76 protein-coding genes (2 of these 76 running past the window's edge) are annotated in these 56603 nt (G+C 49.0%); 10 read left to right on the forward strand and 66 right to left on the reverse strand.

Going from position 1 to position 56603, the window contains the following annotated elements; translation table 11 throughout:
* The 14 genes from ffh to GON22_RS00640 form a co-directional block, all read right to left on the reverse strand.
* Window positions 1-468 carry the 5' end (the start) of a signal recognition particle protein gene (gene ffh, locus GON22_RS00575; RefSeq protein ID WP_160394186.1) on the reverse strand. 921 nt of this gene lie to the left of the window's left edge, so the window shows 468 of its 1389 coding nt (coding positions 1-468); its start codon is at window positions 466-468; the stop codon falls past the left edge of the window.
* A 19-nt stretch (window positions 469-487) separates the two neighbouring features.
* Complete coding sequence (gene ylxM, locus GON22_RS00580) at window positions 488-865, reverse strand: YlxM family DNA-binding protein (protein ID WP_160394187.1); 378 nt, start codon at window positions 863-865, stop codon at window positions 488-490.
* 144 nt (window positions 866-1009) lie between these two features.
* On the reverse strand, window positions 1010-2005 hold the full coding sequence (gene ftsY, locus GON22_RS00585) for a signal recognition particle-docking protein FtsY (protein WP_160394188.1): 996 nt from the start codon (window positions 2003-2005) through the stop codon (window positions 1010-1012).
* A 47-nt stretch (window positions 2006-2052) separates the two neighbouring features.
* Entirely contained in the window at window positions 2053-5643 is a 3591-nt protein-coding gene (smc, locus tag GON22_RS00590) for a chromosome segregation protein SMC (RefSeq protein WP_160394189.1), read from the reverse strand.
* A gap of 220 nt (window positions 5644-5863) precedes the next feature.
* On the reverse strand, window positions 5864-6562 hold the full coding sequence (gene rnc / locus GON22_RS00595) for a ribonuclease III (RefSeq protein WP_160394190.1): 699 nt from the start codon (window positions 6560-6562) through the stop codon (window positions 5864-5866).
* A complete protein-coding gene (gene fabF, locus GON22_RS00600; RefSeq protein ID WP_160394191.1) occupies window positions 6552-7790 on the reverse strand; it encodes a beta-ketoacyl-ACP synthase II in 1239 nt (412 codons plus the stop codon). The genes rnc and fabF overlap by 11 nt, the downstream gene beginning before the upstream one ends.
* A gap of 200 nt (window positions 7791-7990) precedes the next feature.
* Entirely contained in the window at window positions 7991-8224 is a 234-nt protein-coding gene (gene acpP / locus GON22_RS00605; protein ID WP_006036552.1) for an acyl carrier protein, read from the reverse strand.
* 94 nt (window positions 8225-8318) lie between these two features.
* On the reverse strand, window positions 8319-9068 hold the full coding sequence (gene fabG, locus GON22_RS00610; RefSeq protein ID WP_160394192.1) for a 3-oxoacyl-[acyl-carrier-protein] reductase: 750 nt from the start codon (window positions 9066-9068) through the stop codon (window positions 8319-8321).
* 48 nt (window positions 9069-9116) lie between these two features.
* A complete protein-coding gene (gene fabD / locus GON22_RS00615; RefSeq protein WP_160394193.1) occupies window positions 9117-10052 on the reverse strand; it encodes an ACP S-malonyltransferase in 936 nt (311 codons plus the stop codon).
* A gap of 75 nt (window positions 10053-10127) precedes the next feature.
* A complete protein-coding gene (locus GON22_RS00620; protein ID WP_160394376.1) occupies window positions 10128-11114 on the reverse strand; it encodes a beta-ketoacyl-ACP synthase 3 in 987 nt (328 codons plus the stop codon).
* Between the two features lie 11 nt (window positions 11115-11125).
* Entirely contained in the window at window positions 11126-12115 is a 990-nt protein-coding gene (gene plsX, locus GON22_RS00625) for a phosphate acyltransferase PlsX (protein ID WP_160394194.1), read from the reverse strand.
* Complete coding sequence (fapR, locus tag GON22_RS00630) at window positions 12099-12695, reverse strand: transcription factor FapR (RefSeq protein ID WP_202113029.1); 597 nt, start codon at window positions 12693-12695, stop codon at window positions 12099-12101. The genes plsX and fapR overlap by 17 nt, the downstream gene beginning before the upstream one ends.
* A gap of 255 nt (window positions 12696-12950) precedes the next feature.
* Window positions 12951-13124 (reverse strand): 50S ribosomal protein L32, encoded by a 174-nt coding sequence (gene rpmF, locus GON22_RS00635; protein WP_021880971.1) that lies wholly within the window; start codon window positions 13122-13124, stop codon window positions 12951-12953.
* Window positions 13125-13170: 46 nt separating this feature from the next.
* Complete coding sequence (locus GON22_RS00640) at window positions 13171-13692, reverse strand: YceD family protein (RefSeq protein ID WP_160394196.1); 522 nt, start codon at window positions 13690-13692, stop codon at window positions 13171-13173.
* 113 nt (window positions 13693-13805) lie between these two features.
* Between GON22_RS00640 and GON22_RS00645 the strand changes: the two genes are divergently transcribed.
* Together GON22_RS00645 and GON22_RS00650 are read left to right on the forward strand one after the other, a co-directional pair.
* Complete coding sequence (locus GON22_RS00645; protein ID WP_160394197.1) at window positions 13806-15047, forward strand: nucleotidyltransferase; 1242 nt, start codon at window positions 13806-13808, stop codon at window positions 15045-15047.
* A gap of 151 nt (window positions 15048-15198) precedes the next feature.
* Window positions 15199-16443: a nucleoside recognition domain-containing protein gene (locus GON22_RS00650; protein WP_160394198.1), complete on the forward strand. Its 1245-nt coding sequence runs from the start codon at window positions 15199-15201 to the stop codon at window positions 16441-16443.
* Window positions 16444-16472: 29 nt separating this feature from the next.
* Here GON22_RS00650 and coaD read toward each other — a convergent pair whose 3' ends face one another.
* The 3 genes from coaD to pruA form a co-directional block, all read right to left on the reverse strand.
* A complete protein-coding gene (coaD, locus tag GON22_RS00655; RefSeq protein WP_160394199.1) occupies window positions 16473-16976 on the reverse strand; it encodes a pantetheine-phosphate adenylyltransferase in 504 nt (167 codons plus the stop codon).
* Window positions 16963-17568, reverse strand: coding sequence for a 16S rRNA (guanine(966)-N(2))-methyltransferase RsmD (gene rsmD / locus GON22_RS00660; protein WP_160394200.1), 606 nt, complete (start codon window positions 17566-17568; stop codon window positions 16963-16965). Before rsmD ends, coaD begins: the two co-directional genes overlap by 14 nt.
* Window positions 17569-17749: 181 nt before the next feature.
* The gene (pruA, locus tag GON22_RS00665) at window positions 17750-19297 is read right to left on the reverse strand and encodes an L-glutamate gamma-semialdehyde dehydrogenase (RefSeq protein WP_160394201.1); all 1548 of its coding nucleotides are present in this window, start codon (window positions 19295-19297) and stop codon (window positions 17750-17752) included.
* Between the two features lie 154 nt (window positions 19298-19451).
* On the opposite strand from pruA, the gene GON22_RS00670 reads away from it, so the two are divergent.
* Together GON22_RS00670 and rocF are read left to right on the forward strand one after the other, a co-directional pair.
* The gene (locus GON22_RS00670) at window positions 19452-20384 is read left to right on the forward strand and encodes a proline dehydrogenase family protein (RefSeq protein WP_160394202.1); all 933 of its coding nucleotides are present in this window, start codon (window positions 19452-19454) and stop codon (window positions 20382-20384) included.
* Between the two features lie 57 nt (window positions 20385-20441).
* Window positions 20442-21365, forward strand: a complete 924-nt coding sequence (rocF, locus tag GON22_RS00675) for an arginase (RefSeq protein ID WP_160394203.1) — start codon at window positions 20442-20444, stop codon at window positions 21363-21365.
* A gap of 47 nt (window positions 21366-21412) precedes the next feature.
* Here rocF and GON22_RS00680 read toward each other — a convergent pair whose 3' ends face one another.
* The 4 genes from GON22_RS00680 to GON22_RS00695 all read right to left on the reverse strand — a co-directional run bounded on the left by GON22_RS00680 (window position 21413) and on the right by GON22_RS00695 (window position 23458).
* Window positions 21413-22099, reverse strand: a complete 687-nt coding sequence (locus GON22_RS00680; RefSeq protein WP_160394204.1) for an LrgB family protein — start codon at window positions 22097-22099, stop codon at window positions 21413-21415.
* The gene (locus GON22_RS00685; RefSeq protein ID WP_160394205.1) at window positions 22077-22493 is read right to left on the reverse strand and encodes a CidA/LrgA family protein; all 417 of its coding nucleotides are present in this window, start codon (window positions 22491-22493) and stop codon (window positions 22077-22079) included. Before GON22_RS00685 ends, GON22_RS00680 begins: the two co-directional genes overlap by 23 nt.
* A gap of 421 nt (window positions 22494-22914) precedes the next feature.
* Complete coding sequence (locus tag GON22_RS00690) at window positions 22915-23181, reverse strand: hypothetical protein (RefSeq protein ID WP_160394206.1); 267 nt, start codon at window positions 23179-23181, stop codon at window positions 22915-22917.
* Between the two features lie 70 nt (window positions 23182-23251).
* The gene (locus tag GON22_RS00695) at window positions 23252-23458 is read right to left on the reverse strand and encodes a helix-turn-helix domain-containing protein (protein ID WP_202113008.1); all 207 of its coding nucleotides are present in this window, start codon (window positions 23456-23458) and stop codon (window positions 23252-23254) included.
* Between the two features lie 613 nt (window positions 23459-24071).
* Between GON22_RS00695 and GON22_RS00700 the strand changes: the two genes are divergently transcribed.
* The gene (locus GON22_RS00700; RefSeq protein WP_160394208.1) at window positions 24072-24611 is read left to right on the forward strand and encodes a hypothetical protein; all 540 of its coding nucleotides are present in this window, start codon (window positions 24072-24074) and stop codon (window positions 24609-24611) included.
* 43 nt (window positions 24612-24654) lie between these two features.
* Here the strand turns inward: GON22_RS00700 and GON22_RS00705 are convergent, their stop codons facing one another.
* The 44 genes from GON22_RS00705 to GON22_RS00915 all read right to left on the reverse strand — a co-directional run bounded on the left by GON22_RS00705 (window position 24655) and on the right by GON22_RS00915 (window position 52172).
* Window positions 24655-25326 carry a M15 family metallopeptidase gene (locus GON22_RS00705; protein WP_237178915.1) on the reverse strand — a complete coding sequence of 224 codons (672 nt, stop codon included), beginning with the start codon at window positions 25324-25326 and terminating at the stop codon, window positions 24655-24657.
* Entirely contained in the window at window positions 25298-25768 is a 471-nt protein-coding gene (locus tag GON22_RS00710) for a phage holin family protein (RefSeq protein WP_237178917.1), read from the reverse strand. Before GON22_RS00710 ends, GON22_RS00705 begins: the two co-directional genes overlap by 29 nt.
* Before the next feature lie 35 nt (window positions 25769-25803).
* Window positions 25804-25950 (reverse strand): hypothetical protein, encoded by a 147-nt coding sequence (locus GON22_RS25635; RefSeq protein WP_202113009.1) that lies wholly within the window; start codon window positions 25948-25950, stop codon window positions 25804-25806.
* Window positions 25950-26330 (reverse strand): hypothetical protein, encoded by a 381-nt coding sequence (locus GON22_RS00715; protein WP_160394210.1) that lies wholly within the window; start codon window positions 26328-26330, stop codon window positions 25950-25952. Before GON22_RS00715 ends, GON22_RS25635 begins: the two co-directional genes overlap by 1 nt.
* Window positions 26331-26344: 14 nt before the next feature.
* A complete protein-coding gene (locus GON22_RS00720; protein WP_160394211.1) occupies window positions 26345-27799 on the reverse strand; it encodes a hypothetical protein in 1455 nt (484 codons plus the stop codon).
* Between the two features lie 13 nt (window positions 27800-27812).
* Window positions 27813-28358 (reverse strand): putative phage tail protein, encoded by a 546-nt coding sequence (locus GON22_RS00725; protein ID WP_160394212.1) that lies wholly within the window; start codon window positions 28356-28358, stop codon window positions 27813-27815.
* On the reverse strand, window positions 28351-29409 hold the full coding sequence (locus GON22_RS00730) for a baseplate J/gp47 family protein (RefSeq protein ID WP_160394213.1): 1059 nt from the start codon (window positions 29407-29409) through the stop codon (window positions 28351-28353). The genes GON22_RS00725 and GON22_RS00730 overlap by 8 nt, the downstream gene beginning before the upstream one ends.
* A complete protein-coding gene (locus tag GON22_RS00735; protein ID WP_160394214.1) occupies window positions 29393-29839 on the reverse strand; it encodes a DUF2634 domain-containing protein in 447 nt (148 codons plus the stop codon). The genes GON22_RS00730 and GON22_RS00735 overlap by 17 nt, the downstream gene beginning before the upstream one ends.
* Window position 29840: 1 nt before the next feature.
* Window positions 29841-30098, reverse strand: coding sequence for a hypothetical protein (locus GON22_RS00740; protein ID WP_160394215.1), 258 nt, complete (start codon window positions 30096-30098; stop codon window positions 29841-29843).
* Complete coding sequence (locus GON22_RS00745; RefSeq protein WP_160394216.1) at window positions 30095-31084, reverse strand: XkdQ/YqbQ family protein; 990 nt, start codon at window positions 31082-31084, stop codon at window positions 30095-30097. Before GON22_RS00745 ends, GON22_RS00740 begins: the two co-directional genes overlap by 4 nt.
* Window position 31085: 1 nt before the next feature.
* Complete coding sequence (locus GON22_RS00750) at window positions 31086-31511, reverse strand: hypothetical protein (RefSeq protein ID WP_160394217.1); 426 nt, start codon at window positions 31509-31511, stop codon at window positions 31086-31088.
* Window positions 31512-31523: 12 nt separating this feature from the next.
* Window positions 31524-33689, reverse strand: coding sequence for a phage tail tape measure protein (locus GON22_RS00755; protein WP_160394218.1), 2166 nt, complete (start codon window positions 33687-33689; stop codon window positions 31524-31526).
* Between the two features lie 23 nt (window positions 33690-33712).
* Window positions 33713-33883: a hypothetical protein gene (locus tag GON22_RS00760; protein WP_160394219.1), complete on the reverse strand. Its 171-nt coding sequence runs from the start codon at window positions 33881-33883 to the stop codon at window positions 33713-33715.
* Window positions 33883-34284 (reverse strand): phage tail assembly chaperone, encoded by a 402-nt coding sequence (locus GON22_RS00765; RefSeq protein WP_160394220.1) that lies wholly within the window; start codon window positions 34282-34284, stop codon window positions 33883-33885. The genes GON22_RS00760 and GON22_RS00765 overlap by 1 nt, the downstream gene beginning before the upstream one ends.
* 56 nt (window positions 34285-34340) lie before the next feature.
* Window positions 34341-34760, reverse strand: a complete 420-nt coding sequence (locus GON22_RS00770) for a phage tail tube protein (RefSeq protein ID WP_160394221.1) — start codon at window positions 34758-34760, stop codon at window positions 34341-34343.
* A gap of 17 nt (window positions 34761-34777) precedes the next feature.
* Window positions 34778-35857, reverse strand: coding sequence for a phage tail sheath C-terminal domain-containing protein (locus tag GON22_RS00775; protein WP_160394222.1), 1080 nt, complete (start codon window positions 35855-35857; stop codon window positions 34778-34780).
* Window positions 35858-35862: 5 nt separating this feature from the next.
* On the reverse strand, window positions 35863-36300 hold the full coding sequence (locus GON22_RS00780) for a phage tail terminator family protein (protein WP_160394223.1): 438 nt from the start codon (window positions 36298-36300) through the stop codon (window positions 35863-35865).
* Window positions 36301-36729: an HK97 gp10 family phage protein gene (locus tag GON22_RS00785; RefSeq protein ID WP_202113010.1), complete on the reverse strand. Its 429-nt coding sequence runs from the start codon at window positions 36727-36729 to the stop codon at window positions 36301-36303.
* Window positions 36726-37058, reverse strand: coding sequence for a phage head closure protein (locus GON22_RS00790; protein WP_160394224.1), 333 nt, complete (start codon window positions 37056-37058; stop codon window positions 36726-36728). Before GON22_RS00790 ends, GON22_RS00785 begins: the two co-directional genes overlap by 4 nt.
* 2 nt (window positions 37059-37060) lie before the next feature.
* A complete protein-coding gene (locus tag GON22_RS00795; protein ID WP_336604247.1) occupies window positions 37061-37357 on the reverse strand; it encodes a head-tail connector protein in 297 nt (98 codons plus the stop codon).
* Window positions 37323-37625 (reverse strand): hypothetical protein, encoded by a 303-nt coding sequence (locus tag GON22_RS25640; protein WP_202113011.1) that lies wholly within the window; start codon window positions 37623-37625, stop codon window positions 37323-37325. The genes GON22_RS00795 and GON22_RS25640 overlap by 35 nt, the downstream gene beginning before the upstream one ends.
* Before the next feature lie 41 nt (window positions 37626-37666).
* The gene (locus GON22_RS00805; protein WP_160394225.1) at window positions 37667-38977 is read right to left on the reverse strand and encodes a phage major capsid protein; all 1311 of its coding nucleotides are present in this window, start codon (window positions 38975-38977) and stop codon (window positions 37667-37669) included.
* Between the two features lie 11 nt (window positions 38978-38988).
* Complete coding sequence (locus GON22_RS00810; RefSeq protein ID WP_160394226.1) at window positions 38989-39633, reverse strand: HK97 family phage prohead protease; 645 nt, start codon at window positions 39631-39633, stop codon at window positions 38989-38991.
* Window positions 39623-40879: a phage portal protein gene (locus GON22_RS00815; protein ID WP_202113012.1), complete on the reverse strand. Its 1257-nt coding sequence runs from the start codon at window positions 40877-40879 to the stop codon at window positions 39623-39625. The genes GON22_RS00810 and GON22_RS00815 overlap by 11 nt, the downstream gene beginning before the upstream one ends.
* Before the next feature lie 8 nt (window positions 40880-40887).
* The gene (locus GON22_RS00820; RefSeq protein WP_160394227.1) at window positions 40888-42585 is read right to left on the reverse strand and encodes a terminase large subunit; all 1698 of its coding nucleotides are present in this window, start codon (window positions 42583-42585) and stop codon (window positions 40888-40890) included.
* Window positions 42582-42908 (reverse strand): hypothetical protein, encoded by a 327-nt coding sequence (locus tag GON22_RS00825; RefSeq protein WP_160394228.1) that lies wholly within the window; start codon window positions 42906-42908, stop codon window positions 42582-42584. The genes GON22_RS00820 and GON22_RS00825 overlap by 4 nt, the downstream gene beginning before the upstream one ends.
* Before the next feature lie 105 nt (window positions 42909-43013).
* Window positions 43014-43463, reverse strand: a complete 450-nt coding sequence (locus GON22_RS00830; protein WP_160394229.1) for a hypothetical protein — start codon at window positions 43461-43463, stop codon at window positions 43014-43016.
* 75 nt (window positions 43464-43538) lie between these two features.
* A complete protein-coding gene (locus GON22_RS00835; RefSeq protein WP_160394230.1) occupies window positions 43539-44222 on the reverse strand; it encodes an HNH endonuclease signature motif containing protein in 684 nt (227 codons plus the stop codon).
* Window position 44223: 1 nt separating this feature from the next.
* Entirely contained in the window at window positions 44224-44967 is a 744-nt protein-coding gene (terS, locus tag GON22_RS00840) for a phage terminase small subunit (RefSeq protein WP_160394231.1), read from the reverse strand.
* Window positions 44968-45173: 206 nt separating this feature from the next.
* Complete coding sequence (locus GON22_RS00845) at window positions 45174-45770, reverse strand: tyrosine-type recombinase/integrase (protein ID WP_160394232.1); 597 nt, start codon at window positions 45768-45770, stop codon at window positions 45174-45176.
* A gap of 391 nt (window positions 45771-46161) precedes the next feature.
* Entirely contained in the window at window positions 46162-46545 is a 384-nt protein-coding gene (locus GON22_RS00850; protein WP_160394233.1) for a hypothetical protein, read from the reverse strand.
* Window positions 46546-46653: 108 nt separating this feature from the next.
* A complete protein-coding gene (locus tag GON22_RS00855) occupies window positions 46654-46929 on the reverse strand; it encodes a hypothetical protein (protein ID WP_160394234.1) in 276 nt (91 codons plus the stop codon).
* Between the two features lie 38 nt (window positions 46930-46967).
* Window positions 46968-47615: a DNA cytosine methyltransferase gene (locus tag GON22_RS00860; RefSeq protein ID WP_160394235.1), complete on the reverse strand. Its 648-nt coding sequence runs from the start codon at window positions 47613-47615 to the stop codon at window positions 46968-46970.
* A gap of 33 nt (window positions 47616-47648) precedes the next feature.
* Window positions 47649-47840, reverse strand: a complete 192-nt coding sequence (locus tag GON22_RS00865) for a hypothetical protein (protein WP_160394236.1) — start codon at window positions 47838-47840, stop codon at window positions 47649-47651.
* Window positions 47841-47852: 12 nt separating this feature from the next.
* Complete coding sequence (locus GON22_RS00870) at window positions 47853-48350, reverse strand: hypothetical protein (protein WP_160394237.1); 498 nt, start codon at window positions 48348-48350, stop codon at window positions 47853-47855.
* A gap of 212 nt (window positions 48351-48562) precedes the next feature.
* Window positions 48563-48841, reverse strand: a complete 279-nt coding sequence (locus GON22_RS00875; protein WP_160394238.1) for a hypothetical protein — start codon at window positions 48839-48841, stop codon at window positions 48563-48565.
* 21 nt (window positions 48842-48862) lie between these two features.
* A complete protein-coding gene (locus tag GON22_RS00880) occupies window positions 48863-49087 on the reverse strand; it encodes a hypothetical protein (protein WP_160394239.1) in 225 nt (74 codons plus the stop codon).
* A gap of 241 nt (window positions 49088-49328) precedes the next feature.
* On the reverse strand, window positions 49329-50357 hold the full coding sequence (locus GON22_RS26500) for a DnaD domain protein (protein WP_160394240.1): 1029 nt from the start codon (window positions 50355-50357) through the stop codon (window positions 49329-49331).
* A 37-nt stretch (window positions 50358-50394) separates the two neighbouring features.
* Window positions 50395-50538 (reverse strand): hypothetical protein, encoded by a 144-nt coding sequence (locus GON22_RS00890; RefSeq protein ID WP_160394241.1) that lies wholly within the window; start codon window positions 50536-50538, stop codon window positions 50395-50397.
* Between the two features lie 269 nt (window positions 50539-50807).
* Window positions 50808-51023 carry a hypothetical protein gene (locus GON22_RS00895; protein WP_160394242.1) on the reverse strand — a complete coding sequence of 72 codons (216 nt, stop codon included), beginning with the start codon at window positions 51021-51023 and terminating at the stop codon, window positions 50808-50810.
* Between the two features lie 14 nt (window positions 51024-51037).
* Window positions 51038-51280: a helix-turn-helix domain-containing protein gene (locus GON22_RS00900; protein WP_237178919.1), complete on the reverse strand. Its 243-nt coding sequence runs from the start codon at window positions 51278-51280 to the stop codon at window positions 51038-51040.
* Window positions 51281-51484: 204 nt separating this feature from the next.
* The gene (locus GON22_RS00905) at window positions 51485-51679 is read right to left on the reverse strand and encodes a helix-turn-helix domain-containing protein (protein WP_160394243.1); all 195 of its coding nucleotides are present in this window, start codon (window positions 51677-51679) and stop codon (window positions 51485-51487) included.
* Between the two features lie 35 nt (window positions 51680-51714).
* The gene (locus GON22_RS00910) at window positions 51715-51921 is read right to left on the reverse strand and encodes a hypothetical protein (protein ID WP_160394244.1); all 207 of its coding nucleotides are present in this window, start codon (window positions 51919-51921) and stop codon (window positions 51715-51717) included.
* Between the two features lie 20 nt (window positions 51922-51941).
* Window positions 51942-52172, reverse strand: coding sequence for a helix-turn-helix domain-containing protein (locus tag GON22_RS00915; protein ID WP_336604248.1), 231 nt, complete (start codon window positions 52170-52172; stop codon window positions 51942-51944).
* A gap of 155 nt (window positions 52173-52327) precedes the next feature.
* Between GON22_RS00915 and GON22_RS00920 the strand changes: the two genes are divergently transcribed.
* From GON22_RS00920 to GON22_RS00940, 5 genes are all read left to right on the forward strand, one after another.
* Complete coding sequence (locus tag GON22_RS00920; RefSeq protein ID WP_160394245.1) at window positions 52328-52744, forward strand: helix-turn-helix domain-containing protein; 417 nt, start codon at window positions 52328-52330, stop codon at window positions 52742-52744.
* Between the two features lie 40 nt (window positions 52745-52784).
* Window positions 52785-53207, forward strand: coding sequence for a helix-turn-helix domain-containing protein (locus GON22_RS00925; protein ID WP_160394246.1), 423 nt, complete (start codon window positions 52785-52787; stop codon window positions 53205-53207).
* Window positions 53208-53274: 67 nt separating this feature from the next.
* Window positions 53275-54195 carry an ImmA/IrrE family metallo-endopeptidase gene (locus GON22_RS00930; protein ID WP_160394247.1) on the forward strand — a complete coding sequence of 307 codons (921 nt, stop codon included), beginning with the start codon at window positions 53275-53277 and terminating at the stop codon, window positions 54193-54195.
* Window positions 54196-54229: 34 nt separating this feature from the next.
* The gene (locus GON22_RS00935; protein WP_160394248.1) at window positions 54230-55411 is read left to right on the forward strand and encodes a site-specific integrase; all 1182 of its coding nucleotides are present in this window, start codon (window positions 54230-54232) and stop codon (window positions 55409-55411) included.
* Between the two features lie 297 nt (window positions 55412-55708).
* On the forward strand, window positions 55709-56104 hold the full coding sequence (locus tag GON22_RS00940) for an SET domain-containing protein (RefSeq protein WP_160394249.1): 396 nt from the start codon (window positions 55709-55711) through the stop codon (window positions 56102-56104).
* Window positions 56105-56402: 298 nt separating this feature from the next.
* On the opposite strand, the gene GON22_RS00945 is transcribed toward GON22_RS00940, so the two are convergent.
* Window positions 56403-56603: the 3' portion of a hypothetical protein gene (locus GON22_RS00945; protein WP_160394250.1), read on the reverse strand. 174 nt of this gene lie beyond the right edge of the window; the window shows 201 of its 375 coding nt (coding positions 175-375); the start codon falls outside the window, past its right edge — the gene reads right to left on this strand; the stop codon is at window positions 56403-56405.

A 56603-nucleotide genomic window follows, 5' to 3' on the forward strand; every position in this document is an offset into this window, starting at 1 on the left:
ATTAATTTGCTCTCCTAGCACTTGCAGCTGCTTGATTGCTGCTGGTCGATAAATATCGCCTGCGATCAGCAAAGGCTTGTGATTGTTTTTGATGAGCATTTTGGCAAGTTTCGCAGTCGTCGTCGTTTTGCCGGCACCTTGAAGGCCTGCCATCAAAATAACAGTTGGCGGCTTGCCAGCCTTAGCAATCTTCGTAGCCGTGCCACCCATAAGCTCAATCAGCTCTTTGTGTACAATATCGACTACGACCATGCCTGGCGTGAAGCTCTTCTGAACTTCAATGCCAACTGCCTGCTCCTTCACCTTGGCGACAAAGTCTTTGACGACCTTGAAGTTTACGTCCGCTTCCAGCAAGGCTAACCGGACTTCACGCATCGCTTCATTTACATCGTCCTCGGACAGCTTGCCCTTGCCACGCAATTTGCCGAACACATTCTGCAGCCTGCTCGTCAAACCTTCAAACGCCATGATGACTCACCCGCTTTCACTATTTAATCCTTGTCTGTTCCGCCTGGCGAAGCGATTCCGCAATGCCAAGCAACTCCGATTTATGGCGGCTATCATCTGGCAATGCTTTTACACAAGCCTCTAGCCCATCCATCGCGCGCCGCAATGTCTCATGTCGGGTTAGAAGCCCAAGCTTGGCTTCGTACCCTTCCAATACCGTCTGCGCACGCTTTATATGTTCATATACCGCTTGGCGGCTAATGCCGAAGTCAGCCGCAATCTCGCCAAGCGAAAAATCTTCAATAAAGTATTGCATAAGAAACGTCCGTTGTTTATCCGTCAGTAACGGCTCGTAAAAATCAAACAGCAGGTTAATGCGGTTCGTTTTATCGAGCGCATCCGGTCCACCGCTAGTCACGGGCACGTCCCCTTCCGTCAAGTACAACGCCTTGACACTGTATCAACTTCCCTTATGGTACAGGATGCTTGTGCCGGTGTCAAGCTTTTGTCCTTGTCAGGCAAAAAATCTGTTCACGAACCTTGCCTATTCTGGGAAGGCAAGCTAGGCTTGTTCTTCCTCATCCTTCTTCTGGATCAGCCCAGCGAATAAAGCATGGACGAATTGATCCGAATCGAATTGCTGCAGGTCGTCCATTTTTTCGCCAAGCCCTACGAGTTTGACCGGAAGGTTCAGCTCATTGCGAATGGCAATAATAATGCCGCCTTTTGCCGTACCGTCAAGCTTCGTGAGCACAAGGCCTGTAACACCGCTCTTCTCGCCAAACAGCTTCGCTTGGCTAAGCGCATTTTGCCCCGTCGTCGCATCCAACACAAGAAGAACCTCATGCGGTGCGGTCGGCACTTCACGCTGGATAACACGGAAAATTTTGTTCAGCTCATCCATCAGGTTTGTTTTATTTTGCAGCCGTCCTGCCGTATCGCATAGGAGCACGTCAACGCCACGTTGTTTGGCCGCTTGCACAGCATCATACATAACCGCTGCTGGGTCCGCGCCTGCGCTTTGTTTGATAACGTCTACGCCAACGCGCTGTCCCCATACTTCCAACTGCTCAATCGCCCCTGCACGGAACGTATCGCCAGCCGCAAGAAGTACGCTCTTTCCTTCTGATTTGAACTTGTGTGCCAGCTTGCCGATCGTCGTCGTTTTGCCTACACCGTTGACGCCAACGAACAAAATGACCGTCATCCCGCTCTCTGCCATGCGAAGCTCAGGATCATCAACGCCCTTAAGAATCTCAACGAGCTTCTCCGAAAGCACAGGCTGGAGATCAGATGCGTCTTCGATCTTTCTCGCTTTCACTTCTGCACGCAAATCGTCGATCAGCTGCATGACCGTGTTCACGCCAACGTCCGCCCCGATCAGAATTTCTTCCAATTCCTCAAAGAATGCCTCATCAATTTTTTTGCGGCGCGTGATGAGCTCTTCTACCTTTTCAACGATCGCCGTGCGGGTCTTCGCGAGACCGTCTTTAAATATGTTCGTTACTGCCTCCGTCTTGGAAGCAATCGTTTCTTTTAATCGTTTAAAAAAGCTCATATCATGCCGTCCCTTTCCACATTCCGAGTCTATTCTTTTTCTATTTCCTAAGCCGATGCGACCTCTTCATCTGCGAACTCCTCGTCCTCTAGCCGCACGGAAACGAGCTTGGAAACGCCGCCCTCTTCCATCGTTACGCCATAAAGCACATCCGCTTCTTCCATCGTGCCCTTGCGATGAGTAACGACGATAAACTGCGTCAAGTGCGAGAACTCACGCAAATATTGGGCAAAACGAGCCACGTTCGCTTCATCCAACGCCGCCTCAACCTCGTCAAGCACGCAGAATGGCACAGGCTTAACCTGCAAAATCGCAAACAATAACGCAATCGCTGTAAGTGCACGCTCACCGCCAGACAATAGCTGCAAGTTTTGAAGCTTCTTGCCCGGTGGCTGTGCCACAATATCAATGCCCGTATCGAGAATACGGTCTGGCTCCGCCAAAATCAAGTCTGCCCGGCCTCCGCCGAACAGCTTCGCAAATACGACAACAAAATGCGTACGTATCGCCTCGAACGTCATGCGGAAACGTTTAGACATCTCATCGTCCATCTCACGGATGACTTGGTAAAGGGTCGTCTTCGCATCAATGAGGTCATTGCGCTGCGTATCCAAAAACTCGTACCGTTCCTTCACCCGTTGATACTCTTCGATCGCGCCGAGATTCACATCGCCTAAGGCTGAAATTTGGCGCTTCAGGTCGCGAACCGCTTGCTGGGCTGCTGGGACATCCTCAGGGACAGGATATCGCTCTTTGGCAAGCTCGTAGCTCAGCTCGTACTCCTCGCTCAGCTTGCGAAGAAGGTTGTCCAGCTCCACATCCAGCCGATTCACGGCGATTTCCGTTTGCCGCATCTTATCTTCGGTCTCTCGGAGCATGTTCCGCTGTTCCTTCGTCTCGCTTTCGCCATCTTCGAGCCCTCTGACCATCTGGGCGCGCTCAGCACGCATGAAGTCTGTCCGTTCCGCACAGCCATCTTTTTTGAGCTTCAAATCATTCAACTGCTCAATTTGCCCTACGGTTTCCTCCGTGTGGCGTTCCTCATCTTCCTTCAACTGGGCTTGGATGCCCCGCATCGCCGACAACTCTTGCTTCGCACGATTAATATCGACTCGAATTCTCGCAGCCTGGTCTTCCAGCGAGAATTTCTCTTGCTCGGTTTTCGCCGCCAAAATTTTCAAATCCGTCAGCTGGCCTTGAAGCTCCTCGCGTGCTGATTCCGACGCTTTGCGCCGAACTTCAGCCTCTTGGATGAGTTGCTGAAGCTCCGCCTCACGAGCAGTCAATTCCACCAACCGCGCTCGCGCAGCTTCCGCTGCTGCGGTCAAATCCTGCTGTTCGGTCAGTTGCCCGCTGCGGTCCATGCTATGAACCTCTAACTGCTCTTGAAGCAGTGCCAACTGCTTGTCGATTTGTTGAAGCTCGGATTTCAAGTGCTGCTCTTCAATTCGGAAGCGCTCGCCTTGTGCACGCAATTCTTCAATATCTTGGCCACGAATCGACTGTTCCTTGCGAAGGTCGGACAGCTGCAGCCGCAGTTTATCGACTTGCCGCTCCGATTCTTTGATCTCCTCATCCATCTGCTCAATTTGCCGTTGGCGCCCGAGCAAGCTAGCGCCTTTCTTCTGCAAGCTGCCGCCTGTCATTGAGCCGCCAGCATTGACGATATCGCCCTCAAGCGTTACAACACGGAACCGATATTGGCATTTGGAGGCGATACGATTGGCTTGCTCTAGCGTCTCTGCAATGAGTACATTGCCGAGCAAATTCGCGACGATCGCTTCATATTTGCTATCACATGACACGAGATCTGCTGCTACCCCAACAAAACCTTCAACAGAAGAGAATTGCCGGCGGTCAGCCTCTGAGACATGCCGTCCACGAATGACGTCAAGCGGCAAGAATGTCGCTCTGCCCAGTTGGCGCTGCTTAAGGAATGCAATCGCTGCGCGTGCTGTCGCTTCATTTTCCATGACAACATGCTGTAGCGCACCGCTCAATGCTGTCTCAACCGCCATCTCGATCCGTTCAGGAACACGCATCAGCTCCGCAACCGCTCCATGTACACCGCTTAAGCCACCTTGCGGCTTGCGGGCTGCCTTTAGCACCTCTCGAACGCCGTGCATAAAGCCATCGAGCGCATCCTGCATTTCTTTCATCGTATCCCGGCGCGCTACGAGCGCATCTAGACGTTGCTCCCATTTGCGAACGGTCTGTTGCGTCTCTTCAAGCAGCTTGCCCGAGGACTGGGAACGCTGGCTCTCTTCCATGTAACGGGACTTCGCTTTGTTTAGTGACTCCAGCGTAAATTCCAGCCGCTCAGATAACTCCTCGCGTTTGGCGCTTAGTTCTGCTTGCTGTTGTGACCATTTGGCCTCTTCGTCACCTAACCGGTCCATTTTGCGCTTAACAGATTCTTGCTGCTGCTCACAATAACGAATTTCATTGCGTGCTTGAGACATAGCACTCAAAACATCGAGCAGCTCCGTCTTCAGCGTCTCTTCCGCCTCTTGGCCAGTCCCGCCAACCGCGCCAATAAGCTGTTCCTCCTCTTGGACAAGCTGCTCGCGAAGACGAGCCGTCTGCTCTTCCAAAACAGCCACTTTGGCACGGTAGTCAGCTTCTTCCTTCATTAACGCAACAATGCGCTCGTCCAAAGAAGCGGCTGATTCTTCCATCTGCCGTTTATTCTGCTCTTGGTTACGCTTCCGTTCCTTCAAAACTTCGCCATAACCCTCGCATTTCTCATATTCCTCGCTCAGTTGGAGCATCAATTCATGCAATTGGTCTAGCTCTGCCTCAATCTCGCGAAGGCGATGGCGATCCTTCTCTAGCAACGCATCATGCTTGCTTACAACAGACGCATAAGTTAAGCGTTCTTTCTCTAGCTCAGCAAGCTTAGCCGTCGCTTCATTCCATGACGTATGTACCGTCTCGATCTGGTGAACATACATAGAAATCTCTTGCGTCTGCAATTGTTCGCGCAACGATTTATAACGAATCGCTTTCTCCGATTGCGCACGCAGTGGCTCAACCTGATCTTCAAGCTCAGAGACTAAGTCATGAATACGAAGCAAGTTTTGCTCCGTCTCATCTAGCTTGCGCTGCGCCTCCCGCTTACGCGATTTGAACTTCACAATGCCAGATGCCTCTTCAAATATGCCCCGGCGGTCTTCGGAACGCGTACTTAAAATTTCTTCGATCCTGCCCTGGCCGATAATCGAGTAAGCTTCCTTCCCGATCCCGGTATCCATGAACAACTCCGTAATATCTTTCAGCCGGCATGGCTGCTTGTTGATCATATACTCACTATCGCCGCTGCGATGAACACGCCTTGTAACCGTAACTTCATCATATTCAAGAGGAAGAGCATTATCGCCATTATCTAACGTTAATGAAACCTCTCCGAAGTTAACCGCTTTTCGGGCATCACTGCCGGCGAAAATGATATCTTCCATTTTGCCGCCGCGCAAGCTTTTAGCGCTTTGTTCGCCTAGCACCCATCGGATGCCATCCGAAATATTGCTCTTGCCGCTGCCATTTGGTCCTACGACGGCTGTAATGCCGCGTACGAACTCCATTTCTGTTTTGTCGGCAAACGACTTAAATCCAGCTAATTCAATCCGTTTCAGGAACATGTTCTCCCGTTCACCTCATCGACTATTGTACCATATTGCAGAAGAAAGGTCAGGACTATGCCTATGGTTCACCGCCCATCAAAAAACCGCTCCTCTATATCCACAAGGGCTAGAGAGCGGTATTCTGCAGTTGGCCGCATAGCCGCTGAAAAAGGGATGCCATACACGAAGCGCCGCGGCAGCATAACCTATGCTGCCGCGGCGCCCTAATCATCACTTCTTAGCTTTCCTGCTCAAGCTTCAAGCAAGCTGCTTCAGCTGATCGCTGTTCTGCTTCCTTCTTCGTCCGGCCAACGCCTACGCCATACGGCTGGTCACCGATCCGCACTTCAACGACGAATTCGCGATCATGCGCTGGTCCGCGCTCCTCGGCAATCCGGTATTCCACCGTGCCAAGCGTACCGTGCTGCGCTTTCTCTTGCAGCTTCGACTTGAAGTCTTTCACTAGCAAGGAGCCATTCTCCTCGATCTGAGGAAAAACACGCTCGGTCAAAAACAGCCTTACACGGTCTAGTCCTTGATCCAGATACACAGCCCCTACGAACGCCTCGAACAGGTCGGCAAGCAGCGCAGGACGATGTCGCCCTCCTAGCTGCTCCTCGCCTCGGCCAAGAAGCACACATGCTCCAAGCCCTAGCAGGTCGGCAAAACGTGCAAGCGATGGCTCACAAACGATCGACGCACGCATGCGGGTCAGCTCACCCTCTGGCCGATTCGGATAGGTAAGAAACAAATGTTCAGAAACCAACAGCTGGAGTACAGCATCCCCGAGGAATTCCAATCGCTCATTATCCTCAATCGGCTTGCCCCTATGTTCATTCACATATGATGTGTGTGTAAAGGCCTGCCTCAGCAGCCGCGGTTGCCGAAAACGAATCAGCAGCCGTTGCTGTAGCTGGTCAAGCGCATCATGCCTCATACGCTCTCATCACGATCGACGCATTGTGTCCGCCGAACCCAAACGAGTTGGAGAGGGCTGTCCGAACTGCTGCTTTACGCGGCTTGTTCGGCACATAATCGAGATCGCACTCCGGATCCTGATTATCGAGATTGATCGTCGGTGCAATGATGCCATTTTGGATCGTCAACCCTAGAATGACCGCTTCTACGCCGCCTGCTGCGCCGAGAAGATGCCCGGTCATCGACTTGGTTGAGCTGATCGCAACCTTGTACGCATGATCGCCTAGCGCCTTCTTGACTGCTAACGTTTCAGAACGGTCACCTACCGGCGTAGATGTGCCATGTGCATTAATGTAGTCGATCTCTTCTGCCGCGATGCCTGCATCTTTCAAAGCACGCGTCATACAACGTGCTGCACCGTCCGGATCAGGCTCCGTCATATGATGTGCGTCGCCGCTCATGCCATAGCCGATAACCTCTGCATAAATGTGGGCCCCGCGCTTTAACGCATGCTCAAGCGACTCAAGCACCAATACGCCTGACCCTTCACCCATAACGAAACCATCGCGGTCTACGTCAAACGGGCGGCTGGCTTTCTCTGGCTCATCGTTCCGCACGCTCATCGCGCGCATGGCGCAAAATCCTGCCATCCCCGTAGGCCTGATCGTCGCTTCGGCACCGCCGCATAGCATAACATCGGCATCTCCGCGCTGAATCATTTTGTACGAGTCGCCAATGGAGTGGGTACCAGTAGCACACGCTGTTACGGCTGTGCTATTCGGGCCTTTTGCTCCAGTTGCCATTGACACTTGGCCGGACGCCATATTCGCGATCATCATCGGAATGAAGAATGGGCTAACGCGTTTGGGCCCTTTCTCCAGCAAAATGTTATGTTGATCTTCCCATGTGCCCAAACCGCCAATGCCTGATCCGATCATAACGCCTACGCGCTCAGGATCTGCATTCGTACCAATTTCAAGCTTTGCATCTTCAACAGCTTTCTTCGTAGCCGCTACAGCAAATTGAACAAAACGGTCCATTTTGCGTGCTTCCTTGCGATCTGCGAACAATTCCGGGTTAAAACCTTTGATCTCTGCAGCGATACGAGTCGGATACTCCGATACGTCGAACGCTTCGATAACCGAGACGCCGGATTTGCCTTCCATCAAATTACCCCAAAACTGATCCAGATCGGAGCCGAGCGAGGTCATGACCCCCATGCCTGTGACAACAACTCTCTGTTTCATTCAGTTCACCTCTACGGACAGCAGTATGAATGGCATGCAAGATAGGCAATGCCATCACAAGCTTTATATGTAACGAAAGTTTCAGCCTTCGCTTGCCTTGCCTTGCTTCAATCACGGCTGCTACAGCATGCCGCAAATGCCAACCAAAAAAACGTCAATGATGGAGAGAAGTCCCGTTGCAATAACGGGACTTACGAACCTTACGTATGAGATTGTATGTAATTTACTACTTCTCCCACAGTGGTGATTTTCTCTGCATCTTCATCAGAGATCTCCAAGTCAAACTCGTCTTCTAGCTCCATGACCAACTCGACTACGTCGAGAGAGTCAGCGCCGAGGTCATCCTTGAAGTTCGCTTCGAGCGTAACTTCAGCTTCTTCTGCGCCGAGGCGGTCAACGACGATGCGTTTGACACGATCCAATACTTCGGACATCCGGTTCACCTCCTCCATGGTATTATACGAGAATTGCAGACAAAATACCAGAGTAACCGTTTCATATTGCACGGAATTACACTAGCGAAGCACCTTACATGTACATGCCACCGTCGATATGAATCGTCTGGCCTGTCATATAAGAAGCAGCACCTGATGCTAAGAAGCGAACCGCATTGGCAATATCATTCGGCTGCCCAAGGCGTGCAAGCGGAATTTGGCCAACATGATGCGCCTTAGCCTCATCCGACAGCTTGTCCGTCATATCGGTCTCAATAAACCCTGGCGCAATGCAATTGACAGTAATGCCACGTGATGCCAGCTCGCGAGCTGCAGACTTCGTTAAACCCATCACGCCGGCTTTCGCTGCAACATAATTGGCCTGCCCAGGATTTCCGAGAGAACCAACAACCGAAGAAATATTAATAATGCGGCCTGAGCGCTGCTTCATCATTTGGCGAGTAACAGCTTTAATGCCATTGAACACGCCTTTCAGATTCGTTTCGATCACTTGATCGAACTCCTCTTCCTTCATGCGCATGATTAAATTATCTCTAGTAATGCCTGCGTTATTCACCAAAATATCAAGCTTGCCGAATTGTTCAATCGTGCTTTTGACAATTCCGTCGAACTCATCATACTTTCCTACGTTGCCTTGCACCAGGATTACTTGGCGGCCAAGCGCCTTAATGGCATCGGCCGTCTCCTGTGCAGCAGACTCGCTGCCGGCATAGTTTACAGCAACATCTGCGCCTGCTTCAGCAAGGGCAATTGCAATCGCTCGCCCTAATCCGCGTGACGCGCCTGTAACGAGTGCGGTTTGACCTTCCAAACTTGCGTACATCGTATGCCTCCTATCGTACGTCATTTATATGGCATCAAAGCAGAAGCTTTAGCCAGCTGGCGTAACAGCCGCCTCTAACGATTCAACACTGTTAATGGAAATAACAGTTAAACCACGGTCGACTTTTTTGATCAATCCTGCCAGTACGTTGCCCGAACCAATCTCAACGAATGTAGTAACGCCCAAATCGACCAGTTTACGAACGGTGTCTTCCCACAAAACCGGTGAATACACTTGTTCGACCAGCAGTTCACGAATGGAGCTTGCCGCCGTAACAGGCTCTGCCGTCACGTTAGCGATAACCGGAATCGCTGCATCTTGGAACGAAACGTTGGCTAGCACACCACTCAAACGTTCAGCAGCAGGTTTCATGAGTGAAGAGTGAAACGGTCCGCTAACTTCAAGCGGGATAACCCGCTTAGCGCCAGCTTCTTTGCCTCTTTCTACGACGCCTTGTACACCTGCAGCCGTACCGGAGATTACAATTTGCCCAGGGCAGTTCACATTTGCTAGCTCAACAGCGCCAGCCTCTGCCGAAACTGCCGCACATAGCTGCGCTAATGCCTCACGCTCTGCGCCAAGCACTGCTGCCATCGCGCCAGTGCCGCCAGGAACGGCTTGTTCCATAAATTCACCGCGCGAGCGCACCGTAACTACAGCATCTGCAAACGACATAACGCCCGAAGCGACGAGCGCACTATACTCGCCGAGGCTATGCCCTGCTACGTAATCGGGCGTTAGCCCACGGCCTTTCAGCGCTTCAAGCAATGCCACGCTTACCGTTAGAAGTGCAGGCTGCGTATTGGCTGTCTGCTTGAGCGAATCGTCTGGCCCATTAAAAATAATGCCGCTCAACGAAAAGCCAAGCGCTTCGTCTGCTTGTTCGAAGATTTTGCGCGATCCTTCAAACGTTTGAAAAGCATCATGTCCCATCCCGACTGCTTGCGCGCCTTGACCCGGGAATACGAATGCTGTTTTCGTCATTGCCTTCCTCTGCCCCCTCGTTCTCGCTGCCTCAATTGTTTCGTTACAGAAGCGACTGGTCCCTGCGGGACCTTCTTACCAATTCAATACGGTTGCGCCCCATGTTAAGCCGCCGCCAAAGCCGACAAGCACGACTGTATCGCCTTCAGCCATTCGCCCTTGCTCTGCAGCTTCTGCTAATGCCACCGGAATGGAGGCCGCAGACATGTTGCCATATTTATCAAGATTAATCATGCATTTGTCTTCAGGCATTTCGAGCCTGTTCATTGCCGAATTAATAATCCGGATATTCGCTTGATGGGGAACGAGCAAGTCGATGTCGCTCTTGTCCATTCCTGCTTTACGAAGCGCATCCTCAGCAGCTCCGCCCATAATGCGAACCGCAAACTTAAATACGTCATTGCCTGCCATATGAATATAATGATGTTTGCCTTCTACTGTATCCGATGACGATGGCATGCGCGAACCGCCCCCGCTTACTTTAAGCAATTCACCGCCACTGCCATCTGCGCCAAGTTCAAACGACTTAAAGCCGCGCCCCTCAGCTACTTGGCCGAGCACGACCGCACCGGCTCCATCCCCAAACAGGATGCAAGTGTTGCGATCTGTATAATCCGTAATGCGCGACAAACATTCTGCCCCAACAACCAGAGCATGCTTATACATGCCTGTTGCAATCATGCTCGAAGCTGTTGCCAGCCCGTAGATGAACCCTGAGCATGCAGCCGATAGGTCAAATGCTGCCGCCTTTGACGCCCCTAGTTTATCCTGCAGCAAGCACGCTGTAGAAGGGAAGAACATATCTGGCGTAATCGTTGCGACAACGATAAGATCGATATCCTCTGCTGTCAGCCCTGCTGCACGAATCGCCTCTTGCGAAGCGAGAAGCGCAAGATCCGATGTTGCTTGTTCCGGCGCTGCCATACGGCGTTCCCGAATGCCGGTGCGAGTGACGATCCACTCATCATTCGTTTCCACCATTTGCTCCAGCTCAGCGTTCGTCAACACGCGCTCCGGCACATATTTGCCTGTACCAATAATACCGACCGATTGCGTACCCACTAATGCTTCACTCACTTCCTGCTAATTTCGTCCGCCATGCTCGCCGTAACATTGCTAATCAACGCATTGCGCGTTTGGCGAATTGCATTTCTTATTGCCAATGCATCAGAGGAGCCGTGGCCTTTCACAACTAATCCGTTTACCCCAAGCAGCAATGCCCCTCCGTGCTCCTTGTAGTCCATTGTTTTTCTGAAATTGCGTAGGCCCGGCATCATAATCGCGCCCGCCAACTTCGTTAACAAGGAACGGTTAAACTCTTCTTTGAGCGTCTTCATAATGGAACTTGCGGTTCCTTCTATGGCCTTAAGCATAATATTGCCCGCAAATCCGTCGCATACTAGGACATCGCAGTTATGGTCCAGCACATCCCGTGATTCGACGTTCCCAATGAAGTTCAACGAAGATGCTTCTAACAGGTCGTAGGCCGCTTTCGTTAACTCATTGCCTTTGCGTTCCTCTGTCCCTACATTAAGCAGGCCGACGCGAGGATTGGTTAAACCGTCTACCTTGCTTCTATAGATGCTGCCCAGCTGTGCATATTGAACCAATTGCTCAGGCTTTGCATCCATATTGGCCCCAAGATCAAGCGCCATCACATTGACACCGTTTTTCGTTGGAATCAATTGCGCTAGCGCTGGCCTCTCGATTCCTTCCATTCGGCCCACTACAAGCAAGCCAGTCGTCATCAGCGCGCCAGTGTTGCCTGCCGATATCATCGCATCGGCTTGCCCTTCCCGAACGAGCTGGCCTGCAACGACCATGGAAGAACGCTTCTTGCGGCGTACTGCCTTCACCGGCTCTTCATCCGGGCCGATAACCTCTTCCGCATGCTCGATCCTCACGTTCGAAGGCATGCTTCCTTGAAGCAGCGGTTCAATAACAGCCGAATCCCCAACAAGTATCACTTGGATATCGGTCCACTGTGCCGCTGCATCGAGTGCGCCTTTTACGATAAGATTCGGGGCATGGTCGCCGCCCATTGCGTCAATGGCGATCCGCACGTTCAATTCCTCCCTCACTAACGTAATCCCCCGCAGATCGATAGATGACGAAATTGCCTTGAAACACCATCTCTTCCCCTACGTAAGTGAACACTTCTACCTTAGCCTTGCTCTTCTCGCCAGAAATCGACCGAACGTAGGCTTTGGCTATACATTTCTCTCCAAGCTTCACCGAACGGATAAATCGGATGTCAGCTGTTGCCGTTAGCGCGATTTCATCATCGATGACCGCTACGGCCAATGAGTTCGCTTGTGCGAAAACATGATGCCCCCTCGCGATTCCCGTTCTAGAGAAAACGTGCTCATGTGCAATCTCAAAAAGCGAAATGCCGCTCTTATCGAGCTGCAGGTCAACGATATCTCCAATGACTTCATGCAGCGGCAGTGACCGAACCGAATCGTAGGACCGTTCTGCCATAAGTTTCAGCCTTTCCCGGAGCTCCGGGATGCCAAGCTCCAGCCGGTCAAGCCGGATGGTCTGAATGCTGACTTTCAACAACCGAGTCAGCTCTCTATCCGTCATGAACGGATTTTCTTCGATGAGCTTCGACAATTGCTGGTGCCGCTGACGTTTCGGCAATCGTTCGATGGCCGGCACCACCTTTGCTTCATATTTTCTATATCAATTGTATGAGCTGCTATTATAACCTGGTACTAAACCAGTATATAAAAAATGACGCCGCGAAGCAACGCCGAGCCGGTCATAGCATGACCGTCGGCCTTCGCGCGCGCCGTCATATAAGGATGGCTGCAGCAAAGTGCAGCGTGCCCGGGGTCCCATTGAAAAAAATAGCACTTCATCGCGAGATGAAGTACTATAAGCGGGAAACCGGCCTTATTGCGAGATAACTTCTTTCGTTTTGTAGTATCCGCACACTTTGCATACGTGGTGAGCAAGTTTCAACTCTCCGCATTGCTCGCATTTAACCATACCTGGCACCGCCAGTTTGAAATGCGTACGACGTTTGTCGCGGCGCGTTTTGGAAGTTCTACGTTGTGGTACTGCCATGTTTCCCACCTCCTTCACAGAATTACCGGCCATCTAATGTGGCACGTTATTGGTTGTCGTCAATGAACAAATCCTTAAGTGCAGCTAGACGTGGATCAATCTTCCCACGGCTGCAGCCGCATTCTCGTTCATTCAAGTTTTGTCCGCATTCGGAACAAAGTCCCTTGCAGTCATCTGTGCACATCGGCACAAACGGCAGCTCGAGAAGCCACAAATCTTCGACGTACGGCTTTAAGTCCAGCACATCGCCAACAACTTCGATGATGTCTTCATCAGACTCCTCGTCATCAGGCGATAAGACTGTAACTTGCTTGAACTGTTCATGAAATGGCACGTCCACCTTAACCGCAGCCGCGTTCAAACAACGGGAGCAAGCCATCTCAAGTTCAGATTCCAAACGGCCGTCGACATGGATAATGCCTTCTTCAGCGGATACGTTCAGCTCCACTCGTACAGGTTCTGTTGAGAGCACATCTTTACGACCTTTCAACAGATTGCTGAAATCCAATGTTTCATGGATCGGAGCGAGCTTTCCTTTGGTCAATGCTTCTTGAATACGAAACTGCATGAGATCACCCCAAACAAACAAAGATTATTATATCGGCCGCATGATGGTTTTGTCAACTTTTTCAGCACATGATATGATGGTTGAAATGAGATTTAGAGCATTGGAGGACCGCCATGCGCACGGTCGGAATCGTCGTGGAATACAATCCTTTTCATAATGGACATCTATATCATGTGCAGCAATCGCGTAAAATAACGGGTGCAGGCGCGGTCGTCGCCGTCATGAGCGGCCATTTTCTGCAGCGGGGAGAGCCTGCCTTGCTCGATAAATGGGCTCGCACCGAGATGGCGCTACAAGGCGGCTGCGACCTCGTTCTGGAGCTGCCTGTCGCTTATTCTACGCAGTCAGCCGAATGGTTCGCGCGAGGCGCAGTAGCAACGCTCGATGCGACAGGGGCCGTCGACTCCTTATGCTTTGGCAGCGAATCAGGCGAGATCGCACCGTTTCGTGCTGCGGCGCGCGCGCTTCGCGAGGAACCGCAGCAGTTCCGGGATCGCCTCAACGAACGTCTGGCAGAAGGCCTCCCTTACCCAGCCGCATATGAGCTTGCGTTGGCCGCCCATCTCGCCGAGTCAGGCGAAACTTCATTAGCTATTGCACAACCCAACAACTCTCTGGGCCTGCATTATTCGCTCGCGCTAGAGCGTTTAAACAGCCACATTGAATCTTACACGATCACGAGAGAAAAGTCAGGATACAACGATCAAACCCCGTCGGATGAAGCGATTGCCAGCGCAACAGCCATTCGCAAAATGCTAATGGAATCCGAAACGCTTGATGCCGCAAAAGCATTTGTGCCGCCTTCTACGCTCCACATTATGGAGAGAGAACGGGCAGCTGGCCGCAAAGCGGTAGACTGGCGAAACTTTGAGACAACATTGCTTCATTCGATAGTGACAAAGTCAGCTGGCGAAATTGGCACGATGCATGAAATGACGGAAGGATTGGAGCATCGGCTGCTCAACGCCATTGCCCAATTGCCAGACCTGCGCTTCGAATCTCTTCTCGCATCCTTAAAGACGAAACGGTACACGCGGACGAAGCTCCAACGTGCACTGCTAGCTTTATTGCTTGGCCATACCAAAACAGCGTTATCGCCTGCTAGCCTCGAAGACGGTCCTGGCTATATCCGAGTGCTTGGCTTCACGCCTGCCGGGCAAGCGCTGCTGAAGCGTATGCGCCATGCCGCCAAATGGCCCGTACTGGCAAGCGTAGCACAGGCAACGAAAAGCGCACCATTCCTCACACTCGATATTCGAGCGACATCCGCGTATGCGCTTGGACGCAATCCTAGTGCAACGCCTCGTGAACTGCTTCGCGATTATTACGAACCGCCGATCCGCATCGGATTCTAACCAAGCCCTGGCCGCGTTAATATACGCTGGCCTCGGCTTTTTTGTTATGCAGGCATTTGCATTGGTTTCAAGGTCTATCGCTATTGCCCCAAGCGTACAATGTAACGACTGCCCGTCCCTGGGGCAATTCGCATAGAAAGGGGCTTAGACAATGGCGCGCACAATTATTCTCGCCTTCATCTCCCTATTGCTTGTCGCTGCTGTAGTTCGCCAGCCGGACGCGACGTTTCAAGCCTCGCTGCAAGGCCTTACCTTATGGTGGACGATCATCTTCCCCGGCTTAATGCCGTTTCTCGTGCTCGCTGATATTATGGCCATCTTCGGCGTTACAGCCTTTTTCGGCAGCTTATTAGAGCCGATCATGCGGCTCTTGTTTCGTTTGCCCGGCGCTGCTGGCATCGCCATCGCAACTGGCTGGTCAAGCGGCTATTCAGCAGGTTCGGACGCTGCTGCTGCATTAAGGCGCAAAGGCATCGTTACAAAGCGAGAAGGCCAGTGGCTGCTAGCCATGGCCCATATGCCCAATCCATTGCTCATGCTCGTTGTCGTGAGCGCTGGATTTCTGAAGCAACCTTCGCTTGGCATCGCCGTCGCCTTAGCCGTATGGGCAAGCCTGCCTTTTATGGCTGTCGCCACTTCCTTGTTGTCAGCACTGCGCTCGGCCTCAGACGATGACGCTAGCTACGACGAGTATCCGCTTGATCCGCAATCGGGCTCAAAACGGCCATTCAGCCGAACTGGCTTTTTAGCTAACGCAGCGTCAGCCATGCGCGAAGCACGTGCCTTAGATGGACGGTCCTTCGGCAAGGCACTAGGGGATGCCACGCTTGCTGCGGTTTACAAACTGATGGCGATAGGCGGTATCGTCATTATCAGCGCTGTTCTTGTACGGTTGCTCACGCCGGCATGGCAACTCATTACGGCCTATCTCCCATTCCCCAATTGGCTGCTGCCAGCCCTTCTGGAGAGCCATATCGGCGCTTACGCAGCAGCCACCTGGCCCGCTCCCGATGGAAACGCAGCATGGACGGTGGCAGCGGTAGCAGCTTCACTGGCATGGAGCGGCCTTGGATCTATCGTGCAAGTCGGCGCAGCAATTGCTGGCACCGACCTTAAGCTGTGGCCCTTCATCGGCGCCCGGCTTCTCCATGCATGCTGCGCGGGCGCTTTCGGGCTGCTGCTGCTGCGTCCCGTTCAATCGATTATGACGGCAGCAACCGATGACGGCGCCATCCCTGTGCTAGCTGGAACGACGGCAAACGGGGCGGTCCGGCTAGCTGACCTCCCGTCTCTTTGGAACTATGTGCCGCTTTCTGTTGCAGGGTTTTCCATCTTGCTAATCGCTGGCGCCTTGTTCTCGCTAGCGATCCGCCATCGCTCGCTCATTCGGCGTTAGGCTAGCTGAACGTCCCTCGCCGCGCTGGATTAAGCTTTCCCCTTAGCCGCTAACCGTTCTTGAACGACTGGCGGAACGAGCTCGGAAACATCCCCGTTGAAACGGGCGATTTCTTTGACAATGCTTGAGCTCAGATAGGAGAATTTAGGATTAGTCATCATGAATATCGTCTCAATCTCATCATCCAGCAAGTGGTTGGTTGAAGCCATCTGCAGCTCATACTCAAAATCAGATACGGAACGGATGCCGCGGACGATCGTCCCTGCCTGGCGCGACTTCATGAAGCGCACGAGCAGGTCACGGAAGCTATCAATTTTGACGTTAGGAATATCGCGCGTTACTTCTTCCAGCAATTCTTTTCGTTCCTCTATAGTAAACATCGGGTTTTTGCTTGTATTGTTCAGTACGGCCACGATTAGGGTTTCATACTGTTTGGCTGCCCGTTGTATAATGTCGAGATGCCCGAGCGTTACAGGGTCAAAACTGCCGGGATATACCGCAACTCGGTTATTTACGCCTTCATGATTGGCCATCTTGTGTTCCTCCACCTTCGCTGTCATTAGTACTCTCTTCCGGCTGGTAATCGTAGATGGTTACAGCCGTTTCGCCGTATTTGGCGTACTTTCTCTGCTCGAACCCCCCGAACTGCTCCGGGTAACGATGTGTTGCATCATGCTCAATGACGACCGTTGCCCCTGCCTCAAGCAATCCATGGCCGGCCATCTCGCCCAGCAGCTCATCCATGTTCGTCATGCGGTAAGGCGGATCTAGAAACACGAGCCGGAATGGCTGTGCCCGCTTCGCCAGCGCTTTCACCGCACGCTCCGCATCGTTTCGATAAATTTCTGCTTTTCCCGCAAGGTTTGCAGCCCCTACGTTCTGGCGTACGATATCGATGCTAATCTTCTCCCGATCAACGAAAATCGCTTTATCGGCACCTCGGCTCAACGCCTCAATCCCGAGCCCGCCCGTACCTGCAAACAAATCGAGCGCTAGGCCTCCATCAAAATAAGGCCCAATCATGCTAAAAATCGCTTCCTTCACCTTGTCGGTAGTCGGCCGCGTATTCATGCCGGGCACCGCTTTGAGCGGTCGCCCTTTGGCCGATCCGGCAATGACTCTCACTTTACGTTGCCTCCTTAAGGCTTCTCCATAATTAGCAAGCTTGCGCGGTGCTTGTCACACGATGGCAATGCTTGCCGCTTCTCGTATCGTACCACACTTTTCCGCAACTTTTAAAGCATCTGCCAGGATCGCAAAAAGCCGATCGGCATGGCTGCCGGCCGGCTATGGGAATGATGCGGCGTTACATTTTTTCCGAGACAACCTTCCCCTGCATGAACTGGAGCAAATAATCCGGCCCGCCCGCCTTCGAGTCTGTGCCAGACAGATTAAAGCCGCCGAATGGATGAACGCCTACGAGTGCGCCTGTACACTTCCGGTTGAAATAGAGATTGCCGACATGAAACATATCGCGTGCAAGCTCCAACCGTTCACGCCGGTTCGAATAGACGGCTCCAGTCAAACCATAGGGCGTATCGTTCGCAATCGTTAGTGCATGGCCGAAATCGTCTGCCCGAATACACGCTAGAACTGGCCCGAATATTTCGTCCTGCGCGACGGACGCATGGCTTTCCACATCAGCGATAATAGTCGGTTCCACGAAATACCCTGCGCTGTCGTCCATCCCGCCTCCGACGAGCAGCCGCCCCTCCCGTTTCCCTGCTGCCACATACTGCCTGATTTTATTATAGGCTGCCCGGTCAATAACCGGCCCGACATCCGTCCCATACTGTGAAGGGTCGCCAATAATAAGTTGCCGCGTGAGCGCAGCTACCCGTTCGGTTACTTCCTCATACACGTCAGCATGAATAATTGCACGCGAGCATGCTGAGCATTTTTGCCCCGCGTAACCGAAAGCAGACTGTACGATCCCTTGCGCCGCCGCTACAAGATCAGCATCGCGATCGACGACAATCGCATCCTTGCCGCCAAGCTCTGCGATCACCCGCTTAATCCAGCGCTGCCCCTGCTGCAGCCGAGCGGCACGCTCGACGATCCGCAGCCCTACCTCCATCGAACCCGTGAAGCTGACGAACCGCGTAAGCGGATGGTCGATTAGCGTATCGCCAATTTCACCGCCTGATCCTGGCACGAATTGAACGACATCCTCTGGCAACCCCGCTTCATGCAGCAGACGGACGAACTGGGCTGCAACGACAGGAGTCGCAGAAGCCGGCTTAAGGACGGCCGTGTTGCCGGCAACGACAGCTGCTGCTGTCATGCCTGCCATAATCGCTAACGGAAAGTTCCACGGCGGGATAATTACGCCCACTCCGAGCGGAACGTAAGTCCATTCGTTATCTTCGCCTGCGATACGGACTAGCGGCTGCGGCACGCAGAGCCGTTCAGCCTCTCGCCCGTAATAATCTAGAAAATCGATGGCTTCCGCCGTATCTGCATCGGCCTCGACCCATGTTTTGCCTGCTTCTGCAACGAGCCATGCGGAAAATTCATGTTTTCGGAGCCGTAGCAAAGCTGCAGCTTTGTATAAGGTCCGGGCGCGCGCAGACGGCAAGACGCGCTTCCAGCGCTCGAACGCAGCCGCTGCTACGTCAATTGCCTCGACTGCCCGTTTGCGGTCCGCTTGTGCGACGAGCCCCACCGTTTCGCCGTGCCGAGCAGGATTGACGGATGGCTTCATCGACTCGGATGTAATCGTTCGCCCTCCAATCAGCAGCGGATAAGCATTGCCATACTGCCGCTTAATATCCGACAGCGCCGCTTCTAGCGCACGGCGGTTGTCCACAACGCTAAAGTCAGTCATCGGCTCGTTGCTAAATGGCCCCATCATCGAATGCCGCCCCCTATTCGCGAGTTGCCGCCCGTCCCTTTGGTATGACGGCACTTGTTCCTGTCTATATATAAGCAAACGGCATATAAAACATGACAGCTTGCTTACAAATCTGTAAAGCAGCGAACTGGCAGGAAGAGAGGGGCGTGCGGGAGTGGATATCGGCATTCGAGTGTTCCGTTCCATCATCCTCGGACTGGCCGGCAACCGCGCAGCGGCTGCCTTGTCACGCAAATACGGGATGAAGCTCGGCGCTTCACGTTTCGTCGCGGGGCAAACACGTGAGGAAGCTTTATCGAAGGCACTCCAATTAAATGAACAAAAGCTATGCGTAACCATGGACCATCTCGGGGAAGGCGTACGGACAGAAGCGGAAGCGGACGGTTATCAGGCAGAGTATCTTGCCCTTATTCAAGCTATAAAGGAGCGTGGCGTTAAGGGGAATGTTTCGCTTAAGCCGACTCAGATGGGCCTAGCCTTGAATGGCGAACATGCTTATGCACGTATCCGTTCGATCGTCGATGCAGCGGCGGGCTGCAACATGTTCGTCCGTCTCGATATGGAAGACAGCCCATACACGGATCGAACGCTCTCAATGATTAAGCGGCTGCATGGCGAAGGGCTTCGGAATGCCGGTCCCGTTATTCAAGCTTACTTGCGCCGCAGCGAGCATGATCTTCGCTCCTTATCAAGCGCCCGCATTAACGTTCGCCTTGTGAAAGGAGCTTATAAAGAACCAGCCCGGTTAGCTTTTCCAGAAAGAAGCGATGTGGATGCTAATTTTAAGCGGCTAATTCGGGCTAGGCTGGACAGTGGTGTCTATACAGCCGTTGCTACCCATGATGAAGCAATTATCGACTGGGTGAAAACGTATGTGAAGCGGCGCGGCATTCTGAGGTCGGCATTCGAGTTCCAAATGTTATATGGCATCCGCACACCGCTTCAGCTATCGCTTGCAGAGCAAGGCTATACCGTCAGAAGCTACGTGCCTTATGGCACGATGTGGTACCCGTATTTTGTCAGGCGGCTAGCTGAGCGCCCAGCGAATGTCGGCTTCATCGTCCGCAGCCTGTTAAAACGCAACTAACCGCGCCCAAGCACAACAAGCATGTATACGCCCATCTACTGACCGGAGGTGCTCGCCGTGTCGTTGTACAGCTCTCCTCAGCCCAACCAGCCAATTGCCGTCATACCTGTCCCATTCGATTGGGGCGCTAGCCGCCGCGGTGCTGCTGAAGGCCCGCAAGCGATCATTTTATCTGGCTTAGAGCGCAAGCTGCAGCAGCTTGGCTTCCCCTGCACCATTGAATCCTCCCGTTACTTGCCGGATGTGCTTGCTGACAATCGCAGTTCATCTAATATGCGCCACTGGGGCAAAACGTTATCGGCCGTCGAGGCGCTCGCCGTCAAAACGGCTCAAGTTGTCGCTGCCGGCCATTTTCCGCTCATGCTCGGCGGCGACCATAGCATCGCCATTGGTTCGGTTGCAGGCGTGTCCCAAGGACGCCAGCGGTTAGGTATCCTATGGATTGATGCGCATGGCGATTTGAACACGCCAGATACAACGCCATCTGGCAATATTCATGGCATGTCGCTCGCCTGCTGCCTTGGGCATGGCGATAGCCGGTTCGTCGCTGTTGGCGGTTTCCAGCCTAAAATCGAGCCTGACCGCACCGTTCTCGTTGGCGCCCGACAGCTTGATCCTGGTGAAAGGGACCTCATCCGTTCCCTTGGCATCACATGCTTCACCATGCATGATATCGACCGATTCGGCATGGCGAACGTCATGGATAAAGCAATCCGCATCGTGTCCGACGGCACGGACGGTGTCCACTTAAGCTTTGACATCGATTCCGTTGACCCAGGAGAAGCACCTGGCACAGGCACGAGAGTACGAGGAGGCTTCCAGTACCGGGAGGCTCATCTCGCCATGGAGATGCTCGCCGAGGCTTCGATTATTACGTCCGCCGACATCGTCGAGGTGAACCCGCTATTAGATAACGGATACCGAACAGCGAGGCTCGCCGTTGAGCTTATTGCTTCGCTGTTTGGGGAACGTATTTTGTAAACCTTCTGTAAACAGGCTACTCCCTACGCAGCCCTGCCAGCTTGTGTTCAGAATAACCACGACAACGGCAGCGCAAGCATCGACGTCACGATTGCGGTTAGCGCCATTGCGAACCCACTTATTCCGCCCTGCTGCTCGGAATCCGCCAACAATCGCGCCGTGCCAATGCCATGCGATGCCGTGCCTACCCCTGCTCCAATCGCCGCATCCTGCCGGAAACCACAGCTGCGCAGCACCCACGGCCCTGCTACACTGCCGAACAATCCCGTCAAAACCGTGAGCACAGCGGCAAGCTCCGGCTTGCCGCCAATCATGCGTGCCACTTCGATCGCAACCGGGGATGTGGCTGATTTGGGCAGCGCCGTTAGCAGCAACGTATGCGAAGCTCCCGTCCACATGAAGATCAGGCCATTAATCAACAGGCCGCTAACGCTGCCGACGAGCGTTCCGATTGCGACGGGAATTAGCTGCTTACGGAACCGTAGCATCTGTTTGTATAAAGGAACAGCTAGAGCGACGGTCGCAGGCCCAAGGAAAAAGGTAATAACCGCGCCGCCTTTGTTATAGCTTTCGTATGGGATGCGGAACAGCAGCAGAATGCCGATAAGTGCAATCGAGGTAACGAGCAGCGGGTGCGCCCAGCTCTTTTTCCCCTTAAGCCAAATCGCACAGCCATATAGCCCGATCGTTAGCGACACGCCGAATACCGGATTATTGAGAAATGCCGTGTTCATCCCGCACCTCCTTTTGCCCTGCGTACCGCGATTGTTTTGACTGTACTGGGACTTCAGTTTGTGTCGTTGCTGATAGCAATCGAACCGCAACCGCTGTTATTAGCATAGTAGCTATCGTACCGATTACGACGCTGAGCACAACCGATAGCCACGCTTCCCCTAGCTGATTAGCGAATACCGTAATCCCCGCGATGAGCGGCGCAAAAAACAGCATCATATGCTTCGTGAAAAACGTGGCCGTTTCCTCTACCCACTCCAGCTTGATCAGTTTCATAAGCAGCCCGGTCAATAGCAGCAGCATCCCCAGTACGTTAGATGGCAGCGGAACACCCGCCCACTCGTGGAGCAGCAAGCCTGCCCCGTTAAACACCAATAAAACAATTAAACCTCGCATTAGCGGCACCTCAATCTGGATGTATCGTAAACATTTATTTGGAAAGGCATGTATATTCAATCCAATGTTGGCAATCCTATGATTATCGGCGTCGAGAGATGCCGTAGACAACCGCGGAGAAGACTTACGTTTCCCCATAAGCTCTTCGTCCGGTTTCTCCTCTCCCATGAAAGAGCGTCCCGAAAGGGGCGCTCGATTTTTTTATATTCAAATATCGAAAAAAGCCCGTAAACAAAAGGAAAATCAAACTTTTCTTGAATGAGAGAATCAAGCTTTCAGAAAATCGAATCCACCAATTGTCCACCAAATTATATCGCTCATCTATATTCAACTAACATAAACATTTTAAATATTAACGTATTAATTACACAAGACGGAAAAAGAGACCTATCCATTTTCATTCTGGACGGTCTCTTTTTCCTTATCCAGTCCAATCATAAACCTGCGATTGAGTCGGTTTAGGTGCATGTTGCTTTTCTTCCGCCCTAATAACTGTCACACGTTCACGTTTATCGGCAGAAGCCCAGAGAATCATATTCTGGTCTGCCAGACTCCGTAAGGCTTTCACAACCTCATGCTGCTCTCTCTGTGCGAATCGAGAGATCGTTTTAATTTCAATGCTTCCCTCACCATTACGAAACTGGTTATACAAGATTCGTAAAATTTTGCGTTCAGTATCATTTAACACAAACTCACCACCTCGAAAAGAACATATGTTCCTATTATAAGGTTTAGTGATTTATTTTACTATATAGATTTCAGCTTGTCTCGATCACCTCATAGAGGTCTTCGATGGACAACCCTAATGCTCTTGAAATTCGAAATAAATGCTCGTCCTTATGCTGAGTGCTTTTATCGAACCTCGAAACAGCAGCTTGCGGTATACCCGCCTGCTCCGCTAACACTGTTTGTGTCATATTCCGTTCTGATAATATTTTGCTTAGTCGTGGTCTGACAGTTATCATATTAATCACTCTCCTTAAATTAAATATACATTAATCAATAATTATTAGTCAAATAAACATTGACTATACACTATTGTATAATGTATAATAAGGATATAGAAAGGAGGTGAACGAGATGCCGCAGAAGAAAAAGAAGAAGCCTGCAAATGATCGAGCAACAACCGTCGCGCTGGTGACAGCCATCATCAGCTTGACGAACTCGATCATTACCCTCATCGTCACACTGGCCCGCTAAAGCCGACCCGAAACCAACGGTCCCGAGAGGGACCTTGGCTAGGGGATGATGAACTACAAGGGAGACTTCTTCTTTTTCAAATATACCATAAAGGAGCTGGTGAAATGAAGACATCAGGCAAACTGATTACGGCGCTTGTTATTAGCTCTGTCGCTTTAGCGATCTCCATTACAGCTTTGATTATAACTTTAATTAGATAGCCCAAAAAAAGCCTGCATAGTTTAAATACTAATTGGTCGTACTGGTGCTAATCAAAAATAGCCCCACCAGCCCATGAGCTGGTGGGGCTATTTTGCATCCTCATATTCCACTTACATCCTTTTCAATGTACAATGCAATAGAATCAATCTGCTACTATAAGGGGAAAGAGGAATTACAATGAAAAAAATATTATTTCTAAGTTTAATGTTAGGAGTTGTTATTTCAGGATGCACCGTGGAAAAGTCGAAACCTGCCACTGAAGACACGTCGAAGGAAAGTAATAAACAAATTGCCGAATCAAAGACCACAGCTCCAGAAAGCAAAGTTGATTGGGCTGCTCAAATAAAAGAGGTTAGTGGCGCAACCGATCTAACTGAAACTGAAAAGGCTGACAAAATTGAAGGATTAGCTAGGAAGTATACCAAAACTGTTTCCGAAACTGAATTAAACGAATTCCAGACGTATGTAGTCAATGAATACAAAAGTAAAGCTTACCTGACTGATATTAAGAATGACGAATATATGCTAACAAATATTTTTAAAGCCGTGGTCATTGAGAAACATTATGATGATTCTGAGCAGTTGCCCATTGATAAATTTGCATTTGATTTCTACCAGAATTCAAAGTATACGTACCGTGGCGCAGATACAGTAGATAGTGATTCGGTTAAATCTAATGAAAAACAAATGAATAAAGCACTGGAACAAATTAAATGAAAAAAAGCCCCGCCAGCAAATGCCAGCGGGGCTTCTTCACGTACTATTTTTGCACCGGCTGCCCGGACGCTTTACGTAGCTCATTAGCTAGCCGATGGGCTTCATCTGCCCCTTGTTTGTCTCCACGCTTTTTTGCAGCTGCATACGCTGCTTGTTCTAGCTCGATGTACTTATCGGCATCCACTTTCCTCATGATATATAAATCCTCCTTGTTAATGATAGCTAGAGCAACCGCCTGCGCAGCCTGTGAAGGCTTTTTGCCCCCACGATATTCAGCAGTAGACAGTCCAAATGTCATCTCGAAATGCGGATAGTCCTTAAAGCTCGTCCAGTCACCGCCCCACGAAAATCCCAAGCGCTTGGCAATATCGGTTACCTCCATCCAATCCGCGCGCCTATCCCCGTCGCCATCACGGGTCATGTCCCATGAGACGCTACGGCCATCCGGCATCAACAACGCGAAATCGATCGCCACGCCGAAATTGTGATTGCTATAACCACCTCGTGCATTGGTTACGATTTGACCGGACTTGGTGCGCCCCTGCGCATATAAAGCATCTTGCTCCACAACAGTACGTAGCCCCTGTGTAATAACGATTGGCACGCCTGCCTGATACGCTAACTCGATCAATCGCACTGTTGCCTGTTGGACGACCGGATGCAGTCCGATAAGCCGAGCAGACGATTTATTTTTTACCTGATCCAATGTTAGCATCTGTATCCCCTCCCAACTGCTCTAGCTTGTCTTTAATCGCGGCAGGCAACGGCACGCCCAGCACACCAAGGTTTTCGACGACCGACAGCCCTTCCCGCGCTACATAAAAGTAAATAGCCGCTGTACGGAAGATAGGAGCGCCAGATTGAATCCATTCGTCCATCAGCGTCGCCAACCCAACTACGACCAGTACAACGACCTTACGAATGCCTCCCCAATACATAACCTCGCTATTCACTGTTCGCCGCTTGACTGCTCCCAGTACACCCGAAACGTAATCAATCACCATTAAGGCCAACAGTAGTTGCAGCGACTTATCCCATCCTCCTAGCAAATCGCTGATGACGATACCAGCCGCTGCTACTGCTCCGCCGATGGCTGTTTCCTTTCCAGTGGTTCCTACCGCTGCTGTATAAATTGTAGATGCATATTCTTTAATCATTGCTACGTCTCCCTTCAAAATAAAACAGCTCCGCATTATGCGGAGCCGCTTGTAATTAAATCAGTCCTGTTATTATCGACCAGATATGCATCCACGCCAGGCATAAGGTCAGGTCGCTTCGTTGCAACATAGTCGTACTTGTATGCCCCATCAATGATGCGCTGGGCCAAATATGCCGCCATTAGAGCGCACCTCCCAAAATTAGTTCGTCGAGCGCAGCCTGCATTAAAGCTTGTTTTTGCTTTAAATCTGCTAATTGCTCCGTCAACGGCTGCTGATAGGTGGGCTGCTGCTCAATGTTGTCAGGTTCGGAATGTACAAACTCCAACGTGCCAGTCTCCGTATTAATCCGATAGCCACCGCACTCTGCAAAATCCTGCCCATACTGCCCGTATTCAAGTTCCAACACTCCGACCGTATCTGGTACGCGCTCAGCCAACGCGGCGTACATCTCGAAGTCCTGCTCCTGTGTTGTAGTTACAACGCTACCTGAACGCTCGCCTGTATCGACGATTACGTTGCCGGTCGCCAACTCGTAATAAATCTTTCTGCCTATTTGCAAAGCGTGTCTCCTCCCTATGCGATCTCAGCGAATGCGTACCAACGAACGTTAGCGACTTTATTGCCTGTCCAATCATTTGTGTAAGCCTTAACCGTAAAGCCATTATTCCCTAGCGTAAAGCCACTAGTCTGATTTGTTGTAAACGACATTGCGCTGCTATTGACGTAATAATAAAAGTTTACAAGAGTGTTGCTGTAATTTTTCCCGACTGAAAACTCGCCGGCAAATCCAGTCCCATTGCTATCAAGGACATAGCCCAAAATGTATTTAGGTGCAAAACTTAGCCCACCCACCGTCAGGTTACCATTGCTGTCGGTCGTACCCGTACCTGACGCGGCCCCGCTCCCGGCCGGTTTCCATCCACTTCCGTCGTGATATTCGAGTTTTCCAGCGTTTATTCGGGTATATGCCTGCTGAATTCCCATGACATAAAGATAACCATTTTTTATATGGAAATGACTGTTTTCCAAGTCCAGTGTACTTCCAGGCATACCTGCGATTGTTATGCCGCCGTCGCCTCGAAAAGAAAGACGCTGTTGGTCTGTCGCATCCGTCCGGCGTAATATATCAACATCGGCGTTAACCCACCCTGTACCTGCAACTACTCTGCGCAACCTAGCGATGAACCCAGATACATTACCATTGACCGATCCTGTCTCTCTCCTCAATTCCACAGTATCCCCAACAGTAGAGCCTAGTGTCGCTGTAGACTGTGAGGTTACAATTCCCGTAAATGAGGGGGAGGCTTTTGGAGCGTATTGAGTATGCGGATCATCCGATGAATTGTGGTTACCCGCATGCCATAAATCACGCCAAACAGGAGTAAATGCTGCATCCGCTGTTGTTGCAATGCGCCCAGTATCGAAGTATTGAAACTGACCGCCCATCGTCATACGCATGCCCATTGCCCCCATGGTTGGATGTGTATTGGCATACTTATAGATGCCCCCATCGACAATATACGCATTCATAGCATAGAGCGTAACACCCGCGGTATTTGCAGATATCTCGACCCAGTCTCCAATGGTTAACTCCTTGCTATCCACCGCCTTAATATGCAATCTGCCACTCATGCTATCGCCATCACGCTTTACGGCGTTTTCCAGCGTCGTACGTGGTGTATCGTACCAGTTTGCCTTGCCTGTAATCGCCTTAAATCGGTTCGCAAACCACGACAGCCACTGCGTCAATTTGCCAGTAAGTCCCGTTGGCACCAAAGTAGGATTGACTGTACGATCACCAATTCGATCATCACTCACCGCATCCATACCCGTCATGGCAGTATGCAGTTCTTCGATGGCTCCAGCAGCCGTCTTCGATGCTGTTGGCACCGTTGACATATCTCCGACGTCCGCTTGCCTTGCGGCATTAGCATCGATAATTTCAAGGTTTTCACGATACGCCGCTCGCGTAACGTTCTCATTTCCTAACGGTTTTTTCAAACCCAAACGGGATGTTGTTTCTGGCACTCGTTTCAGCTCCTTACGTAAATTTCTCGAATTCGTCCCATGTCAGCCCGAGCGCATCAAGCTCGTTCCATGTCAGACCTTTTGCATCAAGCTCATCCCATGTCATGTAATTAAAAATGAACGTTATTGGTAAATGCGCAGGCTTGACCAATTCAATAGCAGCCTTAACGTCGTTCATGTTCGATGGGATACCAGTAACATCATTAAATGTCACTGTAATGACGCCATCCTCGAACGAGATATCGACGCCCCCGTTGGTCCAACTATTCACGACAAGCTGAATAAGTGCGGCGTCCGCCTTGCCCGACCCACGCATTTTAGACTTGATAACGGCTCTACGATCTTCCAATGTCTTTGTCGGGTCCGTGACGATACCGCATTCTTTTTCATAGATCAACAACGCCCAGGTCGCCGTTTCAATATCAAGCTGAAGCAAAAAATCTGCTAACCTGCTGCCGAAGGAATCGAGCCGCTGCCCAATCGAATGATTCAGTTCAGCGATAAACGGGTCTTGACGAAATATCTTATGCAAATTTTTCGTAAGCACGCCGCTATACAAGGCTCACCACTCCTACAATAGCAACCATCTTGTCGCCAACAGATATATTTCCGCTGCCGCCATTGATCGCCAAGTTCGCATAATCGTCTACGCCCTCGCTGTTTAGCACCGCTTCGCCGATCTTAGCGTATGACACATAATCCGAACGAAAAGCAATGCTCTGAAGATAGCTAGCACAGGCCGAAGTGATATTTGCTATAACTTGCGCATCACTATAACCCGGCAGCTTCTGTACTTCCACCTCGATATCAATCGTTAGCGCCGTTGCGCTGACAACATAGCAATGAGCGCCAATTGGCGCAGCTCCATTGCCAAGCCCCTCGCTGTTTGGATCGATATACGCCTGTACCTGCGCCACAAGTGCCGAGCTGGCTGGTTGCTTGTTCTGGTCAATGATGATGACTTCAACCGTATTGGGCCCTCGTTCAAGCGGATAGATGTCAGCGTCGCCTACACCGCTAATTTCCTTCGCCCATTGATAATAATGCCACCTATTGCCGCTTGTCGCTGGTGTTTGCGCTGCTACATAATAGCGCTCGCGTAAGCTTGTGTCACTTTCCGCCTCATACCCGTCATGCGTAGGAAGCGCGTTGTTCACGCTTGTAATGCCCGATAAAGTAACAGGCATTTGCGTGATTTGATTGGCTGGCACATTGCCTGCCTGACCGCTGACCATGCTCATGATCGGAACCGTTCCTGTTCCCACAATAACCACGGCTTCCGTTGCGGCGAATTGGATGCCGTTACGCGTTTCGAACAGATCACCAGCTTGCACCGTGCCGTTACCAGCTACCTGTACAGCACCTACCGCCTTTGTCGCTGCGTTCCGTTTGATGCCCTTCCGCTGATAAACAAATCGCTCTAGCAGCGCATCCGTCAAATTATCAACGTCCAGCATGGCCGACGTATCCTCTTGTTTTTTGTCCAGCTTCGCGACGGATATTGCAGCGCTCTTCAAAATATCGTATACCAAGTAACCAGGCGTCTTATCATAGCTATCGCTAATCGCGCCAAGCAATTGCTCCAAAATCGCATTAGTAGATTCGGCCATCTATCTTCACCTCACTTTCGACCGCTTCGACGATGCCGCGCTTTGTCTCGACCTGAAAAGTTAGTATCACTTTGCTGTCCAGCCGGTCGACTTCCATATCACTAATGCCTGTGATTTCGGGATGGAGTAGCACCTTTTCTTCAAGCTGCCGCTTTAGCTCCGAGCTGATTACGCCCGCTGGCAGATCGCGCCTTCCAATGTAGTGCTTAAACTCCAAGCCAAATCCTGTTCCGTCATATATGGGATATTGGTCAATCTCCGTTATAATGAGCAGCGTTACCCATTGCCGAATAGCCTGCTCATACGTCGCAAGCACCGGCTTTCCGTCTCGGATTACAACACTGTTGCTTTCAAAATCAAACAAAAACACGTTACCAAGCGACGGGCTTGTTAACGTGTCTAAAGACGGTAATATGGTTTCCGGGAACATATCAGCCCACCTTATCCAAAACGAAATAGATTTGTCCACCTTCTGATGGCAGTACGATCACAAGATCGCCAGCAGCGAGCGACAGCTCACCAATCCGACTAGAGAGGATAACATCTTCGGCGTCCAATACGATCTCATCAGTCAAAGATAGGCTAATTGCAGGCAGCGGAGAAAGAACCGTTGCGACAGTTGCGCCGGACGCTGCCGGATTGTTCCGTTCTTTAAACATTTTCGCGACCTCAACTGCCCAATTCTTCACCCTATCGCCTCCAATTCAACGCTGACCTTATGAATGCCTTTTGCAACCGAATGACTTGCGCTCTTAATTAGATACCTGCCTACAATGCCCGTTACTGGCTCGTTAATATCAATCAAACGGCCTGCGCGGATATCATCATGCCCCAACATGGTAACCGAACACTCGTCCCGCACCTTGTTTGCCTCCGATAACGTTGTACGAGCGATTTGGCGGGCTTGTGCGGCGTTTTTCTTGTCGAGGGTAACAATCCTTGTTAATTGACCGTATCGTTTAATATTCGCAGCGTCTAACGCTTCAGCGAACACTTTCGTCGACTTGTCTTCCTCACTTACGACAACCACCTTATTTGCCATGTCCTCTATGCTGCGCGTTCGGCTTGGCTCCGAAATAAGGCTAGCTGCTGGCACCAGCGGCGTTTGTGGACTTAACCGGATCATCGGTCGAATGAGAAGGCCCGCCCGAGGGCGAACCGTCAGTACATCCCCAATCATCTCCATGAAATAAGCAATGCCTGTTTCCTGGGTTGCTTGTCCCAATAAATCCGTAATAATGTCACTGACAACCTCGCCCTTATATATTTTGGTGACAAGTGTTTTAATCGGGCTGATGTTATGCCTGATGTTGAAACGGTCACACAGTTTCGCAATTGCGCTGCTCGTGCTGCTTTTTTTAAACTGGATGACGGTCTGGTTCTTGTTTAGATACCAAGCAAAATCGTAGCAGGTCAAGCTCTTTCCTACACGGCCAGATGGCGAAGATGATACAACGACATAATGCCCAAGCATTGTGCTCCCGTTAAGCAGCGCGATGATATCGCCCTCTTGAATAAATGTCTTCGACGGGAAGCCTGCCGTTTCACTGGCCGCATAAGCAAAAGTAAGCTCCGCCCCTAATGTATCCATATTGCTCGACCAACCGAGCTGACCAACCGAACTTGTAAAATCAATCATTTGTCCATTCCGTACAACTGCAACCCGATGCGCCACCTTACCGCACCCCCGGATTGACGAATTCTTTCAATTCAAGCGTGTATGGAATATCTCCAGCCCGATCCGTACCATAAGTGAAACCTTCGATCAAACAAGCTATGTTCAGCACTTCCAGCCCATCCTTGGCTGTGACAATTAACCGGATCGGCTCTTTGCTGCTTTTCCAACGATTCACGATGTTAACACATTTCCAGCCGATCGTTTTAGCCGATACAAAGGAGTATTTCTTAACTGGGAAGATGGCGCTAATTGATATCGCCTTCAGGTCGCGCGGTCCTGGCAGATTCAGTTTCCCAATGCCATTTACATCGCCAACCAGCTCAAATTCCTCATTCATGCTCGGGATCGGCAGCGAGAATTCGGCTGGAGGCAATGGCAGCACGAGAATTTCCCGCATGTTTCGAGCGCTCAATACAAAATTCAATACGTGCCCTCCTTACATATTTCCGAGTGCGAGCTTGACCTCACCGAATACACGCATGCCGACTTCATCGAGAAATTGTTCATTGCCGATGACGTTGCCTTGAATAATGATGTTGATGACTGGTGCGCTGCGGCTGTTCGATATCATTTTCTCCGATTTGTCTGCCGGAATGACTTGGCTGCCATTAGGCAAATTGACGATCTCGCCGCCACGTTCATTAATTTGAGCTAATCCACCTTTAAAGTAAGGCGTACCATGGGCAAACGTCGGGATTCTCGGGATATTTACCCCGAAAGAGTTGCCGCCGACTCCCGGCACCCAGCTCGGAATATCAATGCTAATGCCATTAACGCTGTCAATAACAGTGTTTACGAGCGAAATGATTGCATTAAGCGGCGCTTTTGCATAACTCGGAATCAAGCCAAACGTATTGCTGAATACCTGTACGATGCCATCCCATGCGCCTTGCCAATCTCCAGCAAATACAGATTTAACAAACTGCGTAAGCCCCCCGAATGCAAGCTTTACACTCCCGATAACAGATGTAATTGTCCCGATGAATTGCTGGCCTAACGGGAAAGAGTTCAGCCAGGCTCCTACTTGTGTAACGGCACTGACAATGCTTGTTTTGATGTTCCCCCAAATACCAACGATGCTGGACCCTAGCCGCCTTCCGCCTGCAACGATCTTGTCCCAATTTTTCCATAGCAAAATGCCTACAGCGACAGCAGCTCCTATTGAAATTGCAATAATGCCGAAGGGATTGGCTGCCATTACGAGGTTCATTGCTGCTTGGGCAATCGTAATTCCCGCTGTTGCCGCTCTAAACGACTTATACATCATCGTGACCTTATTGACGACTTGCTGCGCAACAAATGCTCCTGTTAGCCCTGCAATGACAGGCAAAAGCCAATCGGCGTTGTCTTTCACCCATGAGACCGACTTTGCAAACCCATCCATCACCTTGGCACCAACGGAAAATGCCTTGTTTACACCCGATTCAATATTAGCTGAATTGTCAGTAAACCATTTGCCTAATTCGTTGAGTTTCGGCAGTACCCGCTTCGCAACCGGCACAAGCACCAACATTTCAAGGTTACGGCCAATGCCTTTGAATGCTTGGCTTGCGTTGTTGTATTTGATATTGCCAATTTCCTGCATCGTGTTTTTGGTCGAATCAAACTGCTTTTTAACATTGCCATACGCTCTAACGACACGATCCTCTAAATCTTCTGCTTGGGTGCCAAATAGCGCTACGGCTGCTGCGTTCCGATCAGCAGGGTTTTTGATGGCGTTAATGGCTTTTACAGTAGTCAAAAAAGCTTTCTGTGCAGTCTTGCCGCCTGACGCAAATTCCTGCGTCATCTTCTTCCCATTCAACCCAATCGCCTTGTATGCGTCGATAGACGCTTTTGATCCATCCTTCGTTCGGATGCCGAACTCTTTGATCCCATCCCCGACCTTATCCAATGCAAATGCCCCGGCATCCATGCCAGATGCAAAAACATCAAACATTCCTTCGGCTGAAAAACCCAGTTTGGCGAAATACGCACTGTATTCATTCGCGCTATCGATCAATTCGCCCGACTTATTAAGGCCCTTTCGAGCGCCTTGCGCAAGCAAATTATAGGCTTGTTCCGAGGTAATCCCGAACTGCTTCGCCATCGTGTCCGATGCTTTTAACGATTCGGTAATATCCTCACCGAACACATCCCGATACGTGACCGCCATTGCAGTCGTCTTCTTCAACTTGTCGCCAATCTGCCCAGTAACCTGCTTTGTCAGTGTCATGGAGCTGACGACATCATTGAAGTTTTCGCCTAGCCCCTTCTTATACAAGTCAGATGCACTTTTCTCCATTTTGGCAAGCTCTGCCGTACTGGCACCAGTAGCAGCCTGGAAGGTTGCCATTGAGGAAGAGTATTCTTTTATAAAATCGATGCTGCCGCCAACTGTATCCATCGCCGCCTGAATTCCAACAACAGCCGTTGCAGTTAAAGCAGCATGCTTTGCAACAGCGGCGAAACCCGAAACGGCGGACTGGCGAAACGATTGTACGTTGTTCCGAAGCACACTCATCGAACGAGATTGTTGCCTCGTTCGATTCGCGATATTTCGCATTGGGGCTGTGAATCGGTCTCTCAGATTCAATATCGTATTAATGGTTCTACTGGCCAAGGGGACACCCCCGTTCTAGAAGCCTATTTGCCTCCAAATATTCGTTTCATTTGCGCTGCTTCCGCCTCGTGATGCTGCTCCATCCATATGTGATAAGCCTCGAACTCGAGCGGAGACAAATTCGTCATCCGCTCATGGTCATGGCCGCGCACGACGTACCAGCCAATCATGCGCAGGTCAGCATCACGGTTCATTAGTTTTTTAAGTCAGCCTGCGTCGCACCGGGCTTGCTATAGCCGCCAAGCTCCAGCACTTTCACTGCAATATCATTCACTTCATAAGGTTCCAGGATCTTGCTGACAATCTCGATATTATCGCTGACCTCGTATGCTTTAAGAAGTTCAGGATCACGGAACAATTCGACTGAATGGTAGATGACAAGTGCGTTCGAATACATCGTATCCGCCACGCTATTCCCCTCTTGCTGCATGTCGATTGACTTGTATACGATGTCTTTCGGCGGAACTGAAAGCGTCAGCATCCCATCCAAACTATCGACGAACACCTCCTCTGTTCGATTGGCACGGACTTCTCTTGCCGCTTTTTTCTCAATCAGTGCTGCTAATGTCAATTTCGTATTTTTTGCTTTGCTCATCGTCGTTTTCCTCCAATAGAAAAGGGGGAGCTTCCCGCTCCCCCTTCCTCAATTTGTTATAGTGTTTCGAGAATGTCGTAATCCGAGAATGTAAACGGAAGTTCTTCTGTCCCTACCGCTTTTGCCTCCGTTGATGCACCGAAGTCGCTGAACACGACGCCCTTCAGAATAGCTCGCTCGGATTTGCCGGTTGACTTGTTCGCAATCTTCACCACGATTTTCACGTCCGGCATTATGCCTGTTTTAAATGCCTTCCCTAAAATCGATGCGCCCCGGCTAAACATCTTGTTCAGCGTTAATGTACCTTCGCCTCCGAAGCCAAGGTATCGCTTATACGTTCGCGGATCACCGAGGAACGTAATGTCCTCGAATTCACCGGCCATTTTATATTCGACCGACTTCACATCAGGCCAAATGGAATCATTGATCCAGACCGTCGCATCATTGCCGGTTACAACCTGATTGCCTTTATCCATGCTGCTTCACTCCTTCCCTACTGCAAGCTAATGCCGAATGACAAATCTTCCATTGCATCGGTTATCTTAATGTGACCGGCCAGGAATACCTTGCTGCCGAATGTGTTGTTCTTAACCGCATGATCGTTCCAATCGACTGCATCCGTTTTCCCAATCGCTAACCACGCTTGGCGCTGCTCTTCAATATCCACGTCCGCCCGATTATCAAACTCGTTATCGAGAATATCGTCCGTCGCGAGCGCATCAAAATAGGTGTTCACCGCAGATAGGAACAACACTTGATTGTCATATTTGTTTTTGAATTTGCCAAGATAGCTATTCTTAAACGTAGATGCAATGTCAGACCGCATGAGGTCCATCGATTCGACAATGATGATCTTTTTAAAATCTTCTGTGACGCCCGGAACAAGCGTTTTAAGCGAATTCACGCCTCGTGCAATGCGGATGACGCCATCATCATTAAAGAGCACCAATTCACCATTACCGACGGCTACATTTAGGTCGGATAGCTCGGTAACGCCTTCCAAATCAGTGAGTTCCAAATAGGTGGAACTTCGCGTCATCGGCAAGCCGGCCAAAATGCCCAGCAAACGGGCGATATATTTCTCACCTGTCACCGTTGCCCCACCGACATACGTCACGTTAGCGTTCGTAAAATTGACCACGCGCTGCGAATCTGGGCTAACAGCCTTGTACACGACTGCTTTAATGCCTTTTTTGGCGACTTCCTGCTCCTTCACATAGTCGGATAAATCGGAGTGTTCGCCTGCCGTGCCATCCGCCAAGCCGATCCAATGATATTTTCGCGATCCGAGCGCAGCAATAGCTTCCGCTACTACATCAGTGCTGGTTGTCTCTACCGGCACAACAATGACCTTGCTTCCGCCGCCGAGCAACACGTCTTTAATGTACTGCACATTGGCTGCCGTAAACTGATCGGCATCAACTGCAAGACTGGACTTGTATTCCTTCACCGCATACGTTGGGTTCGTGTCGTCTTTTACAACCAAAACGGCAATCTTCTCGGATGAACGAGCAATCGCCGTTTCTGCAAGCTTCTTAAATTCAATTTCAATCGACGGCAATCCAATCGTCAAAGCGCTCACTCTCCTAGCTTCATGTTTAATTCCATCATTTCCGGCGTGCCATCGTCCGTTGGCTTGTTTATTTCGACCGTGAGGATATCGAAGGACACTTGCAGCACGCCATCCACGACAACGCTTTCCACATCGTAGATGGACACAATAAAGCCTTCCTCGATGACGATGTCGGAGAGGAAGGCTTCTGCTAATGTCTCACGAGCTTCTAGCAGCTCGATCTTGTTCTTATTGCGATCCGCAGGGAAATAATAGATTACGACCGGAACCGTGCGTTCTCGAAGCATAGCCGCGCTCGCAGACGTTGCGACTTCTTCAAAATCGACATACAGGCACGGCCGGCTGTATCCTTCACTAATATCCGTGCTTTGAACAGGGGCATGTGGCATGGCAACTGCCAACTTGTCGTTAATCGCCTTAGCGATCTGCTTCAGCTTGATCATCTACCGCAGCCCCTCTTCAATCATTTCGTCAATGAACGCTTCGCAATCTTCTATAAACTCTTGTTCAAAGGCACGGCGCGCCTGCTCGAATACCCGGTAGCCCCGAACGAAGCTAACTTCGCGCCCGCTTTTCGTTACTTGCCGATGACCGTATTCGAGCAGGTGCGCATGCGGCGAGGCATCGTATACCCGAATGGCGGTTTCTTCGTTTCGATACTTATAGACCTTCCCGCGCTTAATGCCTTTACGATAATTCCCGGTCTTTTTTTTCGTTAGCTGCCTCGCCTTCGCAGCCGTCAGCTTTCGAAGCTTGTTGCCCGATTTCATAATGAACTTGCGCGTTTCCTTCGGCATCCGGCGCTGTGCAAGCTCCATCAAGCGTCCGCTAAAAGCATCTAGCTGGCGAAGGTCGAAATCGTCCCTGCTCACTCGATCACCTCTTCGCAAAACAACTCCAACTTTTCATTCCGGAAGTACGGATTCAAGATGAAGCTAATATTGAAGCGCTGCCCGCGATACATCAGCCACATGTCCGGCGTAATGAAACGGCCAGACATGTAGCGAACCTTTACCTTATGTGTAACTTGGCTGAGAACCGTTTCAACGCCTTGCTGTTTTTGAAGGTTGCCCGTCTGTGGCACGATTTCCGACCGGATTCTCTTGATTATGGCGGGCTGGTAGTCCACTTCGTTCAGCTCGTTCATTACTTTCACCATGCCCCAAACCTCAACCGCATGCTTGAGTGTGCCTGCGTCCATGACTACACCACCCGCACACTCAGCTGCGTGATGAAATTCATCACGACAGTAGGAAGTTTCATGTCTTTATCAGCCACGTTTCGATTCTCGTAGAACATGGACACCATCATATTGACGACGAGCTTATATAGCTCGTTATCTGGCTGATCGGGGACGCCTGCGTTAATCAGATACTGCTTAGCAGCAGATATAAAACCGTCGATAATTACATCATCATCGTCGAAATCAATCCGTAAGTAGCCCTTTACGGCTTCAAGCTGATCGTTACTCATCGCCTTCAGCGGCAGCTTGTCCGTCACCCGCTGGCGGGTCCCCTACAGATGGGTCATCTCCTGCATGCGGCTCTCCCGCTTCTGCAGCCGGTGCGTTCGCGATAATCAAATCAACGCTGTACGGAACGAGGACGATCTTCAGGCCGCTATGCTCCTGCTCCTGTCTAATCTTCTCCGCCAATCCAGCGTGTTCTTCTTCATTCAGCGGCATAGTTGCCTTGAAAAAAACAACCTTTTCGCCATCGTCATTTAACAGTTCTGCATCAGGAACCTGTTTTACTTGCTTTCTAGCCATTTTGACCATTCCTTTCTTAAAGGGAGCTATGCCCCCTGTTATTAGCTTGCTGGGCCTTTCTTAATGATGACGACGCCGTTCGGATCGATCAGCTTGCCGTCCGCAATCAGGATCGCTTTATCGATGTATTCATTCGTATCATGATCGAGATAGCGGAACATGGTCATCTGAAGGTTCGAGTTGAAGCCGTAGTTTTTCAGGTTGCAGTAGATCGCGACGATATCACCTGTTGCAGCATCTGCAAATGGAGTGATTACGTCATCTTCAACCTGAATGACTTCTTTACCGGCGAATCGCTCCTGTGGTCCATCCGTAATGCCATAGTTGATTCGACCGATCGGCTGACCGACATCATCCGTCATACCGTTGATATAGCCTTCGAAAGTACCGGAAGCCATTAAGAAAGTTGCGCCCGCCTTATAGGCAAGCGGCATCTTCGCCAACACCTTCTTTGCCCACTCTTCCCATGTTGCAAATTGTGCGGGGGACATGGTGACGACCTGTGCAGCCGGTACGCGAGGATCATTCACGATACCAAGTGGCTTGCCGTTGCCGTCCCCTTTTACAACCGCCAAATCAATTGCCTTGATCATTGCTTCGACGATTAGGTCCGTAATCAACGTCTCAAATCCGTCAAGCGTGACTGTATCCGCTAGAAGCGAAATGGCAATCTTGCATTCTAGACCATAATAAGAGAACGATACCTTCGAATTCGCCTGCACCTTTTGTTTGTCAGATAGCGTAGTCTCCCCGATCCATGTGGCAACCGGCTTCAGCGACAGGATAGGCACATCAACACCGCCCTTGACGTTCAGCCTGCGGATACGGGAGAATACTTGTCCGTAAACGGTAATTTTCTTGATGACTTCATTGAGGATCGTCGTCGGAATGATAGCGGAAACGTCGCTAGTCGTCGTGACCGCGTTCGCCCTAAGCTCCGGCTTGATCTCGCCTGTTTTCGCGAACGCCATGAAGGCGCTGCGGTATTCTGGCGTCGCATATGGATCTTCTGGCTGCTGGTTACGCTGTTGCGCCTGTGGTGTACCGCCCATGTTGTAGGCAGCCATCACGTTTGCGTGCATTTGCTGTGCGCGTTGATCCGGTTGTGGAAGTCCGCCAGGAATGCCCGTGGCATTCGGGAAAAAGGCCGGATTGCCGCGATGCTCTTCTTCTTGATCGTCCGGCAGCGCGTCGATCATGCTGCGCATCTCGGCAATTTCGGCATTCAATGTCTCAAGCTCAGCATTGATACTGCGCAGCTCCGCAACTTCTGTTGCAGCAACTGACCGTGTAACTAATTCAGCCTTCCGTGCTTCTTTCTTGGTGAGCATTGCTTTAAGTTTCTTCTTCATGTGAGTTCACCTTAACCCTTCGATAGAATTTGATTTTTGAGACGCAATAGTTCAAGCTCGCTGTTCGAGTTATCCAACTGCGACCGAGCATTCTCCAATGCCGACTTGGCGTTATCCAACGCCGTTTGGTCACGAGCATTTATGTCAGTTCCCGCATAAGCTGGGAAATTGACGGCGCTGACTTCCATAACGCGGCTGATCTTCTTGATTCGACGGGTCGGCATCTTGGTATCGAGGTTTTCCCAAACTTCCTCGCCGATAAAAAAAATAAAGGACATCCCGTCGATGTCCCCTCGCGTCACTGCACTATATAACGCTTTCGATTCCGAGTTGTTCTCGATGTCGAGACTCGCTCGGATTTGCAAACCAATGTCATCCACGCGCAATTGCATGGTTGAATTTCCATTGTTGCGACGGCTCCTCGCAAGCGGAATCTTCTGCAAGTCGTGATTTGTGCAGAAGAGCACGTCATCGAAATTGCAGCCGTTGAATGCCCCTCGCTCAATGACTTCATAGAACCAATCACCGATTTTGGTTTGCTGATCATACACACCAGCATGCCCTTCGATAAACGTGCCCTCTTCGACAGCTCGCATGTTTAACATGCCGTAGCTTCGAAGCTCTGCACCTGCCGGAAGCCTATGCTTATCCGCCATTTTCATCCTCTCCTTTGGCTGTCGTATTCTTGCCCGCCATCTGGTAGGCGTTGACCAATCTCGTATCGACGTAATTCAATGATTGTGTACGCCGATCACCGCCCTCGATTGGCGGGTACCCGATGATTGCTAGTTTCTGGTTGTCCGTTAACAATCCTTGTTCGCCGGCCGTCTTTAGCAGGTTCAGCTTGGCGTTTGTCGACAAATACATCATATCCTTGCCGTAGAAGACGACCTCGTTACCGACATCCAGCTCCCGTGTGGTGAAGATGGTCTTGCTGAAGGCTTGGCCGAAGCCAATGACAATGGGCTCCAGCACCTTCTCATAGAATGCCTGGTACTGATCGTCGTTGTAATCGCCGGTGATGATCGGAAGTGACACGCCAAACCAACGCAAGATTTTGCTGTCGAGAAAATCAAGCGTGTCCTTATCGATCATCTTCGGATCGAGTGCCAATGGCGTATAGTCGCCCTTCATGTCCATTGCAATAATGCCGGACTTTCCATCTTCAATGGCCTTCTCAAGTCGCTTCCGTTCGTTCTGTTGTCCTTCGGTATCCGTCATGGTATTTATTTTGAGGATTCCTCGAACGGACATGCTGAGCTTGACGCCCTTTTCAAGCCCCTGCAAAAGCGCGTCGTTTATTTGCAATACTTTCAGGAGTGCAGCATTGTCCGGCTGGCCGTTGGCATCCCCACCCATAATATCGTTCAAGCTAAATCGCTTACGAACGTGAATAATGTCCGAATACAACAGCGTGAAGTCTGCACCTGACTGAAAATATAGCTTAATTAGCAGCATGCCAGTTCCCTCTTCGTTGAGGAATTCAACGCGTGTCGGATTGAGTGGGTACATCGCCCGATAAACCCGCTTCTCCAGCCCGGTAGCATCATAAACGGCGTCATATATAGGGAATACAAAAGCGTTCTCGTTCTTGTAAAGCAGCCAAACGATCTTTTCCAAAAACTCGCGAGTCGTCATGAGCGGATTCGGCGCGAATTTGAAGAGCCGATTCAGTGGCCCAATCGGTGTCGTCTGCATTCCATTGCTGTCGGTTCGAATATGTCGTGGTTGCAACTTGCTGATTTCCGTTGCAATCGCATTGACACAGTTATTCACGACGTCGGAAGCGTAAATGTCATGACCAAACTGACTAAAGATGGGAAGGTACCCGTTTAACATCTTGGCATGTGCTGCGGTCTTTCCCCGCCAGAACAGTCCTTTGAAGTTGTCCATGAATGCCATTTCTTATATCACCTCGATCCGTTTACGAGTTGTAGAAACTCAGTCCGATTATCCATGTAGACGCGATAACAAAAGATGATCGTTAGCGTGCCGTCAATCTTCTTGTCATCCTTGCCTTGGATTTTGACCGGTCGAATCTCCATCTTGCCGTTCATTTCCCTCGCTGTATTCTCTAGGCACCAACGATCAATCGGATGCAGGCAGTAGTTGATTAGCTTGCTTTGAAGGTCCGTTTTTACCAGTTTCATTGGTTCACTCAAGCTGCCCCAGTCCTGACTAATTCGCACCATCTCGAAGCCGTACTCTTCCATCTCCTTCACCCAGTAAACAGCAGACCATTTGTCATAGCCAACCTTGAAGCATCGGATGCCGTACTCTTTAAACAGCTTAACGAACCAGGCTGTTACATGTCGGAAGTCATTCTCATTCCCGTCTGAGACGGTGATAAGGTCTTTGGCTAACCATTCCGTGAATTTCTTTTTGTCCTCTGATGACAGCGTCGGTATTTTGGACTCAGGAATAAAGTAATGCTGAAGCGTGTACTTCTTCCCATCCTTTATGAGCAGCACTCGCGCCGATGCTAGGTCACCTGACTTCGACAAGTCTACTCCGCCTATCGCAAACGCATTGCGGAAATCTTCAATCTCGAAGGTATCCTCGCTAGCGATGTCCTCTTCCGTAAGCCAAGCAGCTGCATTGTTCTGTTTTATGTTGAAGTCCTTGGCTAGAACAAATGAACGCATCTCCTGATTGGACCGTGCTTCATCGATCATGCGCCGAAGGAAGCTCCACTTCTTGATTGTGCCAAGTCCTGGGTTACTCTTGCTCCATGTTTTCTCGTTCTGCCAAACCTCTCGCTCGCTATCTTGCGTATAAAGCCAAATCAGCCATCGTGGGCGCTCCAGCTCGCCAGACAAGACTTGTCGAGCCTCCTTCATCCGCCCATCCAAATAGCCATCATTCGTGAAGCCCTCCGTTGTCAGCTCAAAATAAAGAGGCTCATCCTGAGTGGATAGAGCCTGTCGGATTGGCATGACCGAAGTATTGTCCTTCATCTCGTGGACTTCATCCACGGAACCTACACCAATGTTCCGGCCTTCCTTCGCACCAGTCTTCGCCGAGATTTTTCGAATGCTGCCTTTGTTCTTGAAGCTGAACTTCCCTTTGCGCGTTACCCTCTTCCGATTTCCGAAGAAAATCCCCTTTATGGTAACCCGTGTCACTCGTTCAAGCGCGGGGCTCTCTTCCCGCATGGCGTTAATTGCTTGGAACATCAAATCAGCCTGCTCATAGTCATTGCTTGAGCAAAGGATTTTAATGCCAAGCGGCCCACAAAAGAAGTCGGCAAGGTTTATTGCACTAACAAGCGGCGTCTTGCCATTCTTCCGGCCTACCAAGTACAGCACGTCCTGGAACAAGCGAACCCACCGGCCAACCTCTTCATCATAAATCTTGAACGAATAGATCGCCTCAATGAACGCTTTCTGGAACAGCATAAGAATGAAAGGTTTTCCCGAGAATGGCGCTTCATAATGTTTACAACGTGTTTCGATAAACTTGATTCGCTTGTCCGCTTCTTCTGTTTCGAACCGTATGTCGGGATCTTCGAGCAGCCGATCGAGAATATCGAACATCTGAAGCAGTTCTTGCCCGACCAGTATTTCCCCTGATCGACACTTCTCCATATATTCAAGCAAATTGCTCATTCGAAATCATCCAGTTCATCGTCATAATCCGGCTCATTCTTCTGTAAAATTCCGTTTAGCGTTTTGATGACGACCGCATAAGAATTAAGGTTTTTCAGGTATTGACGTGCTGCCTCGACCGGCTTTTGCAACTCCGGCAGACTGGGATGTATCTTAACCATACCTGTTTTAACAAGCGTCTTGCGAAGAACCCCATTTTCAGCACGAAGGAACGCGGCCTCTTCGATCAACCCTTCAACCAGTTTGCTCTTGGAGGGATCGACATCGGTGAATATCTCTTGGAGTTTCACATGTTCTCGCTCGTACACTTCCCTTTTTTCCAATGGATTTTTCCTCCTGACCGATTTCAAAATTTTAGCCGTGCAAAAAAAAAGAGTCTCCTATACGGTAGTAGCCTTTCATCAAGAGAAAAGAGGCCCGGGGGGGCCTCAGTTAGGTTTAGTACCATTTTGTTCTTTAGTTCCTTTAGCACGTGCAATATTAAACTCATTCTCCATGTGTAGGTATCTATCTTTAAACTCTTCAATTTCAGTTAGTTTATACTCTGATGGTTGTCGGGAGATAGCATAAAATCTCATATCCCTAAGTAACTGAAACATTTTTTTACTAAATTCTAGTTGGTCTGTATACCTAGCCTGATAGTTAATTAAAGTATCAATTGATGTTACCACTGTTATTACAGAAGTTATTACGATCGCTATGTTCTTACCATTGTCGCCAGGAGATAGAGCTAACACTCCTGTTACTATGCTTCCTAATAATATAGTTGTCACCTTTAATATAAGGTTATTTCTATAGTTTTTAACAGCCATTTTGGAAAGCCCTCTGGACCTTGCACTAACCTCTTCAATTAACATAGTTAAAGCATCTTCCGACATTTTAGTCCCCCCTATATCAATACTGTTTCGACAAAAGTAAGGACTTTCCTCCTAATACATAAATGATCTATTGCTCTACGGCCGGTATTGCTCAAACCACTTGTCAATGTAGCCCATCCATTCTACTTTGCGGTTTCGTCTGTCCGTGTCCTCGAACAACCTCGCTATACATTCCTCTCGACTCAGCTCACAATACACCAGCTCAGCGCCTAGGTCCTCAGCCACTCGATCGCGTTTGAACTTATCCGCATACCCCCCTAATATCCAAGCAGTTCCCCATTTGCCATATCTCGTTCGAATATTGTCTAGTAGGACGGCATGCACGCCCATCACATTGCTGAATAGAATATCCGGTTTGTCGTAGTAAGGTAGACCAGATACCGCCTCATACAGCCTATCAATATCAACAACTAAGTCGCCGCGATGTAGCCGCTGCCGAACCAATTCAGCCTTACCTGCGAATGGCGGGCCATATACTAGATATACCTCTTTACTCGCCTGGTATCCGAACCGCTTATGTTCCTTGTTATGGCAGTCGTAACAAATTAGTTCGATGTTAGATGGGTTAAGACTGATGTTGTAGTCGTGGACGTTCTCCGGCGTCAGCTCTATGATGTGATGCCCAATAATATCAATGGGTCGAAAGATATCATCACCGCAGCGCTGGCATCTATGACCGCGCTCCAGAATCAAGTTCAACCGCAGATTGCGCCACTTGCTTGATGTGTAGAAAGAATGAAGAATCGAATGCTTTGCCATGTTACCACGCCTGCTCTTCCATATTTTTAATCTCCAGCTGCGCCTTCTTGATCCGAAGCGCGGCTTCCTGCTCGCTCAATACCTTCATGGTCAGCTTTGTCTTCATATCGATCAGCTTGGTCTTCTTGTCTTGCACGCGGGTCAGCGCTTCCTCAATAGATAGAATGCGTTCAAGCTGCTGCGGCGTTTTCGTGATGCGCTCGACTTCTCCAAACTTCGGTTGCTTCACGCTCATCGCAGTTACTTTGCCGTCCTGCTCGATCAACGTCACTTCCGATTCATTTTCATCAAGAAGCTGGGTCTTACTGATTTGCTCGCTTGCGTCCCAACCATCCAAGACTTTTGCTCGAAGAAGCAGCATCCGCCGCTCACGAATTTCGAGGAATCGAATCTCATTATTAATTTGCCCGACCGGGTCTGTATCAACTTCGAAGAACAATTCTCGTTCAAGCGATTCTAGCGTGTCGTCCCAGATCGTTGCATAGTCGCCATGCTTTATGGCGTTTTCGTTTCGCTTTGGAGCGCCGCCGCCTTTATTTCCCTTCGCATTTCTATTACCCTGCTGCCCACCTCGCTTGCGTGGGCCTTGCGGCAGGTCTTCCCAGCGATCAACGCTTTTCCATTTCCTTACTTGCTCATTTGTTATGCCGAGCGCACTTGCAATTGCAGCGGGCTTGAGCGATCGATTGCTGTCCAGCCATAGTTTCAGCGCCTTCTTTCGCAAGGGACTTCGCTCTCTCGACACCTCAGTTCACCCACCTTCACGCTATTCGTGTTTGTTTTCACGTTTTTTCTTCATTGGGAACGCCGAATGCTCACTTCCTCCACTGGCCAAAGCTTGTCGAATCGGCTCTTCTTCTACTAATATCTGGTTGTTGAGTGAACCATAATGAATATTCTGTTGCACTCGCTGATATCTCAAAAGGCTTGTAATTATTGGGTTCATCCAGCCTATAGATAATGAGTGCGACTTGTTGCAATTTGTGGGTTACTCAAACGGATAATTGCAGCGTCCATCATGTCTTGCGTAAAGCCAATATAGCGCAAAGTAACTGCCGGATCGCTATGCCCATACATCTCCATTAGTAACGCTAGATTGCGAGGATCTTGAATGTACAGCTGATAACCCCATGTTTTGCGCATGGTATGGCAGCCTATCTCATGAAGCCCAAATTGCTTTGCTGCTTTGTTGAGCATCTTATACGCCGTACTTCGGTCGAAAGGCTGAAAACGCATCCTTGATTTCTTCTTCCTCTGTCTGCTTGGAAATAAGAAATCAGTATCCTTCATGGTTGCAATGTACCGGTCAAGGTCTTCTCTAATGGATGGATGAATGATAAACCTCTTCCGGTGTTTATTCTTTTTCTCCCTCATGTTAACGTGGCTGTCACGTACCATGCCAGCTTGCAGCCTACATAAATCACTCACACGCAATCCGCTGTAAATGCCGAAGCAAAAAAACAAATAGTCCCGCATTGAACGGTTTCTATAATAGGATTTTATTCCTTCAATAATAACGGGATCACGTATCGGCTGTACGAAGTTCACATGACCACCACCCCATTGCTAATTATTGGTTTATGTTGTAAAATAATCTTTATCCCGTGGGAAAGCATCCCTCGGGATTTATTTTTTTCTCTGAAAATAAAAAGAAGACGCCTAAGCGCCCCCGTTATCCCTTGTTCGGCGGATCGGAAAATAGCCGGTCAACTGAACAAGGGACAAGTCACCTTGTATAGGGGTTTCCAACCCCGCCTCATCTCCACACGTTTGGCGATAAACGCCTAAGGTCAATTAACCCACCGCATGGCCGAGTCCTACATATGATAAAGGTACAGTAGGTATCACCCGAGCTTAATGCTCTTTGTGATTCCACTGTACCTCTGAACTAGTCTCATTTTTGACGATGTTTAAGCGCTGACTAGGCGCATTTTCTTCTTCATTCCCACATTGATAACGTGTTAGCTACCGCTTCGATCCCCCGATTAATCTTTCGATCAACCGTCGAACGGTGCCAGAGATTAAACCTCCCAATCGTTACGCTATGAGATTGACCCTTAATATAGCGAAACTCAATCATGCGTCTAATGTCGTCATCAGCTATCAGTCTAATTGCACGGTCGGTCCGATGAAGCTTAAGTTTGTAAGCATTATAAATTGCTAACGCTTTTGGAGCAAGTCCATCTAGCCCGTTCCGATCAATGTCATCGACGACTGCCTGCATTCGCCGGTACCTGGACAAAATCGATTTTGCTGCCTTAATCTCGTCCGGTGTCGCAAGCGGAAATAATTCCATTTGACCCTCATACCATTCCACTGCCAAGGCCATTATCCCCTCACCCTTTCACACAAGATGTGCTATAATCTGGATGAGCAAGAACAATGTCGAAAGCCCCCGATTCTGTTCCCCAACAAGTCGCGGGGGCTTTATTTATATTGCTCTATCTTTAATAACTGTTTGCTTTCGTACAACCCACGAAAACACCCGTGGGATTCCAAGATTCGGCTTGCCGATAATGTATGAAAAACCTTTAGGAACATACTCTCCTGCTCTCACCTCCAGTTCTCCAAAACGCGTCATAAGACTAGAGCATTTCGCAAGTTCCGATTCAGGCGAGACAATCAACTCTACATTCTGAATGCCTCTACTCGATCCGATAAGCGGTTGAAGAGCGAATTCTATTAATTGCATAGCTCGCGGGTTCATGCTCTGCCTCCCATGTTCTTCATTATTCAAACTGTCCGTCACACAAACAACCTTAATTGTCTATATTCATAATCTGTTCCCCATTGAGCTGCCATTGCAGCTGCAATTCCAGGGAATGTTTTTGAACGGATTTTTGCGTCTCTATTTGATGACAACTCATACTTGCTATATATTTGAGCATCACGTCTCGAACTTGTGCTTCCTACCCAAAGACCTTTAGGCTTTACAATGTTTGTAGGTTCCAATGGTTCAAGTCCTCGTAACCATAAGCACGTTCTTTTCTTCCATGGATCACCAAACATATACGGCTCAATTATTTGTGTATATGCAGGCAGCTCGTGTATTTTACCAGGCAGAGGATTCTCAATAGCAACCATAGTGCATTCCGTATTGTAGAACTTCATAAAAAATTCTCTTGCTTCACGCGCTTTGCATAGTCTGTCCTCTTGTATTTCGCCTTTAACCCGCAATCGCACTGCTCCTGCATTTGTTAAATACGTACAAGGCGGGAATGCAATAATCATATCCCAATAATCCTTTAGTATAATCGTAGCATCCTGTTGGATATGCCATTCTGGATGCCCACCACTACATGGTTGAATATCGCAGCTGTATGCTTCATGCCCAAATTTTCTAAATTCTACTGTCACAGCCTGACTTTCTTCACAAGCAACCAATACTCTCAAATATTTTGGTCTCCTTCCCAAGTTCCTCAATATTCATTTTGTTACTTGGGAAATCGTAGTTTTCAAAGCCACAAAAAAACGCTCCGCTTCGTCGGATTTCCCATCCCGATCATACTTGATGTCATATTCATAGTGACCAAATAATCGCGATAACACAGCCCTACGCTCATCGTAATTCAACCCTGATAACATATCCCAAATTTCGTTTACTTCGTCGGTTTTCATCATGTATACCGCCTATCCAGATACATCGCTCGATCTCGTAACAATCGACTTGATCATATGACCATTCCCGGTCTGTTCCTCGCCATCCGTAATCCTCTTAACTGTGTAACGATGCGTTTGGGAAACCATAGTTTTATCAATAATGACAGCCTCGACAAGCTTCAGACCATCTCGTACATAACAATTAAGCAGGGGATGCTTGTTCAGCTTCGGCACTCGTACAACATCCCCAATGTTCGCGGAATCACGGAGATGCCGAATGTCCTTTGCCTGTTGAAGCACCTCTCGTTTCAACTTTGCTTTTTGCTTAGCGGGCATCTTGGACGCATAATAGGCGTATTCAGAAAGCCTAACACTCCGAAATGCTGGCTCAAACCTATTGCCATTGTCCGCACATTCTCCAGCTAAGATATTCACCAAATCCAGCCGATCCTTCCAACGAAACTTACCGGCTATGATTTCGACTTCAATTTCTTCATCTACTTGAACCACGTTGCTCGCCGTCTGCACTCCAAATCCTCCTCCTTATATTAAGTTTTCCGGTCGTTTTAGACTGAATAATAGATATGATTGCACTGCTTATGAATGGTTTAACAATTTATTTCGTTCACGATTCCTACGCTTCAGTTCCCCGGCCGCCGCTATCCGGTACCCAATAGGAGCTTGTCCATCTAGGTAGGCAACGACATACAGTTCCCATCGCGAAGCTTCAGCCCAGCTCATTAAATGGCCAACTCCAGTTGACCGCCAATGACATCATCTACAAATTGATAATCATCCGGTATATTGTCTAGTTGCCCGCGAACCATAATGCTCCCCTGCGAGCTGCTCCATGTGTACGCTGCGTTGCAGTATGGTGATACGACATAATCCATGAGCTGTCCATTTTGTAGGCCTGCGAAGCGATTATCCGTAGTAAGTGCTATAACATCAATTTCCAAAGCGGAACAATTGAAAATAACTTTCTTAATCAAATTAAACTTTGCTTCATACTCACTCATGCCTTGCTCCTCCCCTTGACCTCAATCGAAACAGAGGTATCCGCATCCGATGCGGGCGATATCTTCATTCGATGCTTTGCTAATCACGAATGTATCGTCATCTATAGATAACATGGCTTCCTCTCCAGGCTTTAGCTCTCGCATAGCTCTGACTGCTGCAATTAACTGATGTGCGTATGCTTCCTCTGACTCATTTGCAAGGTTTACAGCCTGCTTCCCGACCTTCAAGATACTTCCGGCACGCAATATATTCCGCTCCCCAGATACCGCCTTTACGCGGTTTTATTCTTCGCTGTCTTCTACGATCGATTACTAGTAATGCCACTTCGTCAGGATCTCGTTGGAGCTTATCTGCAATATCAAACAACCCACAGCCTGCTTCCCATAGCTGTTCGAACTGGATTATCTCCTGTTCATCCCAGACAAAGTTCATATCCTCACAAGCCAGATAAATACTCTGACGACTAGCGAGCAAATGCGGTCCCTCCTAATTTGCAAGAGATAAGTTCATTGCCTCTTCAGCCTTTCGCCGGATTTCCGCACATTCTGCGTTAGTCGGCAAGCGATTATGTGTTAACTTGAATGCAGAGACAAGACCTGAGTATACTTTGTCGAATGACACATCAGAATTCCCCTCTTGCACAATTTCGATTTGAGGCTTTTTCTGAAATTGTCCATTCTTCCCTCGACCTTGTTGTGTCGGTTTAACGGTCCAAGGTTCATCAATGCCACTGCTCTTATAACGTTCAAGGATGCCCGCCACATACCGAAGATTTCGTTTGCCCGATATACGAGCTGCTTTCATCGCCTCATTCACCCATCTTTCGCCGAAATCATTCACAAGGTCGTTTATCTGTTCGACGATAATTGGTGTTAGAGTTCCGAATCCTTCCTGTTCAAACAACCGGAAAGGATTAAATTCAGCCGCCGGGGCAGCCGCCGAAGGCGGTATGTCTCCTACTACTGTTTGGTATGGTTCGGTTTGGTTAGGTATGGTTAGGTAAGGTTTGGTTTGGTTACGAGCGCCGTCCGGTGGATTATTTCCGTCCATCACATGGAAGTCTGCACCGTGTCCAATGGATGTCCGTTGGACATCCTGCGGATCGAGTGTGCCCGAATCAGGGAATTCCGTATTTATTCCTTCGCCCGAAGGTTTGACATCCTTACGACGACCATTTTTCTTCCTTGCTGCATCATCTGCCATTTTTTTCAACAACCGTCCGCCATGTTGCTCCCAATCATGCACCATGATTTGTCCCTCATCGGGATTGTCAATCCAGCCGGAATCAATTAAGGCTTGCAAGAACGGCTCCGGCTCCCCCTCCCACAATGCCCCATCGGCTATATCCTCGGCATCATACTTGTCAAGCCTGCCATCCTTGGCATAGTCCCAAACCCAATACCACAGTAAATGTAAATGGCCTAATGCTGTCGGTATGCCAATGCCTAGCCTGCGAGCGAAACGCTTGGTTTTACGATGCCGAGCAAGCTCCTGATGACTTTCTATCCAAGCCACCGCCTCACTTCCCTTCTCATAAGATTCAACCAGCCGGCTAAGCCACTTCTATCTTGGTCCCCATCGCCAGTGTCTCCATAGACGCAGCCGTTTCCAATAGCAGTTTGCGGGCATCTTGATAGGTATAGCCTGCCTCTGCCAATTGGCGCAGAATTTCGTTTTGCAGTTCTTTTTTGCTCATTGCCTGTCACTCCTAGTCATATGTAATTATGATGCACTCACCTGCATCGTTGGCAGCTCGAACAACCAAGCGGCTAGATCGAGCAGCCAACGACAAAGGCAAATCCCCTTGTCGTCGCTGTTACAGCGAAATATCTCTATCTGCCAGATGGTCGGAATAGGTTTGTCCGCAATAAGGACAAGCTGGCTCCTCGGTGACTTCTGAATCGATCCCATAGACCTCCTGGCAAATCTCACATTTATAAATGGATATTACGAACATTTGTTTGCTCATAACATTTTCCTCCGTTGCTGATTTTGTCGATTAATGCTATAATTCGTATATAGTGTTTTAACAGATTTACCAGAAGTCCAGTTCCCAGCTGGGCTTTTTTCATGCTCTGAAACATCTACTTTCTTAATTTCGAAAAGCAATAAGAATCCCGTAACAAGCACCCCAAGGAACAATGCCGCCCCGATAGCCTGCCACCACCATGTATCAATCACTACTTCACGCTCCCTTATGCGACTCCGCGCATTGATTGGACTATGGACAGACCTTCCATTCCATATAGAAAAGCGACAACAACTTCTTTTGCACTTGTGACCTCTGCCCATTTCAACAACATTTGGACATCGAATGATACTCGATCATTCTCGATCTTGCTAATACTGCTTCGAGAAGTATTCAGTTTTGCGGCCAATTCTTCTTGGCTTAAATTTGCTCGTTCACGGCAAGCCTGCATGATAGCACCAAGCTTCAAGGCTCCTCACCCCCTCCCATATGTTCCAAATTGGAACAGACAGAATATTAATCTTGTTGTAAGCTAAGCGCATACCGTTCCACGAGAATACCTCGCAAGCCATCTTCGAATGATCCCCAACATTCGCCCAGCCTTCGATCCCCCGACTACTGGGCGAACTTCTAAACACAAAACCTCATCATAACCACCTGAATCTCGCTCCCTTTACAAAGCTACTTCTTCAACCGCTTCCACTTCCTTCTCAGCCATCCACTTATTCAGAGTTTCAACACGGAAAAATATTCTATTCCTAACGCGGATCGCCGGTATCTCCTTCCGTCGAACCATGTCGTAAATCAGCCAACTGGATACGCCAATTAAATCGGCAGTTTCTTGCACGTTCAAAGTTTGGCGGTTCATTGATTTCACCCTTTCTCTTGTGATTAGCTCGATAATTATTCTTGAGTCGTTTTTCCTAAAGCTTTTGTAGCGATTTCTGTGATTTCTTCTAATGCTTCGATCCCTGCCGCCACTTCATCAGCGAATGATTGTGAATTATTCGCAATGTATGATGCAATCATCATTAGTTTTTCGGCTTCTGAAACGTGAGGATTCGTCACATGAGTAATCAGATGGCGAAACAACTCTAATCCTTGTCTCAATACAGTTCCCCCTCTCTCAACTACGCACCATGAGTAGTTAAAACTTCGCGTATCGCGTAGCGAGTAGGCAAAAAAATTTCTTCCTTTTTCTTGCCATATAATTGAGCAATGTCTTCAGCTCGATCAGCGCTAACTTGTCTATGTCCATTTTCAATTTGAGACAGGTATCCAGCTGGAATACTTAGCTTTCTTGCAGCTACTTCTAAACTTAAACCAACTGACAAGCGTGACTGCTTCAATATATTATCCACCTCAACGGCACCTCCAACTTCGCGTTATGCGTTTATAGATACAAAATATACTACGCATTACGCAAAGTGTCAACGCGTTTTGCAAAGTTTAGTGGAATTTGTTTTCATTCTGCGAAGTGCAAAGGTATAATTATTCCTCAGGGGAGGTGTATACCTTGTATGGACAACGTATCAAACAATTGAGAAAAGATTATAAAATGACCGCTAAGGTTTTAGGGCAAAAACTTAATCTAGCCGAATCCACCATCTCCGGATATGAAAACGAAACTAGAAAGCCTGATATTGATACATTTGAAAGAATTGCTGATATATTTATGGTCTCCGTTGATTACTTAATGGGTAGAACGGATAACCAAGAGAAGGATTTATCTAAACAGTTGCTCGATGCAGCTGATAATGCAAAAAAAATGCAAGTAATTTCTGAACAAGTTGCTGACTTTGAGACAGGTGTTGGTCGTGCCTTCTTCGGAGGTTCGGACAAATATTCAGAGGAAGAATTGGAGATCGCGCGAGCTGCTGCTAAAGCCGCGATTGAAGCATTTCGTAAAGTCAAGAAGCAACAAAATAAATAACAAGTAAAATGAACCCCCGTCAGAGTTTGAGGTAAAATAAATGAAGTTAGCAAATTTAGAAAAAGAGCGCATTCTCAATGACTTTACACAAGAAGATGTCGCTAATGAAATTGGTTGTGCGCGATCTACATACGCGAATTGGGAAAGTGGAAAACGCGAACCTGACTTTGATTCAGCTCAAAAGCTTGCGAATACTTTTGGGGTATCTGTCGATTACCTCATAGGAAACTCCAAATTTAGAAATGCCGACGAGTTAGCTCAAAAATATATTGAGCTTGTTAAGCAAGTACAAAGTATCATTGAACACGCTGACTATAAATCCAATGCAGACGGAGTTTTCTTAGGCGGGTCAGATAAATATTCAGAAGATGAACTGGAGGTAGCACGAGCTGCTGCCAAAGCCGCGATAGACGCCATGAGAAAATTAAATAGACAGAAAGACAAATATCGAACAACACGTTAAACCCCATTGGGGTTTTCTTTTCAACATAAAATAGAACATACGTTCTTAAACACAACAGGAGGACACCATGAGTTTTGATCTTTCGATGTATCGAGAAACCGAATTAGAACGCTGGATCAACGAAAAGTATCGAGCGGCAGGTATCTCTTGCGCGGCTGACTTGCAGATTGAACGATTAGCTACCATCTACGATGTAGAAGTTCGAACATATAAAGGACCGTCATTTGCTGAATGGCAAGATGGTGAATATAGCTTCTTGTTTCTAAATAATGAGTTGCCAGTTGAAGAACTCCGCGAACACTTCTTTCACGAGCTGTGTCACCCTCTAAGACATGTTGGGCGGCAGGACGACCCACTCATGCCCCCCCTCTTCCGTCAACTGCAAGAAACCCAAGCAGAGGCTTTTCAGCTATACGCTTCTATGCCGGCTTACCTTCTAGAAGAATTTACACCCTATGCAAGCCAATCGAATTTTCTTAAAATATTGGCTGAGTCATTCATGCTTCCTTTCAAGCTCGTCGAGCGTCGAATCAGGCAGATACTTGGCCGAATTAATCAACTTAGAAATGAACTACACTGTCAAAAAATATTGGTTGCCCCGGAACCGATGCCCCTGGCTAATCGGGAGATTCAAATTGATGACCGCACCATCATTGTCATGCAGGATAGTATGCCATCCTTCCTGCACTTTAAGGTGTACCCGGATGATTGGGATGCAACGCTTTACATAAACGTACAGAAGCTCCTCAATCATTCAGCGTTCTTTTTGCACGGTCTTGATACTATTTCACTGCCTGTTCCAGCTGTTGCACTTGTGCAGCATTCCTGCGAGTCTAATACGATTGGAGTGCATATGCCCGATGTCTCAGAATTCTTAGGTAAGATGCACATGTCTCAATCAAAATCAGATATTGATTTTCTACAAGTTCGATTAATTGATATGGAATACATTCTGCAACGGAACTTCCGCTTTCAATATGATTGGTAAAACTCGTCTAGGATTCAAATAGGAGGACGCTCATATGGCTAGTAAACGTCAGCGTGGGGAGAATTCGTGGTTGTTTGTAGTTGAGCTTGGTTATGATGCCAAGGGGAAGAGGATTCAAAAGACCAAAACTTATAAAGTAACCGATCCTTCCCTATTACGCGCTCCTAAGCGCCTAGAGGATCATCTGAACACTGAATTAACCAAATTCAAAATAAAGGTCGAAACAGGCGTTTATATCGCCCCAGGAAGAATGAGTTTTTCTAATTTTATTGAGGAATGGAAAAAGAATTTCGTACTGATCGAGCTTGAAGAAAAAACGATTGATAGCTATTTATTTCACCTTAATGCAAGAATCCTGCCTTACTTCGGACATATGCAAATGGATCACATCACAACGATGCATATTCTTGCTTTTATGGATTCTTTACGCGGTCCAAATGCGCGATTAGACGGAAAAGGGCCTTTGGGATCGGCTACCCTTGTCTATAACTATCGAGTGCTCAAGAGTATTTTCGATAAAGCAGTGGAATGGAAAGTAATCGAGGAAAATCCTATGGAGGGCGTAAAGAAACCTAAAGAGGATGACGTAAAAAAAATGGAAGTGTACGACGAGAAGGAAATAAAGCTCTTGTTTGATGCTCTTGAGTTTGAACCAATTCAAACGAGAGCACTAATTATATTAGCAATTACTACAGGAATGCGCCGAGGTGAAATTGCCGGGTTAGAATGGTCTCGAATAAACTTCGAAGCAAGGTATCTAGAGGTTTCCCCCACCATCCCGAAATTTAAAGATGGGGCGCCCATTATTAAACTTCCGAAGAACAAGAAGGCCCGCAGGATCGCTCTATCCGAAACATTGATCTCCGAACTCAAGTTGTTACACGACAATCGAATGGAGGAATTAAAGGAATTAGAAGAGCAATGGGAAGACGGGCGTTACTCATACGTATTCTGTCATCCCAACGGGAAACCTTATGAACCTGGGCGGTTTACGAAGAAATGGATTGAATTCTACCGGCGATACAATCTCAAGCCGATCCGGCTCCATGATCTTAGGCATACTTCAGCTTCTTGGATGATCTTTAAGAAAGTGCATTCGGAGGCTATTGCTAAACGACTAGGACACTCTAACATCAAAATGTTAGAAATTTATGGACACATCTTCGAGAGCGTGGATCAAGCTGCTGCGGCTGTATTTGACGACATTAATCAATAGCAATAATTTGTCCACCAATTGTCCACCCAATCGTCAAATGTCCACCCAATTCACCCGATTTAGACCATTATTTGAACTAATAAAACCCATATACGGCGCGGCATCCCCACTTATACCCCAATAACTCTGTCTCATCTCCCATGAAAGAGCGTCCCGAAAGGGGCGCTCGATTTTTATTTTACCTGACTATTCCTCACTGTGCGAACGCAAATTAGTGGGTCTTTTGACAAACCACTCACCACTCATAGATAATACATGGAGATATTCTATAGAAGCCACAGGGCATAGGAGACGACCATGATTGAAGTAAAAGCATCGAAATTGAATGATGGAGAAGAATTGAATCGAGGGGTTTTTGCAACCTGTGATATAGCCAAAGATACCTTGTTCCATGTAGCGCCAGTCATTCCGTATCTTAATGAAGAGCATGAACACGTTGAGAAAACGATATTAGCTGACTATGTGTTCCAATATGGCGCTAACCATACAGCACTCCTGTTGGGCTATGCCAGCCTGCTCAATCACTCGTACACGCCGAACGCTACATACCAATTAAATTTCGAGAACCTCACCGTCGATTTTTATGCGTACACCGATATCAAAGCTGGCGATGAGATTTTGATTAACTACAATGGCGAGGAAGATTGCGACGATCCGCTGTGGTTCGACATTAAAACCGAAGAAAACAGCTAGAACGAATAAGCCGCCTGAGCAACGAGCTCGGGCGGCTTTTTTGTTTGGCATGATGGGGTGCGGACGACCAATGGTACGATGGCGCCCACGGTGAAGAGTAAGTGTTGACGCGCTAACGGACCGTAGAGCCCTTATTTCGAGTAAAAAGCTACTTTTTTAAAGCTAACGGACTCCAGAGACGCTATTTGCGTTCTTTTGCCCCTTTTCGATAGGTTTGAAGCCAAATAACGGCCCTGGGGTCCGTTAGAAAAACAAACTGCCGTTTTTGAGCCTAATAACGGCCCTACGGTCCGTTAGATTAGTCCTCCTGGACGAGCACCTCTAATTGTCCATTAGGTTTGATCGAATTTATCGTGACCACCGCTTTGCCGCTGAATCCTTCTTCAATATAACCAAATATCATTTCATTTTGCTCCACACCTTGTGCTTCATATTGAAGTTTAATGGAACCTTCTCCAAAATACTTGGGATATAGTTGTAACTTCATTTTCGAGATCGC

The sequence above is a fragment of the Paenibacillus sp. MMS18-CY102 genome, from assembly GCF_009789195.1.
Classification (GTDB): Bacteria; Bacillota; Bacilli; order Paenibacillales; family Paenibacillaceae; genus Paenibacillus_T.

Coding starts and splice junctions, on each gene's coding strand:
- ftsY (WP_160394188.1), bottom strand. CDS start 2,005: ATGAGCTTTTTTAAACGATTAAAAGAAACGATTGCTTCCAAGACGGAG.
- smc (WP_160394189.1), bottom strand. CDS start 5,643: ATGTTCCTGAAACGGATTGAATTAGCTGGATTTAAGTCGTTTGCCGAC.
- rnc (WP_160394190.1), bottom strand. CDS start 6,562: ATGAGGCATGATGCGCTTGACCAGCTACAGCAACGGCTGCTGATTCGT.
- fabF (WP_160394191.1), bottom strand. CDS start 7,790: ATGAAACAGAGAGTTGTTGTCACAGGCATGGGGGTCATGACCTCGCTC.
- acpP (WP_006036552.1), bottom strand. CDS start 8,224: ATGTCCGAAGTATTGGATCGTGTCAAACGCATCGTCGTTGACCGCCTC.
- fabG (WP_160394192.1), bottom strand. CDS start 9,068: ATGTACGCAAGTTTGGAAGGTCAAACCGCACTCGTTACAGGCGCGTCA.
- fabD (WP_160394193.1), bottom strand. CDS start 10,052: ATGACGAAAACAGCATTCGTATTCCCGGGTCAAGGCGCGCAAGCAGTC.
- rpmF (WP_021880971.1), bottom strand. CDS start 13,124: ATGGCAGTACCACAACGTAGAACTTCCAAAACGCGCCGCGACAAACGT.
- GON22_RS00640 (WP_160394196.1), bottom strand. CDS start 13,692: ATGCAGTTTCGTATTCAAGAAGCATTGACCAAAGGAAAGCTCGCTCCG.
- GON22_RS00645 (WP_160394197.1), top strand. CDS start 13,806: ATGCGCACGGTCGGAATCGTCGTGGAATACAATCCTTTTCATAATGGA.
- GON22_RS00650 (WP_160394198.1), top strand. CDS start 15,199: ATGGCGCGCACAATTATTCTCGCCTTCATCTCCCTATTGCTTGTCGCT.
- coaD (WP_160394199.1), bottom strand. CDS start 16,976: ATGGCCAATCATGAAGGCGTAAATAACCGAGTTGCGGTATATCCCGGC.
- pruA (WP_160394201.1), bottom strand. CDS start 19,297: ATGATGGGGCCATTTAGCAACGAGCCGATGACTGACTTTAGCGTTGTG.
- GON22_RS00680 (WP_160394204.1), bottom strand. CDS start 22,099: ATGAACACGGCATTTCTCAATAATCCGGTATTCGGCGTGTCGCTAACG.
- GON22_RS00685 (WP_160394205.1), bottom strand. CDS start 22,493: ATGCGAGGTTTAATTGTTTTATTGGTGTTTAACGGGGCAGGCTTGCTG.
- GON22_RS00695 (WP_202113008.1), bottom strand. CDS start 23,458: ATGATAACTGTCAGACCACGACTAAGCAAAATATTATCAGAACGGAAT.
- GON22_RS00700 (WP_160394208.1), top strand. CDS start 24,072: ATGAAAAAAATATTATTTCTAAGTTTAATGTTAGGAGTTGTTATTTCA.
- GON22_RS00705 (WP_237178915.1), bottom strand. CDS start 25,326: ATGCTAACATTGGATCAGGTAAAAAATAAATCGTCTGCTCGGCTTATC.
- GON22_RS00710 (WP_237178917.1), bottom strand. CDS start 25,768: ATGATTAAAGAATATGCATCTACAATTTATACAGCAGCGGTAGGAACC.
- GON22_RS25635 (WP_202113009.1), bottom strand. CDS start 25,950: ATGGCGGCATATTTGGCCCAGCGCATCATTGATGGGGCATACAAGTAC.
- GON22_RS00730 (WP_160394213.1), bottom strand. CDS start 29,409: ATGGCCGAATCTACTAATGCGATTTTGGAGCAATTGCTTGGCGCGATT.
- GON22_RS00735 (WP_160394214.1), bottom strand. CDS start 29,839: ATGTTCCCGGAAACCATATTACCGTCTTTAGACACGTTAACAAGCCCG.
- GON22_RS00760 (WP_160394219.1), bottom strand. CDS start 33,883: ATGAACCGTGATGCTGACCTGCGCATGATTGGCTGGTACGTCGTGCGC.
- GON22_RS00765 (WP_160394220.1), bottom strand. CDS start 34,284: ATGAGCAAAGCAAAAAATACGAAATTGACATTAGCAGCACTGATTGAG.
- GON22_RS00770 (WP_160394221.1), bottom strand. CDS start 34,760: ATGGATAAAGGCAATCAGGTTGTAACCGGCAATGATGCGACGGTCTGG.
- GON22_RS00780 (WP_160394223.1), bottom strand. CDS start 36,300: ATGATCAAGCTGAAGCAGATCGCTAAGGCGATTAACGACAAGTTGGCA.
- GON22_RS00790 (WP_160394224.1), bottom strand. CDS start 37,058: ATGGACGCAGGCACACTCAAGCATGCGGTTGAGGTTTGGGGCATGGTG.
- GON22_RS25640 (WP_202113011.1), bottom strand. CDS start 37,625: ATGGCTAGAAAGCAAGTAAAACAGGTTCCTGATGCAGAACTGTTAAAT.
- GON22_RS00805 (WP_160394225.1), bottom strand. CDS start 38,977: ATGAAGAAGAAACTTAAAGCAATGCTCACCAAGAAAGAAGCACGGAAG.
- GON22_RS00810 (WP_160394226.1), bottom strand. CDS start 39,633: ATGGCGGATAAGCATAGGCTTCCGGCAGGTGCAGAGCTTCGAAGCTAC.
- GON22_RS00815 (WP_202113012.1), bottom strand. CDS start 40,879: ATGGCATTCATGGACAACTTCAAAGGACTGTTCTGGCGGGGAAAGACC.
- GON22_RS00820 (WP_160394227.1), bottom strand. CDS start 42,585: ATGAGCAATTTGCTTGAATATATGGAGAAGTGTCGATCAGGGGAAATA.
- GON22_RS00830 (WP_160394229.1), bottom strand. CDS start 43,463: ATGTCGGAAGATGCTTTAACTATGTTAATTGAAGAGGTTAGTGCAAGG.
- GON22_RS00835 (WP_160394230.1), bottom strand. CDS start 44,222: ATGGCAAAGCATTCGATTCTTCATTCTTTCTACACATCAAGCAAGTGG.
- GON22_RS00855 (WP_160394234.1), bottom strand. CDS start 46,929: ATGAACCCGCGAGCTATGCAATTAATAGAATTCGCTCTTCAACCGCTT.
- GON22_RS00865 (WP_160394236.1), bottom strand. CDS start 47,840: ATGAAAACCGACGAAGTAAACGAAATTTGGGATATGTTATCAGGGTTG.
- GON22_RS00875 (WP_160394238.1), bottom strand. CDS start 48,841: ATGAGTGAGTATGAAGCAAAGTTTAATTTGATTAAGAAAGTTATTTTC.
- GON22_RS00890 (WP_160394241.1), bottom strand. CDS start 50,538: ATGAGCAAAAAAGAACTGCAAAACGAAATTCTGCGCCAATTGGCAGAG.
- GON22_RS00905 (WP_160394243.1), bottom strand. CDS start 51,679: ATGAACCGCCAAACTTTGAACGTGCAAGAAACTGCCGATTTAATTGGC.
- GON22_RS00925 (WP_160394246.1), top strand. CDS start 52,785: ATGAAGTTAGCAAATTTAGAAAAAGAGCGCATTCTCAATGACTTTACA.
- GON22_RS00930 (WP_160394247.1), top strand. CDS start 53,275: ATGAGTTTTGATCTTTCGATGTATCGAGAAACCGAATTAGAACGCTGG.
- GON22_RS00935 (WP_160394248.1), top strand. CDS start 54,230: ATGGCTAGTAAACGTCAGCGTGGGGAGAATTCGTGGTTGTTTGTAGTT.
- GON22_RS00940 (WP_160394249.1), top strand. CDS start 55,709: ATGATTGAAGTAAAAGCATCGAAATTGAATGATGGAGAAGAATTGAAT.